General features: G+C 43.8%; 49 protein-coding genes (1 of these 49 running past the window's edge). 24 read left to right on the forward strand and 25 right to left on the reverse strand.

The genetic code is table 11. The annotated features are described in order from the left end of the window. Positions 1-202: 202 nt before the first annotated feature. Together Q4561_RS16780 and folX are read right to left on the reverse strand one after the other, a co-directional pair. Positions 203-1,099 (reverse strand): TIGR01777 family oxidoreductase, encoded by an 897-nt coding sequence (locus Q4561_RS16780; RefSeq protein WP_303462218.1) that lies wholly within the window; start codon positions 1,097-1,099, stop codon positions 203-205. A 68-nt stretch (positions 1,100-1,167) separates the two neighbouring features. Then, positions 1,168-1,536, reverse strand: a complete 369-nt coding sequence (gene folX / locus Q4561_RS16785; RefSeq protein WP_303462220.1) for a dihydroneopterin triphosphate 2'-epimerase — start codon at positions 1,534-1,536, stop codon at positions 1,168-1,170. Between the two features lie 75 nt (positions 1,537-1,611). Between folX and Q4561_RS16790 the strand changes: the two genes are divergently transcribed. Next, positions 1,612-2,655, forward strand: a complete 1,044-nt coding sequence (locus tag Q4561_RS16790; protein WP_303462221.1) for an AI-2E family transporter — start codon at positions 1,612-1,614, stop codon at positions 2,653-2,655. Here Q4561_RS16790 and Q4561_RS16795 read toward each other — a convergent pair. The 3 genes from Q4561_RS16795 to Q4561_RS16805 are packed head-to-tail and all read right to left on the reverse strand — an operon-like array spanning position 2,652 to position 4,954. Beyond that, positions 2,652-3,977, reverse strand: a complete 1,326-nt coding sequence (locus tag Q4561_RS16795; protein ID WP_303462222.1) for an ATP-binding protein — start codon at positions 3,975-3,977, stop codon at positions 2,652-2,654. The two genes, Q4561_RS16790 and Q4561_RS16795, sit on opposite strands and share 4 nt — an antisense overlap. Positions 3,978-4,001: 24 nt before the next feature. Further along, positions 4,002-4,676: a response regulator transcription factor gene (locus Q4561_RS16800; RefSeq protein WP_303462224.1), complete on the reverse strand. Its 675-nt coding sequence runs from the start codon at positions 4,674-4,676 to the stop codon at positions 4,002-4,004. A 2-nt stretch (positions 4,677-4,678) separates the two neighbouring features. Next, entirely contained in the window at positions 4,679-4,954 is a 276-nt protein-coding gene (locus Q4561_RS16805) for a PepSY domain-containing protein (RefSeq protein ID WP_303462225.1), read from the reverse strand. A gap of 602 nt (positions 4,955-5,556) precedes the next feature. Between Q4561_RS16805 and Q4561_RS16810 the strand changes: the two genes are divergently transcribed. Next, a complete protein-coding gene (locus Q4561_RS16810) occupies positions 5,557-6,021 on the forward strand; it encodes a pyridoxamine 5'-phosphate oxidase family protein (RefSeq protein ID WP_303462226.1) in 465 nt (154 codons plus the stop codon). A 466-nt stretch (positions 6,022-6,487) separates the two neighbouring features. Here the strand turns inward: Q4561_RS16810 and Q4561_RS16815 are convergent, their stop codons facing one another. Genes Q4561_RS16815 through Q4561_RS16845 form a run of 7 tightly spaced genes read right to left on the reverse strand, consistent with a single transcriptional unit; the run spans position 6,488 to position 13,464 of the window. Then, a complete protein-coding gene (locus Q4561_RS16815) occupies positions 6,488-6,787 on the reverse strand; it encodes a YciI family protein (protein WP_013784787.1) in 300 nt (99 codons plus the stop codon). Positions 6,788-6,798: 11 nt separating this feature from the next. Further along, entirely contained in the window at positions 6,799-7,608 is an 810-nt protein-coding gene (gene trpA, locus Q4561_RS16820; protein WP_303462227.1) for a tryptophan synthase subunit alpha, read from the reverse strand. Next, positions 7,608-8,789, reverse strand: a complete 1,182-nt coding sequence (gene trpB / locus Q4561_RS16825; RefSeq protein WP_303462229.1) for a tryptophan synthase subunit beta — start codon at positions 8,787-8,789, stop codon at positions 7,608-7,610. The genes trpA and trpB overlap by 1 nt, the downstream gene beginning before the upstream one ends. 15 nt (positions 8,790-8,804) lie before the next feature. After that, positions 8,805-10,202: a bifunctional indole-3-glycerol-phosphate synthase TrpC/phosphoribosylanthranilate isomerase TrpF gene (gene trpCF / locus Q4561_RS16830; protein WP_303462231.1), complete on the reverse strand. Its 1,398-nt coding sequence runs from the start codon at positions 10,200-10,202 to the stop codon at positions 8,805-8,807. Further along, complete coding sequence (gene trpD / locus Q4561_RS16835) at positions 10,195-11,226, reverse strand: anthranilate phosphoribosyltransferase (RefSeq protein WP_303462233.1); 1,032 nt, start codon at positions 11,224-11,226, stop codon at positions 10,195-10,197. The genes trpCF and trpD overlap by 8 nt, the downstream gene beginning before the upstream one ends. Positions 11,227-11,230: 4 nt before the next feature. Next, the gene (locus tag Q4561_RS16840; protein ID WP_303462235.1) at positions 11,231-11,860 is read right to left on the reverse strand and encodes an aminodeoxychorismate/anthranilate synthase component II; all 630 of its coding nucleotides are present in this window, start codon (positions 11,858-11,860) and stop codon (positions 11,231-11,233) included. Further along, complete coding sequence (locus tag Q4561_RS16845) at positions 11,857-13,464, reverse strand: anthranilate synthase component 1 (RefSeq protein WP_303462236.1); 1,608 nt, start codon at positions 13,462-13,464, stop codon at positions 11,857-11,859. The genes Q4561_RS16840 and Q4561_RS16845 overlap by 4 nt, the downstream gene beginning before the upstream one ends. A 284-nt stretch (positions 13,465-13,748) precedes the next feature. Here Q4561_RS16845 and Q4561_RS16850 point away from each other — a divergent pair, with 284 nt between their 5' ends. The 5 genes from Q4561_RS16850 to rluB all read left to right on the forward strand — a co-directional run bounded on the left by Q4561_RS16850 (position 13,749) and on the right by rluB (position 17,750). Next, positions 13,749-14,633: a PHP domain-containing protein gene (locus Q4561_RS16850; RefSeq protein WP_303462237.1), complete on the forward strand. Its 885-nt coding sequence runs from the start codon at positions 13,749-13,751 to the stop codon at positions 14,631-14,633. A gap of 138 nt (positions 14,634-14,771) precedes the next feature. Further along, complete coding sequence (locus Q4561_RS16855) at positions 14,772-15,392, forward strand: L-threonylcarbamoyladenylate synthase (protein WP_062086778.1); 621 nt, start codon at positions 14,772-14,774, stop codon at positions 15,390-15,392. 9 nt (positions 15,393-15,401) lie between these two features. Then, on the forward strand, positions 15,402-16,214 hold the full coding sequence (locus Q4561_RS16860; RefSeq protein WP_303462240.1) for a ScpA family protein: 813 nt from the start codon (positions 15,402-15,404) through the stop codon (positions 16,212-16,214). A gap of 2 nt (positions 16,215-16,216) precedes the next feature. Beyond that, the gene (scpB, locus tag Q4561_RS16865) at positions 16,217-16,861 is read left to right on the forward strand and encodes an SMC-Scp complex subunit ScpB (RefSeq protein ID WP_303462242.1); all 645 of its coding nucleotides are present in this window, start codon (positions 16,217-16,219) and stop codon (positions 16,859-16,861) included. After that, complete coding sequence (gene rluB, locus Q4561_RS16870; RefSeq protein WP_057792782.1) at positions 16,854-17,750, forward strand: 23S rRNA pseudouridine(2605) synthase RluB; 897 nt, start codon at positions 16,854-16,856, stop codon at positions 17,748-17,750. The genes scpB and rluB overlap by 8 nt, the downstream gene beginning before the upstream one ends. Before the next feature lie 103 nt (positions 17,751-17,853). Here rluB and Q4561_RS16875 read toward each other — a convergent pair whose 3' ends face one another. Then, positions 17,854-18,612 (reverse strand): hypothetical protein, encoded by a 759-nt coding sequence (locus Q4561_RS16875; RefSeq protein WP_303462244.1) that lies wholly within the window; start codon positions 18,610-18,612, stop codon positions 17,854-17,856. A gap of 229 nt (positions 18,613-18,841) precedes the next feature. Between Q4561_RS16875 and dkgB the strand changes: the two genes are divergently transcribed. Further along, complete coding sequence (gene dkgB / locus Q4561_RS16880) at positions 18,842-19,645, forward strand: 2,5-didehydrogluconate reductase DkgB (protein ID WP_303462246.1); 804 nt, start codon at positions 18,842-18,844, stop codon at positions 19,643-19,645. Positions 19,646-19,951: 306 nt separating this feature from the next. Then, the gene (locus tag Q4561_RS16885) at positions 19,952-20,656 is read left to right on the forward strand and encodes a hypothetical protein (protein ID WP_303462247.1); all 705 of its coding nucleotides are present in this window, start codon (positions 19,952-19,954) and stop codon (positions 20,654-20,656) included. 62 nt (positions 20,657-20,718) lie between these two features. Here Q4561_RS16885 and Q4561_RS16890 read toward each other — a convergent pair whose 3' ends face one another. After that, the gene (locus Q4561_RS16890; RefSeq protein ID WP_303462248.1) at positions 20,719-21,297 is read right to left on the reverse strand and encodes a sugar O-acetyltransferase; all 579 of its coding nucleotides are present in this window, start codon (positions 21,295-21,297) and stop codon (positions 20,719-20,721) included. Between the two features lie 31 nt (positions 21,298-21,328). Further along, positions 21,329-22,000: a hypothetical protein gene (locus Q4561_RS16895; RefSeq protein ID WP_303462251.1), complete on the reverse strand. Its 672-nt coding sequence runs from the start codon at positions 21,998-22,000 to the stop codon at positions 21,329-21,331. 530 nt (positions 22,001-22,530) lie between these two features. On the opposite strand from Q4561_RS16895, the gene arsC reads away from it, so the two are divergent. Together arsC and Q4561_RS16905 are read left to right on the forward strand one after the other, a co-directional pair. Then, entirely contained in the window at positions 22,531-22,947 is a 417-nt protein-coding gene (gene arsC / locus Q4561_RS16900; RefSeq protein ID WP_303462252.1) for an arsenate reductase (glutaredoxin), read from the forward strand. A 3-nt stretch (positions 22,948-22,950) separates the two neighbouring features. After that, on the forward strand, positions 22,951-24,246 hold the full coding sequence (locus tag Q4561_RS16905; RefSeq protein ID WP_303462254.1) for a DUF445 domain-containing protein: 1,296 nt from the start codon (positions 22,951-22,953) through the stop codon (positions 24,244-24,246). A gap of 190 nt (positions 24,247-24,436) precedes the next feature. Here the strand turns inward: Q4561_RS16905 and tmpT are convergent, their stop codons facing one another. The 8 genes from tmpT to Q4561_RS16945 form a co-directional block, all read right to left on the reverse strand. After that, positions 24,437-25,072 carry a thiopurine S-methyltransferase gene (gene tmpT / locus Q4561_RS16910; protein ID WP_303462256.1) on the reverse strand — a complete coding sequence of 212 codons (636 nt, stop codon included), beginning with the start codon at positions 25,070-25,072 and terminating at the stop codon, positions 24,437-24,439. Positions 25,073-25,192: 120 nt separating this feature from the next. Beyond that, positions 25,193-25,549 carry an outer membrane protein assembly factor BamE gene (locus Q4561_RS16915; RefSeq protein WP_303462258.1) on the reverse strand — a complete coding sequence of 119 codons (357 nt, stop codon included), beginning with the start codon at positions 25,547-25,549 and terminating at the stop codon, positions 25,193-25,195. 119 nt (positions 25,550-25,668) lie between these two features. After that, positions 25,669-27,354, reverse strand: coding sequence for a DNA repair protein RecN (gene recN, locus Q4561_RS16920; RefSeq protein ID WP_303462260.1), 1,686 nt, complete (start codon positions 27,352-27,354; stop codon positions 25,669-25,671). 116 nt (positions 27,355-27,470) lie between these two features. After that, complete coding sequence (gene nadK / locus Q4561_RS16925; RefSeq protein WP_303462262.1) at positions 27,471-28,346, reverse strand: NAD(+) kinase; 876 nt, start codon at positions 28,344-28,346, stop codon at positions 27,471-27,473. A 79-nt stretch (positions 28,347-28,425) separates the two neighbouring features. After that, entirely contained in the window at positions 28,426-29,193 is a 768-nt protein-coding gene (locus Q4561_RS16930) for a 3-hydroxybutyrate dehydrogenase (RefSeq protein ID WP_303462264.1), read from the reverse strand. Continuing rightward, a complete protein-coding gene (locus Q4561_RS16935; protein ID WP_303462266.1) occupies positions 29,186-30,244 on the reverse strand; it encodes a PHB depolymerase family esterase in 1,059 nt (352 codons plus the stop codon). Before Q4561_RS16935 ends, Q4561_RS16930 begins: the two co-directional genes overlap by 8 nt. Before the next feature lie 74 nt (positions 30,245-30,318). Beyond that, positions 30,319-31,674, reverse strand: a complete 1,356-nt coding sequence (locus Q4561_RS16940) for a homoserine O-acetyltransferase (protein WP_303462268.1) — start codon at positions 31,672-31,674, stop codon at positions 30,319-30,321. A gap of 12 nt (positions 31,675-31,686) precedes the next feature. Then, positions 31,687-32,982 (reverse strand): GntP family permease, encoded by a 1,296-nt coding sequence (locus Q4561_RS16945; protein WP_303462327.1) that lies wholly within the window; start codon positions 32,980-32,982, stop codon positions 31,687-31,689. 274 nt (positions 32,983-33,256) lie between these two features. On the opposite strand from Q4561_RS16945, the gene Q4561_RS16950 reads away from it, so the two are divergent. Then, positions 33,257-35,551 (forward strand): TonB-dependent receptor, encoded by a 2,295-nt coding sequence (locus Q4561_RS16950; RefSeq protein ID WP_303462270.1) that lies wholly within the window; start codon positions 33,257-33,259, stop codon positions 35,549-35,551. 311 nt (positions 35,552-35,862) lie between these two features. Beyond that, complete coding sequence (locus Q4561_RS16955) at positions 35,863-36,501, forward strand: response regulator transcription factor (protein WP_303462272.1); 639 nt, start codon at positions 35,863-35,865, stop codon at positions 36,499-36,501. A 191-nt stretch (positions 36,502-36,692) separates the two neighbouring features. Here the strand turns inward: Q4561_RS16955 and Q4561_RS16960 are convergent, their stop codons facing one another. Further along, positions 36,693-40,277: a PAS-domain containing protein gene (locus Q4561_RS16960; protein WP_303462273.1), complete on the reverse strand. Its 3,585-nt coding sequence runs from the start codon at positions 40,275-40,277 to the stop codon at positions 36,693-36,695. A 239-nt stretch (positions 40,278-40,516) separates the two neighbouring features. Here Q4561_RS16960 and grpE point away from each other — a divergent pair, with 239 nt between their 5' ends. From grpE to Q4561_RS16990, 6 genes are all read left to right on the forward strand, one after another. After that, positions 40,517-41,137, forward strand: coding sequence for a nucleotide exchange factor GrpE (gene grpE / locus Q4561_RS16965; protein WP_061997514.1), 621 nt, complete (start codon positions 40,517-40,519; stop codon positions 41,135-41,137). 117 nt (positions 41,138-41,254) lie between these two features. Next, the gene (gene dnaK / locus Q4561_RS16970; RefSeq protein ID WP_303462276.1) at positions 41,255-43,189 is read left to right on the forward strand and encodes a molecular chaperone DnaK; all 1,935 of its coding nucleotides are present in this window, start codon (positions 41,255-41,257) and stop codon (positions 43,187-43,189) included. Between the two features lie 179 nt (positions 43,190-43,368). Beyond that, positions 43,369-44,505 carry a molecular chaperone DnaJ gene (gene dnaJ, locus Q4561_RS16975; RefSeq protein ID WP_303462278.1) on the forward strand — a complete coding sequence of 379 codons (1,137 nt, stop codon included), beginning with the start codon at positions 43,369-43,371 and terminating at the stop codon, positions 44,503-44,505. Between the two features lie 155 nt (positions 44,506-44,660). Continuing rightward, positions 44,661-45,161: a cytochrome c gene (locus tag Q4561_RS16980; protein WP_303462279.1), complete on the forward strand. Its 501-nt coding sequence runs from the start codon at positions 44,661-44,663 to the stop codon at positions 45,159-45,161. A gap of 285 nt (positions 45,162-45,446) precedes the next feature. Continuing rightward, positions 45,447-48,002: a bifunctional diguanylate cyclase/phosphodiesterase gene (locus Q4561_RS16985; RefSeq protein ID WP_303462281.1), complete on the forward strand. Its 2,556-nt coding sequence runs from the start codon at positions 45,447-45,449 to the stop codon at positions 48,000-48,002. A gap of 197 nt (positions 48,003-48,199) precedes the next feature. After that, positions 48,200-50,092: a propionyl-CoA synthetase gene (locus Q4561_RS16990; protein ID WP_303462283.1), complete on the forward strand. Its 1,893-nt coding sequence runs from the start codon at positions 48,200-48,202 to the stop codon at positions 50,090-50,092. Positions 50,093-50,131: 39 nt separating this feature from the next. On the opposite strand, the gene Q4561_RS16995 is transcribed toward Q4561_RS16990, so the two are convergent. Next, a complete protein-coding gene (locus tag Q4561_RS16995) occupies positions 50,132-50,812 on the reverse strand; it encodes a cytochrome b/b6 domain-containing protein (protein ID WP_303462285.1) in 681 nt (226 codons plus the stop codon). Between the two features lie 243 nt (positions 50,813-51,055). On the opposite strand from Q4561_RS16995, the gene dapB reads away from it, so the two are divergent. The 5 genes from dapB to Q4561_RS17020 all read left to right on the forward strand — a co-directional run. Beyond that, positions 51,056-51,853 (forward strand): 4-hydroxy-tetrahydrodipicolinate reductase, encoded by a 798-nt coding sequence (dapB, locus tag Q4561_RS17000; RefSeq protein ID WP_303462287.1) that lies wholly within the window; start codon positions 51,056-51,058, stop codon positions 51,851-51,853. Between the two features lie 345 nt (positions 51,854-52,198). Continuing rightward, positions 52,199-53,329 carry a glutamine-hydrolyzing carbamoyl-phosphate synthase small subunit gene (gene carA, locus Q4561_RS17005; protein ID WP_303462289.1) on the forward strand — a complete coding sequence of 377 codons (1,131 nt, stop codon included), beginning with the start codon at positions 52,199-52,201 and terminating at the stop codon, positions 53,327-53,329. A 13-nt stretch (positions 53,330-53,342) separates the two neighbouring features. Beyond that, on the forward strand, positions 53,343-56,558 hold the full coding sequence (carB, locus tag Q4561_RS17010; RefSeq protein ID WP_303462291.1) for a carbamoyl-phosphate synthase large subunit: 3,216 nt from the start codon (positions 53,343-53,345) through the stop codon (positions 56,556-56,558). A 126-nt stretch (positions 56,559-56,684) separates the two neighbouring features. Continuing rightward, positions 56,685-57,161: a transcription elongation factor GreA gene (gene greA / locus Q4561_RS17015; RefSeq protein ID WP_211069449.1), complete on the forward strand. Its 477-nt coding sequence runs from the start codon at positions 56,685-56,687 to the stop codon at positions 57,159-57,161. Between the two features lie 415 nt (positions 57,162-57,576). Continuing rightward, positions 57,577-57,671 carry the 5' end (the start) of a hypothetical protein gene (locus Q4561_RS17020; RefSeq protein WP_303462295.1) on the forward strand. The gene runs 1,771 nt beyond the window's last position, so 95 of the gene's 1,866 nt are visible here — the first part of the coding sequence; the start codon lies at positions 57,577-57,579; the stop codon falls past the right edge of the window.

Raw genomic sequence — 57,671 nt, forward strand, 5'->3', positions numbered from 1 at the left:
TGGACAGTCACTTAAGTTGTGTATTTCTAATGGCTAAAAATTTTTAAGCCAATCCATTAAAATGTTGGACACACACTTGAATTCAAGTGTGTGTCCAATCCTGATTTAATCCACATTGGGTAAATTCAAGTTCACTATGAGTGTCTGTCCTAGCTGTTCGTTATTAGCTCGAGTGTGTGTCCAACCGAATTTTCATTGAGCGTTAGTGCTTATAAATTGCATCCAATGCCCCTTGCAAAGTGGGGTAAGTAAACGTGAAACCTGACGTAATGAGTTTTTCAGGTAGTACCTTTTGCCCTTTAAGTATCATGTCTGATGATTCACCCATAGCAATTTTTAGTACAAATCCTGGTACGGTAAACAAGCAAGGTCTTGAAAGGGTTGTGGCTAATGTATTCGAAAACACTTCATTAGTTGCAGGCGAAGGTGCAGTTAAATTGTAGGGGCCATGACAACTGTTATTCTCAAGTAGGTAGGCAATGGCTGATATCATGTCGTCAATGTGGATCCAAGATAGATACTGGTCGCCAGTACCAATTTTACCGCCCAAACCTAGTTTGAATGGCATTGCCATTTTGTCTAGCGCACCGCCGTTACTTGCCAACACAACACCTGTTCTTAAAGTGCATACGCGGACGTCATTGTGAGTGATTGAAGTTGCAATAGCTTCCCATTTGGCACAAAGGTTGTGGGTGAACTCTTCGTGAGGAGGTGTTTGCTCGGTAACATCAATACTACCTTTATTGCCATAAAAGCCGATGGCCGAGCCAGATAGAAATACAGGTGGAGGAGCACCTGCGCTATTTATTTTAGCAACAAGCTTTGAGGTAATTCCCCAGCGACTATCACAAATTCTCTGCTTTTGAGTGTCTGTCCAACGTTTGTCGGCGATGGGCTCACCAGCCAAATTAATAATTGCATCAAAAATTCCAATATCATTAATTTCACTAACGTCAGAAATAAAAGCTACACCTTCATCGAACTGCTGTCTGGCTTTATCAGGGGACCTAGTGATGACAGTGAATTGATGCTCTTTTTCGTATTTCTCGATAAACGCGCTACCGACTAGGCCTGTGCCGCCCGACATTAGAATTTTCATACAAACTGCCTATAAGAGTGTTAACAAAAATTGTTTATAAAGTACTTATAAAAGGTACTGAACAACACTTAACCCGTTTTATTACAAGAAAGCGTTAGCGATACCGAGTCTGAAAAGCGCAGTGCATGGGGTTTATCAACTTCGACTTCGGCATAACGAACTGATGAATGTTCAGCTGCTAAACTCAATACGTCGGCGGTGAGCTTTTCGAGCAAAGAAAAGCGGTTGTCTTCCACTAATTTAATAATGGCTTTGGTAATTACCTTATAGTTTAGTGCGTCTTCCATGTTGTCACTGTCTGTCGCTCTCTGTGCATCGTAGTCAATCTTCACGTTGACGATAACGTCTTGTTTATTGATGATTTCATCATCGTTAATACCAATATAGGTTCTCAATCTCAGATTTTTAATTTTAATTGTGGCTAAGTTGAAGGTCATTGTATTCTCGTGTTTGTAGTTATGTATAAGTCACTGTAAAGTGTTTGTGTTTTTTATTAGGAATAAAGCACAAAAATGTCCATGGAATTGCGCTCACCCATAGCGAAAGCACTTATACTTTTCGCTTGCTTAGTTATTGTTTTAGCGGGGATAAAGTCCGCCAGTACAATAATGGTACCTTTTTTCTTATCAGTATTTATTGCTATAGCATGTAGCCCAATTATTCACTGGACAAGCCGTTATGGTGTACCTAAGTGGCTTTCTATCGCTTTTGTAATAGTACTAATACTAGTTTTTGGTTTTCTTCTAGCTGGCCTTGTAGGACAGTCTATGACGGAATTTAGAGAAAATCTTCCACAATATAGGGCGCAGCTCGATACGGAGTTCTCTTGGATTATCGAAAAGCTTGCTCAATACAACATTCATGTTAACCAAGAATTGATCGCAACACACTTAGACCCAGCTACAGCTATGTCAGTGGCAACTAACTTTATAAGCGGTATGGGGGGGGTGTTGTCGAACTTATTCCTTATTTTGCTTACCGTTATTTTCATGTTGTTTGAAGCTGATAGCATCCCAAAACGTTTGCATATTGCGTTCTCAGATCCTGACATGAAACTACAACATATTGATCGTTTCATCCGTTCTGTAAACAGCTATTTAGCGATAAAGACTGTGGTTAGCTTAGGTACGGGATTAATCATTGGTACATGGCTGTATGTTATGGGTGTTGATCATTTCTTGCTTTGGGCAGTATTGGCATTCATGCTGAATTTCATTCCCAATATTGGTTCTATCATCGCAGCGCTTCCAGCGGTGCTTATTGCCTTTGTGCAATATGGCTTAGCCTCAGCAGGCATGGCGGCATTAGGTTTTGTTCTGGTGAATACGATTATGGGTAACATGGTAGAGCCAAGGCTAATGGGTAAGGGGATGGGGTTGTCTACTTTGGTGGTGTTCCTTTCTTTGATTTTCTGGGGCTGGCTATTGGGTACCGTGGGTATGTTGCTGTCTGTACCGCTTACCATGGTAGTAAAAATTGCATTAGAGTCTAGAGAAGAAAGCCAGTGGTTGGCTGTACTGCTCTCAAGTGCGGGCGAGAAAAAGGCAAAGGCTTAAATAGGAAATTTAACGATAAATCGAGCGCCACCGATAGGGGCGCGCTCGATGAGTAATTTACCTTGATATATTGCAATTAGATCGCTTACCAAGGCCATGCCAATGCCTTGGCCATCAGCGTAAGTGTCTAAGCGGGTGCCTCGTTCTAATAGTGCCTGCTTCTTATCTGTAGGCACGCCAGGGCCGTCATCATCTACACACACGACAGCCCAATTGCCTTCGCTTGTGAGCAAAACTGATACTTTAGTTTCAGCTGCCTTACAAGCGTTATCTAAAAGGTTGCCCATCATCTCCATAATATCAGTTTCATCGGCTTTTATTGCGATGTCTTCATTACCCTCTATCGTTATGGATAATTGCTTATGTTGATAAACTTTATCCATGGCATTAGCCACTTTTTGTGTAATGGGTAAAAGTGTAATAGCCGCTTGCCAACCTACTTTTCCTGCGCTAGCACGCTTTAATTGACGTTGAATTATCTGATCAATTTGATTGAGAGACTCAACGGCTTGTGAGGGGAGTTTATCCACTCCCATAGTTACTGCCAACGGGGTTTTCAAACTATGCGCTAAGTCGCCAAGACTATTTTTATAACGGGCGCGCTGTTGGGATTCAGACTGAATAAGCTCATTAATTGACTGCTTTAGCGGATTAAATTCAACGGGATAATGTGAATCAAGTTGTTGTTTTTTACCCGTAGATGTTAGCGATATTTCGCTTATCAGCTTTCGCACTGGCATTAGTACAAGACTGATCCCCACAATAATTAATACGAGCAAACCACCAGACAAAATAAGCAGCCATCGCCACACCACCGTCATAAACGTTTTCCGTTCCTCATTAAACTGATGTTTGTTATTGAAGATGTAGAAGCGAACCGGCTCGAAGTTATTCTCCGAGGCAAATTCAGCCGTAAATGCATAAGCAAAATAATCGGTGTTGCTGTCGAAGTTTGCGGTGTAAGACTCTACAAAAAGCTCATTGCCCACATTCACATTTAAGTTGGGAGCGGGTAATGTGTAATCCAGTGCAGAAGCCGATTGCCATATTACGTGCCCCCGAAAAACAATCACGCCCAAGTAACCAGAACCGGGTAAGTTAAGTTGTTCTTCATATAAAATTTCAGGCATGAAGGGAATATCGCCGTCTAGCTCAAACGCCGAGAGTAATCCAAGGTTCATCAGGCGAAGTTCGCTCATCTTGGCTTGGGTTAAGCTTGTGGTATAGGCGTTATCTAAAATAATCACGGTGAGGGGGGCAAATAGAGCAAGCACGCCCATCGCTAACAGAATGCTCCGTATTCTCAGCGACAGTTGCTTCATAGGATATACTTCATAGATTATGCTTCATAAATTACGGTTTATCCGATACCCACGACCACGAAGCGTTTCGATGGGTTTGAAGTTATTGTCTGGATCTAGCTTTTTACGCAATCGGCCTACAAAAACTTCAATTACGTTACTATCAAGGTCAAAGTCTTGGTCATAAATATGCTCGGTCAGTTCGGTTTTAGAGACCACTTTTTGCGGGTTCAGCATCAAGTATTCCATTACCTTGTATTCATACGCAGTTAGTTCAAGCGGAGCATCATTGACTGTAATTTCTTCAGCGACGGTATCGAGTGATATCGGACCAAACTGAATAACAGGGTTTGCTTGACCTGATGCACGGCGAATCAAGGCTTTCACCCTTGCCAATAACTCTTCATTGTGGAATGGTTTGGTCAAATAATCATCTGCACCTGCATCTAACCCTTCAACCTTCTCTTGCCAACGGTCCCGAGCCGTTAAGATAAGCACTGGGCAGCGAATATCTTCTTGCCTTGCTTTTCGTATAACTTCAAAGCCATCCATTTTAGGTAAGCCAATATCGATAATGGCTAAATCGTAAGTGAATTCATTAAGTTGATATAACGCTTGCTCACCATTGTCGGCTAAATCAACACTGTAACCGTGTTGCTGTAATAAGCTATCGAGTTGAGTAAGTAGACGGCTATCATCTTCAGCAATGAGTATTCGCATTATTAATCCTTTGAGCGATTCTTAGATGACTTCACATTTCCAGAACGCTTATCGACGTCAACAGACACGACACGGCCGGATTCCTTCAGTACCTTAACGCGGTATTTCTGATTGGTTTGGCTTACACGAAGTACACGTCCAGACTCGGCTTGACGAGCTCGTTCGACGGCTTGGCTTTTGCTTAGCTCCCCACTTTTTTCTTGTTGTGCATAGGCATTACTGCCGCCGCATATAAGCAGCGTCAATATTAAAACCACAGCGTGAAGCGTTTTGATCATATTTCCTCACCAAAAAAGCAGGCAAAGCCCAACAGGAATCTAGTATATAGATTTAAGCTGAACCATTGCTGAATGTCTGCGGTAAGTCTACCTCGTGAAATAGAGTGTGTACATAAAGTGATAGTAAGAATGGTGTAAGGATAAATGTAGGACAGACACTTAAGTTTCGTTTAGTAAGAGAAGATAATTTATTGGACACACACCCAAGTTCTATATATTTAACACTATACGAATTAACAGTTTCGAGTGACTGTCCAAAATTTATTCTGACGGACTTATTCGAGGAGAAGATAGTAAGGAAATAGCGAATTGAAGTGTGTGTCCAACTCAGTAGCCCCACAGTTTTGGTCCGACTTTATTTGTCCAAACGTTATAGTAATTAGTACGTTCAGCATGTAATGAGAAGCTGTATAGGTGTGAAAAACTTACTGAAGTGGGTGAATAGCTTATAGGTGTAAGGTGAGAGGAATGATTTATTTCAAACAATGGTAAACCCGCATAGCGCTTTTACGTCGGTGGCTGTAGCGATTTGAATACCTTCTGGCACGTAGTATGAATTGTAATAAGTTAAGTTTATTTAAATAGTATGCAACGGAGGGAATATGTCGCACGATATCAAAACGACAATGTGGGAAGCTATGTCTAGTAGCCCTAATGTAATGGTTAGCCTTACTGGTAAAAATGAGCATTCAGAACCAATGCGTGCCCAGCTAGATAAACATGCCAACAGTGAATTCTGGTTTTACACCACTAAGGACAACAGGGTTGCCGAAGGTGGCGAGGCTATGGTGCAGTTTTCTTCTAAAGGCCATGATGTGTTCGCATGCATTCGAGGTACGTTAGTCCCAGAAACTCGCCAAGAAATTATCGATAAGTATTGGTCGAACGGTGTGGAAGCTTGGTATGAAAAAGGTAAAGAAGATCCTAATCTGCTTATGCTACGGTTTAGTTTGGCTGAAGCTGAAATCTGGGAAGCTGACCCGTCATTAAAAGGAATGTTTAAATTAATGACTGGAAAAACAATTTCGCCTGACGAAATGGGCGAACACGACAAAGTTATTTTGTAACTTGTTCGTGCGGAACGAGTGTGTGTCCAACGTTTACGTTCCGGCCGAGGTTAAACATTTACTAATGTTTAGCCAGCCGGAAACGTAATTAGAGTGACTGTCCAAAATTGGTGATTAAAGTGACTGTCCTGAGTTGATACAAGTTAATAAATGTTCATATTCGAGTGTGTGTCCGATTTAGGAAGGTGGTTTGGAAATACATTTAAGTGTGTGTCCAATTTAGGGAAGTTTTGATGGTAAGGAAGCTTTAATACTATATATAGTACCGCACACAAAAAAGCCTGTAAGGGATGCGTTAGCATTTCTTTCAGGCTTTTTTATTGAGGCGATATCAGAGAGTTCGGTGTCTGATTATCGCTTTCTATCTTTTAGAGCAACAATAAGCTTGTTAAAGCACCAACAATTGGACAAGTCACAAGATAGCTAAGGCACGTTACAAAAAAGCTAAGGCGCGTTACAAAAAGTGTTACGGCAGTACTTTCTTGTAAGGCTTAACAATTACGCTTTCGTACACACCGGCTTCAATATACGGGTCGGCATCGGCCCACGCTTGCGCCGCTTCTAGCGATTCAAACTCTGCAACCACCAACGAACCAGTAAACCCAGCAGGGCCAGGATCTGGACTGTCGATAGCAGGGAAGGGGCCAGCTATTACCAATCTACCTTCATCCTTTAACGCATTTAAACGCGCTAGATGCGCAGGACGTGCCGCTAAACGATTTTCTAAGCTGTTTGCTACATCGGTAGCACAAATCATATAAAGCATTTTTAAAACCCTTAGCCTTTGGCAGTAGCCGCTTTCATAGACTGAACAAACTCACCCAATGCACTTAGCATAGCGTCGTTGTTATCTAAGTTCGCTGCTATCAAGTTCACTGTAGCCGAGCCCGAAATAGCACCTGCAGCACCAGCATCAATAGCCGACTTTACTTGTGCTGGCGTAGAAATACCAAACCCAAGTAATGGTGGAGCACATTTGTGCGCCGTTAGTCGCGCAATCAACTCAGCAGCAGGAATTTCAACCGCAGTTTCAGCGCCAGTTACCCCAGCTCTACCTAACAAGTAGGTGTAGCCTTTCGAGTACTCACCAATTTTTTCCATGGTTTCATCGGTCGCATTCGGTGGAGCAATCAAAATTTGTGAAATGCCATTGGCATCTGCCGCTTTTTGAAATGGTGCGGCTTCACGAATTGGTACATCAGCAATTAAGATAGAATCGACACCTGCATCACTGGCCTTTTTATAAAAACCATCAATAGACTGTGCCATTACTAGATTGCTGTATAACAACAACCCAATAGGTACTTGTGGGTATTTACTACGTACGCGAGTAAGTAACTCAAAGCAGTTAGCAACTGAAACCTGGCTCTTATGCGCACGAATGCTAGCAGCTTGAATAGTAGGGCCATCGGCAATGGGGTCTGAATAAGGAATGCCCAATTCCAAAGCATCGGCACCACTTTCAACTAATTGGCAAATAACCGCTTCAGATTGTGCTAAATCAGGGTCGCCTATCATTACGAAGGGAACAAAAGCGCCTTCATTTTTTGCGTCTAGGCGCGCAAACATTTCTGCATATCTTTCCATTACAGTTTGTCCCCTAAAATTTTGGTTACGTGAGCCAAGTCTTTATCACCTCGGCCAGATAAGTTCACCACAATAATGGTTTCTTCTTCTGCTTCGTCGGCCATGTTCAATGCGTGCGCTAGGGCGTGTGAAGACTCAAGCGCAGGAATAATGCCTTCTTTGCGTGCAAGTAATTGAAACGCGTTAAGGGCTTCTTCATCGGTCGCAGCAACGTACTCAGCACGTCCAGTTTCCGCTAAATAAGCATGTTGAGGGCCAACTGCAGGGTAATCTAATCCGGCAGAAACTGAATAGCTCTCTTCAATTTGACCTTCATGGTCTTGCATAATGAAGGTGTAAGCGCCGTGCAATATACCTTTGGTCCCGGTCACAATAGTTGCGCCGTGCTCTTTGGTGTGCACCCCTTTACCTGCAGGTTCAACACCCACAAGTCTTACAGAAGGTTCGTCGATGAAATCAGCAAACATGCCAATGGCATTTGAACCACCACCTACACAAGCCACAACCGCATCTGGCAAACGGCCTTCTTTTTCTAAAATTTGTGCACGGGTCTCTTCGCCAATCATGCGGTGGTATTCACGTACGATTGTTGGGAATGGGTGAGGGCCCGCAGCCGTACCTAACAGGTAATGTGCTGTATCGTAATTAGCAGACCAATCACGCATGGCTTCGTTTACCGCATCTTTAAGTGTGCCAGAGCCAGCATTTACTGGAATAACCTCTGCACCCATTAGCTTCATACGAAAAACGTTAGGCGCTTGACGCTCAACATCTTTTGCACCCATATAAATACGGGCTTTTAGGCCTAATAGTGCGCATGCTAACGCCGTAGCAACGCCGTGCTGGCCAGCGCCGGTTTCGGCAATCACTTCGGTTTTACCCATACGCTTTGTTAATAGCGCCTGACCCAATACTTGGTTGGTTTTGTGGGCACCACCGTGAAGTAGGTCTTCACGTTTAAGGTATAATTTTACCTTAGGGTTGCTCACCAAGTTGCGGGTTAGCGTCATCGCTGTTGGGCGACCTGCGTAATCTTTTAACAACCCCAAAAACTCTTCATTGAAGCTAGGATCATCTTTCGCATCTAGAAACGCTTTTTCTAGTTGGTCCAGTGCAGGAATAAGTAGTTCTGGCACGTACATGCCGCCGAACTCTCCAAATTTTGTCTCTAATTGATTCATGCGTTGTCCTAAGTGTTAATAGCGGCGACAAATTGAAAATAGCTCGGCTAACTTTTCAGCCGACTTTTCGCCTGGGGCACTTTCTACCCCTGAATTTACGTCGATGGTTGCGCAGCCTACGTTAATGCCTTGGGCAATGTTAGTTGCGTTAATTCCACCGGCTAGAATGATTTTTTGCTTGTTGGCTATATTGTCTAACAATCGCCAATCGAAGCTTTCTCCTGTACCGCCTTTAGCATTGCCTACCTGGCAATCAAGCAGTACATAATCGATATTCTCGTCTTCTAATAATTGAGGTAGTTGCTCAGGCAATGCACCTTTCACGCCTTCGGCTTGCCATATTTCACAACTTGCTGGCAGCGCGTTTTTCAGTGTTGCTCGATATGTTGCATCTTCGCTACCGTGTAATTGAACGGCGGCTAGCGAGAGCGATGTAGCTAACTTGGCAACATAATCGATGTCGTGATTTACAAACACGCCTACGTAATCGCCTTCAACGGTTTCTACGATATCTTTTGCAGTAGATTCGGTCACGCAGCGAGGTGATTTTTCAGCGAAAATCAGCCCGCCCATACTGGCGCCACTTTCAAAAGCAAGTTGTGCTTGTGCAACACTGGTTAATCCGCACACTTTTACCGAACCGTAAATCACGCTGCGAACGGCGCGATTTAAGTTGGCTTGCGACATAAGTGCACTGCCTACCAAGAAGCCTTGGCAAAGCGGGCTTAAGCGTAATACGTCTTCATGGGTATAAATGCCAGATTCTGAAATTACCACAAAGTTGTGCGTAGCCTTTTCCAGCATGGGCACCAAGTGTTCTGTGGTCGCTAAATCGGTGGATAGGTCGCGCAGATTACGGTTGTTAATGCCAATGATGTTTGCTTCAAGGGCAATGGCGCGATGCATTTCTTCTTCGTTACTCACTTCAGTAAGAATATCTAATGACAAGCTATTGGCCACGGTGGCGAGTTCACGATACTGCGCATCGTCTAGCACGCTTAACATTAGCAACACGGCATCGGCGTTGTAATGACGAGCCAAATAAACCTGATAAGTATCAATAAAGAAATCTTTGTTTAATACAGGCTGTGCTACACGTTCTGTAACGTAGGCCAAATATTCAAATTTACCTTGAAAATACTTCTCGTCGGTAAGCACTGAAATGCCCGCAGCATAGGGTGTGTATGCGGTTAAAATTTCGTCTAGGTCGAAATGTTCGCGAATAAGCCCTTTTGAGGGCGAGGCTTTTTTACATTCAAAAATAAAGCCCGCATTCGGTTCGTTCAGTGCATCAAACAAGCTTTTGTTTGAAGGCACTAAATCTGCTTTAAAGCTTTCAAGGGGCAAAGCCGTTTTTCTGGCATCAACTTCAATGCGTTTATCGGCAACAATTTTTTCTAGCACATTAGGCATCAGTGCTGACCTCCTGACTGATTTTGGCAACGTGGTTTAATACCGCCAAAGGTTTTGCGTCTTTCATAGCCTGCATGGCCATCTCGGTGCCGTCTTTAAATGAATCGGCGGTACCGGTAACTTTAAGTAGTGCACCGCAGTTCATGGCAATGGCAGCACGATGGGCTTCTTGGCCTTCACCGGCTAACGCAGCTTCAATGTATTTCTTGTTCTCTTCTGGCTCGCCGCCCTCAATGGCCGATAATGGGTATGAGGAAAGACCGAAGTCTTCAGCGGTCACGGTTAACTTACGAATATCACCGTGCTCAAGATCGTAAATGATAGATTCCCCATGCAAAGCAAGTTCATCTAAGCCGTCACCGTGAACAATCATGGCGCGATGTTGGCCAAGAAGCATAAGGGTTTTTGCGTAAGGTTCAAGCAGTTCGGGAGAGTAAACGCCGAACACACCATGCGTTGGGCCCGCTGGGTTGGCTAGTGGCCCTAGTATGTTAAACAAGGTTCTGGTCTTCAGAGCAGCACGGACGGGGGCCGCGAAACGCATGCCCGCGTGATAAACCGGTGCAAAAAGAAATGTGAAATTTGCTTCATCTAAGCATTTTCTCGACAATTCTGGCGAAATTTCCAAATTCAACCCGAACTGTTTGAACAAATCGGCGGAGCCAGATTTACTCGATACACTTCTGTTGCCATGTTTGGCCACCTTCACACCACACGCGGCTGCAACAACACCCGCTGCGCTAGAAATATTGATAGTGTTGTGTCCATCACCACCTGTGCCTACGATGTCGGCAAACGGGTAGGTGGGGGCAGGAAAAGGCTTGGCGTTCGCGACCATGGCACTGGCTGCACCGGCAATTTCACCGGGTGATTCATGCTTAATTTTTAGTGCTGTGAGGACGGCTGCAATAACGGCTTCGCTTTGTTCACCGTGCATAATACTGTTGAACAAGGTGTAAGCTTCGGTTTGAGACAGCGCCGTTTGTTTGAGAAGTTTTTCAAGTAATGGAGTAGCGTCAAACATGGCTTTATCCTTGTTGCGTTAAATAGTCGATGCTTTGCTTCAGCAGCACACTACCTTGGGCCGTTAAAATCGACTCAGGGTGGAATTGAAAGCCCAGCATTTTATCAGTTTTGTTAAACACGGCCATTACAGTTTCAGTGCCATCATCATTCACACAAGATGCACAAGGCTCAAGAGCATCAGGTAGCGTTTGTGCGGCTAATGAGTGATAACGGGCCACGTGCAATGGTTGTGGTAAGTCTGTGAACATATCTTTTTCTGAGTGGGCGATAGCAGAGCTTTTGCCGTGCATCACTTGCGTGGCGCGGCCCACAATGCCGCCATAGTATTCAACAATGGCTTGATGTCCTAAGCAAATGCCTAGCACGGGAAAGGTGCCTGCAACTTTTTTAAGTAAGGCTGGCATACAGCCTGCCTCGCTTGGGGCACCTGGACCTGGCGAAAGCATTAACAATACTGGGCTCTTAGTAGCTTGTTCTTGCATTTTTTCGAATAACATATCGGCGCACACGGTGTTGCGGTATACGTTTATTTCCAAATCGAGCGCGCGTAATTCATCTACTAAGTTATAGGTAAAAGAGTCGACGTTATCGAGCAAGAATAAGGTGGTTTTGTTGATCTTAGGCATACTCATGCTTGTGTCTCCGTTTCCGCTTTGAGTGCTGCGGTAACCGCGCTAATAACAGCTTGCGCTTTTGCACGGGTTTCATCGGCTTCAGCTTGTGGAACAGAATCATAAACTACACCGGCACCGGCTTGTATGAATGCGCGGCCGTTTTTCACAAATGCCGAGCGAATAACAATACAGGTATCCATATCACCTTGACCATTTATATAACCTACTGCACCACCATAACTGCCACGACGTTTTTGCTCTATTTCACGAATCAATGTAGCGGCACTCACTTTTGGCGCACCCACTAATGTGCCCATGTTCATACATGCTTGATAAGCGTGCAGCGCATCTAAATCATCACGAAGTTGACCGACAACACGAGAAACAAGGTGCATAACATGCGAATAGCGATCTACTTTCAATAAGTCTTTTACGAAGCGGCTTCCAGGGCGGCTTACTTTCGCCACATCATTTCGAGCTAAGTCGACCAGCATGATGTGTTCAGACTTCTCTTTGTTGTCTTCACGCAAGTTAAGTTCAATACGACTGTCTAAGTCGTGATTGATACTGCCATCTGGGCGTTTACCGCGAGGGCGAGTACCGGCAATGGGGTAAATTTCAACTTGGTTGCTTTCACTTTCGTATTTAAGTGCTGATTCCGGTGAAGCACCAAAAATAGTAAAGGCTTCATCTTGCATATAGAACATATAAGGGCTGGGGTTTTGTTCTTTTAAATGCGCATAAGCTAGAAGCGGTGATGGGCAAGGCAGCGAGAACGTTCGCGATGGCACCACTTGGAAAATATCCCCTGCAAGAATGTGCTGTTTTAGCTCAAGCACATTGTTGCAGAATTCTTCATCGCTTTTATCTACGCTCACTGCCGTCTCACCATCGATAGCAGCGCCAGAGGTTAAGGTGGGTGTCTCGGGTATAGACTGCAATTGCTGGTGCAGTGATTCTAGTCGCTGGGAAATTCCAAAATATTGCTGAGCCACGTCTTCGCCACTAAACACGCTGCCAATTAAATGGGTTTCACGAGTTTGGTGATCTACCGTAATAAGCGTCTCAGCCAAGTAAAAAACAAAATCAGGGCAGTCATTATCGCCATCTTCTACATGAGGCAATGACTCAAACCCTGCTAACATATCATAGGCAAATACACCGCCTAAAAACAGCGCGTGAGGGTGTTGACGAATAGGCGTGATTTTTTTCACGATAATACGCAAGGTATCCATCACGCTGGCAGACTTCAAGCGACTGTCTTCGTCTAGTTGCGCATCCGCGGATTCACATATTAAGGTCACTGAAGTGTCGGTACTGTTTTCGCACTTTACCCCTACTGGGCACTGCGTTTTAAAAATAGGCAGTACGGAAGCACCGTTTGCCGTCAGGGCCTTAACCTCAACACGGTTGCCATTGCACTCTAAACGCAAAGCGGCTTGAACCATCAATAAACTTTGTAAATCGTCTTTAGACTCAATTTCTGCCGACTCTAACAACAAGGCATTAGGACGTTTGGCACAAATATGTGCGAAGGCTGCAAGAGGATCGTCGATGTAATGCCCAACTTGCTCAATTGTTTCCACTTTGCCTGGGGTTGTGCCCAGTTCCGCTAAACTCATTTTTGCCACTCTCCGACTGCAAAAAGATAAAAAAAAGGCCCGTAAATACGGGCCTTTTGTGTTTTATTCACGCACAAATGCGCACACTACCCGTTAATCGAGGGAGTGCCACCACCAAGAAGCAATAGTTGTTGCTGTTGTGATTGTCATTAATTGCATGAATAAACTCGTGTTTGGTTCAATCTTGTACGAACATCGATAGTTATCGAAGGCGTAAATCTGTATACTTGTACGTATAGAAGAAAACAAATTCACCTTTGTGTCAACCAATTATTGAAAAGCCTTTGAAAATAGATCTCCACAGCCATACCAAATTCTCCGATGGGCACCTCACTGCAGAGGAGCTTATATTGCGCGCGCACACCATGCAGGTTGATGTGCTAGCCATTACTGACCACGACACAGTGGCAGGGTTAGAAACGGCGCATAACACGCAAGCGAAACAAAAACGCCCGTTAAAAATTATCGATGGTGTTGAAATTTCCACCAATTGGCACGGTTTCGATATTCATGTTGTGGGGTTAAATGTTGATAGAACCAACTCAACCTTTCTAGCGCAACTAGAAGGCCAAGCACAAACCCGCCAAGCGCGAGCAGAAAAAATAGCTGAAAAGTTAGGTAAGTGCGGTTTTGAAGGTGTACTTCCACGTGCCATGGCGTTAGCTGGCGAAGGTCAGGTCACTCGCGCGCATTTTGCTCGCGTGCTAGTGAATAACTATGGTGTTGGTACCATGAATGCGGCCTTTAAAAAGTATTTAGGCAAAGGCAAGCGTGCAGCAGTAAAAGCGGATTGGCCTAGTGTGGAAACTGCCATTGAGTGGATCCAAGGAGCGGGTGGACAAGCTGTGTTAGCACACCCAGTTCATTACGATATGACCGCAAAATGGTTACGCAGATTAGTTGATGTATTTGCCCAAGCGGGTGGCGATGCAATTGAAACCGCGTTTCCAGGTATTAGCAAAGACAAGCAAGCGCTAGTGAATGAACTCGCTGCCAGCCATAATTTATTGGCCTCGGCAGGCTCTGATTTTCACTTTCCATCACGATGGACAGAGCTAGGTAAGAATTTGGGCATTAGCAGTAACTTAACGCCTATTTGGCACGATTGGCCTGTGGTTGAGGGGTTTACAGACGTGGTGAACCAATCTGCACCTAGTGTTAGTAACTAGTAATAACTAGCAAAGTGTCAGCAACTAGTTGTTAGCAGTGTTGTATTAGCTACTTTTCATTAGCCGCTTTCTATTAATAGCGTTCCATTTGCTAAATAGAAAAAGAGGCCAAGCAATAGGCATGAACAGGACATTATCATGAGTCAGTTTTTCTATATTCATCCTGAAAACCCACAGCAACGTTTGTTGAACCAAGCTTGTGAGCTTATACGCGAAGGGGCGGTAGTGGTTTATCCTACCGATTCTGGCTACGCCATTGGTTGTCAGATGGAAGACAAAAAAGCCTTAGAGCAACTATGCCGTATTCGAGAGATTGGCAAAGATCACAACTTCACGCTCATGTGCCGAGATATGTCTGAATTATCTATTTACGCCAAAGTAGACAATACGGCATTTAGACAAATTAAAAATAACACGCCAGGGTCATACACGTTTGTACTAAAAGCCACCCGTGAAGTGCCTAAGCGTTTGCAAAACCCCAAGCGTAAGACCATTGGTATTCGTGTGCCTGATAACGCTATTGCGTTAGCGCTGCTTGAAACCCTTGGCGAGCCGCTGATGTCTACCTCGCTTATTTTGCCAGGTAATACCATGGCAGAATCAGATCCTGACGTTATTCGCGATAATTTAGAAAAGCAGGTGGGGGTTATTATTCACGGCGGCTATTTGGGCGAGCAGCCTACTACCGTTATTGATTTATCTGAAGATACTCCTGTCATCATGCGCCGCGGCACGGGCGATCCTGCCCCATTTGAATAGTGAATACAGATGAGCAGTGAGCAATCGCCTATTCAGCAGCCGCTTCCGCTCGCATTTATTCACGGCGAGGCGTTAATAGAAAAGCCTGAAGACTTATTTATTCCGCCTGATGCACTAGAAGTTATTTTAGAAACGTTTGAAGGGCCGCTCGACCTTCTGCTGTACCTTATTCGAAAGCAAAAATTCGATATTATTACCTTGCCGGTGGCGACAATCACTAAGCAATACATGGAATATGTCGATGCCATGATGTCGTTAAAACTAGAGTTGGCGGCAGAGTACCTATTAATGGCCGCAATTTTAGCCGAGATAAAATCTCGGTTGTTGTTACCTAAACGTAGTAGCGATAGCGACGAAGAAGAAGATCCTCGCGCTGAACTTATTAGGCGGCTAAAAGAATACGAACTGGTTAAACAAGCCGCTGAAGACTTGGATATTCAACCTCGTTTAGAACGAGACATTTTTGATACCCAAGTATTGGTAGCTGACAGTGTTTCTCCTGTGCGAATTGAGCCAGAGGTAAGCCTAGCGGAAATTGTCCTCGCGTTTAGTGGAGCAATGAAACGGGCAGCGGCATTTGAACACCATACCATTGCCCGTGAAGCCTTAAGTACCCGTGAACGCATGTCGTTAATTCTTAGTTTGATAAACGCCAATGAATTTACGCCACTTGAGGGATTATTCACGGTGGAAGAAGGTCGCGCTGGTGTGGTGGTGTGCTTCCTAGCCATTTTAGAATTGGTAAAAGAACAACTGATTTTTTGTATTCAGGCAGGTCCTTACGCCCGAATTCATGTAAAATTAGGCAGCAGTGTTGAGTAATAATGAAAAAAATAAAAACAGCTCAATTAAAACAACTGGTTGAAGCCGCCATCTTCGTTGCCGATGCTCCGGTGTCTATTCAGCAATTAAGAGATACGGTGCTAAGTGACTTCACGGTTGCAGAAAGAACCTTAAAAACAGTTATTAATGAGCTAACCTTAGATTATCAACCTAGGGGTATACAATTAGTTAAAGTAGCCAGTGGCTACCGATTTCAATCTGTGGATGCGTTAAGTCCATGGTTGAGCAAGCTATGGCAGGAAACTGCCCCAAAGTATTCCCGCGCTATGCTGGAAACTTTGGCACTTATTGCCTATCGTCAACCTATTACTCGTGGAGAAATTGAGCAAGTAAGAGGCGTAGCGGTAAGCAGTAGTATAATGAAGACACTCACAGAACGAGAATGGGTAAAAGTAGTGGGGCATAAAGAAGTGCCAGGCAGGCCAGCGTTATATGCTACCACCAACACTTTTTTAGATTATTTTTCGCTTTCATCATTGTCGGAGCTTCCAAATTCCGATGCCTTCGATGAAATGGCAAAAAGTATTGAGTCCACCTCGTCGCTTAAGGTGTTAAATGAGGCACCGTCTGAGGTAACAGACCGTGCGACCGAAAACAAGCAAATAAAGAGTGATACAAATGACTGAAAAGTTGCAAAAAGTACTAGCTAATCAAGGGCTAGGCTCGCGACGAGAAATGGAACGTTGGATTGAACAAGGCCGCGTTTCGGTGAATGGTACATTGGCAACATTGGGCGACCGTGTTGACGAAAGTGGTCAGATTCGTGTTGATGGGCACTTGTTGTCTCGTCAAACTGAACAGCCTGTATGCCGCGTTCTAATGTATAACAAGCCTGAAGGCGAGTTATGCAGCCGCCACGACCCTGAAGGGCGTGACACGGTGTTTGACCGTTTGCCTGCTATTCGTATGGGTCGCTGGATTGCGGTAGGGCGTTTAGATATGAACACAAGCGGCCTATTGTTGTTTACCAACGATGGTGAGCTTGCAAACCGTTTGATGCACCCTAAGTGTGAAGTAGAGCGCGAATACGCTGTACGTGTATTTGGTGACGTAACGCATCAAACGTTAAATACCTTGAAAAAGGGCGTTCAACTTGAAGACGGTGAAGCTAAGTTTTTAAGTATCTCGGGTAAAGTTGCCCCTCCAGGCTCTGAAGAAGAAAGCATGAACCGTTGGTTCAACGTTACGCTTAAAGAAGGGCGTAACCGAGAAGTACGACGCTTGTGGGAATCTCAAGGTGTGCAGGTAAGCCGATTAATCCGTGTTAAATACGGTCCCATGGACTTACAAAAGCGTTTGCCACAGGGGGCTTGGGTAGAGCTGGGTTTAGAAGATGTAAACTCACTACGTGACATTGTGCAATTACCTGAAGAAACGCAAACCATGGTGGATGTACGCCAAGGCAAACTAGATCATGCACGTTTAAGCCGTATGCGTCGCTCTGTGAAAAAACACAAGGTACGTAAAGAAAATGGCGGCGTTAAAAAGCGGGTAGCGAGAACGCCTAAGCGTTAAGTAATTCAAATGAATTGATTAGAAAAACGGGCATTGCCCGTTTTTTTTGGCAGCATTATTTAGGTTTAGCAAAGAAAGCCTAGAAGCGGAATACTTAATATAACTAATCGCAGCTGGCCCCAGCAGCAATACCATATTCTTGAGCTTTAGCGTTTATTGAATCACGGTTCAGGCTAACATACGCATTAAGTTTGCTTAGCACGTCATGCTGTAGCCGAGTTGAAATACGATACTGCACCCCATCTGCTGGTACATTTTTCGCTACCGTCACTAATTTTTCAGATAAGCCTAAAGATCTCAGTTCATTTTTAACTGTCGCAATGTTTAAATCTATGGCATCAACTAATCCATTCACCAGCATACGGGTGAGGATGCGCACAGAACGCTCATTTGCAATAGTTAACGTGCCGTTAGAACGCTTTTCTTGCCATTTTTCAGCAGGAGTAAAGCCGTTCAATAAACCGAGTCGAGTAACTTCATCCATTGGAATGTCACTGTTTGTGGTAAGCACAACAGAAGTGTCACATACAGTTATTAACGGTTCACCATAAACAAGGCCCGCAGTACCGCTTTGCGTCCATCTAGGATTGTCAGGCATGCGAAAATCAATAGCGTTGTCTTCAAACCAATGATTAAAACGTTGCAAGGGAAGGGGAATGAATTCAAACGAGATATTATGGCTATTGCCAAACTCCGTCATCATATCACTCAATAAACCGCGATGTTGCGCGGTGGTAAAGTCCATTACAGGGTAGTAGTTCATATTTTCAACGCCCACTCTCAGGTGTTGAATTTCAGATGAATGAGATAAGTTACTGGCGAGAATAAATAAAATTCCCAGTAGAAAAAAACGATTAAACATTGGTACTTCAAAACATGTTTTTAGTGGCGCGCAGGATACTTTTTCGTAAATTCATTTACTAGTACTTTTTGTGTTTTTCGATGCAGTTAGGCGAAATTAGATATTAATTTATGCTTATATTTAACTTGGCTTATCATTTTTTGAATGAATTCGATCTCTCAGTTAATTGAGTGCGTAGGAACAACACATCAATGATTTTTTATAAATGTGCACCAAGAAGGAGACTGATATGAAAGAGATGCCTCAGTTAGGAATGGGAACATTCCGTTTAAAAGATGATGCAGCACTGAATGCAGTAACCGATGCGTTAGCGGTTGGTTTCAGGCATGTAGATACCGCACAAATTTATCAGAATGAAGAATTCGTTGGCGATGCGATCAAAACCAGCGGGATTGATCGTTCCGATTTGTTCATTACCACCAAGGTATGGTATGAGTCGCTGAGCGAAGATAAATTCATTCCTAGTATCCACGAAAGCCTATCGAAGCTTAAAGTAGAGCACGTTGATTTATTACTTATTCATTGGCCTTACCCAGGTGATGATATTTCCCTTGAAGATTACCTACCGCGCTTAAAGCAGGCTAAAGAGCTTGGTTTAACCCGACATATTGGGGTTTCGAACTTCACAATTGATCAGATAAAGCGAGCTGAGGAAATACTCGGTAAAGGCGAGATATATACTAACCAGATAGAGTTGCATCCGTTCATGCAGAACCGCCAAGTCGTAAAAGCATGTGAAGAGCGCGGTATTGGCATAACCGCTTATATGCCTTTCGCAGTCGGTGATGTGATGAAAGATGACACGTTGAATGCTATTGCTGATGCGCATAACACTAGCCCTGCTCAAGTGGTTTTATCTTGGTTAGATAAGAAGGGCATTAATACTATTCCTTCTTCGACTAACAAAAAGCACCTTGAAGAAAACTTCTCTTATACCGATATTTCACTAAGCGATGATGAGCTATATCGAATAGATGAATTGGATAATGGTGTTCGAATAGTCGATCCAGACTTCGCACCTAAGTGGGATTAACCACTAAGGTGAATTAAGTGACAGTTAAATACTAAGAGCAATTAAAAAGCGCGATAAAACGACTTCTCTCGACGTAAAAGGTAGGGGGAAGTCGTTGTTTTTAGCTTTTTTATAGGCGTTGGCGTTAAAAAGCGCAAAGAGCCGACAACCTTAAGTGGCTATTTTCTTCAGATAGTAAAATGAAAATTTAATAAGACTCACTATCAATAGTTTGATACCTTTGCTTGTAATAAAGCACGAGGGAACACGATGACTTTATCTAGATTATCAGGGATGACACTTCTACTACTCGTAAGCCATTTTGTATTGGCTCAAGAAACCTATTTCAAACATCAATCCTCAGCAAATAAATCGCAAACGCCTTCAATTGCTTCTTCTACTCACGCAGCCACCGACTCATTTGTCGGTTGTATTGATTACAAAATAACTTATAGCGGCGTGAATTTACTTGATGAAGATGCTCAGAGCAAAGTTGCATTTTTGATAAAAAACAACACCGAAAATTTTGGTGTTAAAAAGACCTACTGCTTCAATGAGTTCGGGGATAAGTTGGAGGTCAATTACAATGCAAACGTCGCTGATAAAACGTGGTACTTCGCTGACACCAATGAGGAATATACCTTATTTAAAAGCGGCATCATGAAATTTGGCGTAAATGATGTCGCAGAACCTGAGGAGTTCGAAGGTCTAGCAATTGAAAAGCTTGAAGTTTTAGGGCTACAAAAAGAAATATTAGGTTATCAAACTAATCAGGTGTTGCTGGTAAGAGAATCAGGAATAAAAACTGAATTTTGGGTTAGTAATAAGCTACCCCGCCATCCACTATCTTACAAAAACAATAAGTTTGGCTATGCCAACAAAATCTATGAGGTATTAAAGGGAGTTCATCTTTATCAACGCAAAGTGATAGGCGATTTATTCGTAGTAGAAGAAGAGGCTACCGCTATCCACGTTGGTTCGCCGGATAGAGAGCGATTTATATTACCTAATGTAGACCTGTATCATTGGTAGGGTAATAAATGCCTGGTATCAGGGGCGGCTATTATGTTTACTAAGTACAATAATGAAGGGCGTCAGCTGAGCCCGTCATTACTTGTAACCTCAACGTGTTTAATTATTTTGGCCGGATTACCGCCAATAACAACGTTGTCGCCGAAACTCTTTGTAACTACAGCTCCTGAAGCCACTACCACATTATCGCCTAAGGTAACGCCTGGATTAATCACTGCCATACCACCAATCCAACAGTTATGACCAATAGTGATAGGCTTAGCGAATTCAATGCCGGTTTGCCTTGATGCTGGGTCGATAGGGTGTGTTGCGGTATAAAGGCCTACTTGCGGCGCAATCATACAGTTGTCGCCAATAGTTACCTTAGCCGCATCTAGTATTACGCAATTAAAATTAGCGTAGAAGTTTTCACCCACATGGATGTTCTCGCCATAATCACACTTAAAAGATGACTCTATATATAAGCGCTTGCCTGTAGTGCCGAAAAGCGCCTTTAATTGACGGGTACGGGCTTTGTGCTCTGTTTGACAGGTAGCATTAAGCTCATCCAATTTGACCCTGCAGGCCTTGCGCAACCCGGTTAGCTCTCGATCGCTAGGGTAGTAAAGTTCACCGGATAACATTTTCTGTTTTTCGTTCATGCCAATCTACATCTGAAATAATGCTCAGACCTTACTTGCTAGATGAATACCTGACAATCACTTTTTCTTGTAAAGCGGGGTTAGTTATATCTAAAGTAACCGGACGTTCAAGGATGATGTTGCCGCCGAGAGTAACGTTAGCCTCAATGGTAAGCGTAGGCATAGTGCTGTTTCGCTCCTTACTGTCTTCGTCACGCATCTTATAAACTATGTCACCTTCAACCATAGTTTGGCCTTTAAGCGTAATATCGCCATTCAGGCTTCCAATATCGCTTTCGATTACACTGTCGATGATATCAATATCACCATTAACGGTTTCTACGCTGCCCTGAATGGTGCTTTGCTGTTTTAGGTTTACATCGCCGTTAACGGTTTCAATACTGTTGGCTACATGCAGATGTGAACCAGCATCAAGGTCGCCATTGACGATGTTGATTTCATCAACGCTTACGTGAGAACCCATCTTTAAACCACCATTTACAATACTAATGTCTTCGGCCTGCGCATGGTCTTCAAGCAATACATTTCCATTAACTGATGAAAGGTTGCCTACTGAACGATGTGCTGCTACATCCACACTACCAAACACGCTACTAATATCTTCACCTTCTTGAGCGCTTGCGTGGCCAACGTGAATTACGCAGCCTGAAAGCAATGTTGTTGCTGCAAAAAATAGAGTGCTGGCAATAAGTTTTTTTTTCATCATTAAGCCTTTTTAGTGTTGTTTTATGTTATGAATTTTCGATTAATAAGTATTTATTCACACATAGCGATTACACATCGCGTGCCACATATTAATAAACTTAATTATCAATGTCTTATGATTGAAGTGGACGGTGGTAAAAAAACATTGTGAACAAGTACACCAGATAATGGCGAAATGCACCAAATGTTAGGCCTTAACTAAGATTCTCGTGAAGTGGCGCTGTGCCAGTAAGTTATTGATATAAAGTTAAACTAACAAATTGGACACACACTCAAATGAAGTTCAAAGAAATGAATATACAATCACTTAAACGGGTTTAGGACAGTCACTTAAAAAGAGTTTTCGCAATTCACAAAAGCTGCACAAAAACTGGACACCCACTTAAGTAGCGGTCAACTCAAGAACTGAATTCAGCTAAAAAAACAAATTGGACACACACATAAACATAATAAATATGAAATATCATATGTGTTATGTTGTGCGTACTTAAATTATTCGTTATTACTAACGAAAGAAGGATTTATTTCATGATTGTTATTCACCATAACCCTGCTTGCGGCACATCACGCAATGTATTAAAAATTATTGAAGACGCTGGGTATTCACCGATTGTTGTGGATTATTTGAGTGAAGGGTGGACTCGCTCTCAGCTATTAGCTTTATTTGCAGCAGCAAATTTAACACCAAGACAAGCTCTCCGAACGACTAAATCACCTGCCGTTGAATTAGGGCTGCTGGATGAGTCTGTATCAGACGATACGTTATTAGATGCGATGTTAACGCATCCCGTTTTGGTAAATAGGCCTATAGTTTGCACAGAAAAAGGTGTGGCGCTATGTCGACCTAGCGAAAAAGTACTCGACTTACTGCCCTCATGGCCTAAAGGCCCTTATTTCAAAGAAGATGGTGAGCAAATTTTAGATGACTTGGGTAAAAGGATGTAATTTATGCACGACAAGTATTTGCAGTTAAAGCGAGCAAAACAAAATGCATTGATTTGTTTGCTGATAGCCGCGGGTGTTTTTGTTGCAGCTATTGTCACCCAAGTATACGCACCCGGTTTATCAAATGCTAAGTGGCTTGGGCTTATTAAGATGGCCAGCGAGGCTGCGTTAGTTGGCGGACTCGCGGATTGGTTTGCGGTAACGGCGTTATTTAAGCCTATACCCGCACGATATCCCATTCCGCACACCAATATTGTAGCCAGCAATAAAAAAGTAATAGCGCAAAATCTGTCGTTATTTGTAAAAGATAAGTTCTTTCACGCGAGTGCCATTGAAAACCTAATTGCATCTAGTCAGCCTGCCAAAGGGGCAGGGCGATGGTTGGAAGACCCTCAGCATGCAAAAAAATTAAGCCGTTTTTTATGTGATGCGCTTGCTGGCATTCTTCGTCTAGTGGACGACAAACCGGTGAAGGCATTTATTGGTAAGACTGCAGAAAAGGGAATTAATCAGCTCGATTTACAGCAACTAATAGCCACGGTATTGACCAGTATTACCCGAGAAGGTCACCATCAGCTGGTTCTTGATAAGCTGTTAGGCAACCTAGCTAATTTGATCGGTGAACCAGAAACTCAGGAATATATAGCAGCAACATTGGTTGACTGGCTCAAAACCGAACATAACCGCTTAGAAAAATTACTCCCTTCAACTTGGCTAAGTGAACGGGGTGCGCTTATTGCCGTTAAAGCGGTTGCTCGTGTACTAGATGATGTGTATGCCGATGATAATCATCCGTTAAGACACGCATTTGATGAGCAGGTTAATGACTTCTTACACGAACTGCAAACTAGTGAATCAATGGCGCAGCGTATTAACAATTATAAAGCGCAACTGGTCCATGATCCTGCCCTCAAAGCGTTTTTAAATAAGAGTTGGGTTTTATTACATGGGCGCATGCTTGAATCTTTAACGGCGGAAGATGGTAAGGCACAAGTTAAAATCACACACTGGTTGCATGAACTTGGTCATTCTTTAAATACAGATGACCGCTTATCGAATGCATTTGACCGTCATATCGGCGAGGCTGGAAAGTATATGGCGCCGGAGTTAGCCAATTTCCTAACCAAACATATTGAAGATACTATCAATAGCTGGGATGAAAGAGAGATGGCTGAGCAGATTGAGTTGAATATTGGTCGCGACCTTCAAAAGGTAAGAATTAATGGCACCTTAGTCGGGGGGCTAATTGGGGCGTTACTATTTGGTTTGGAGCAGCTTATCTCCATCACTTCACGTTAGTTATTGCCCGTTAAGCTTTAGCCAAGATTATAGTCACTTATAACGGTAAACCTTATACTGAGAGATTATTTCTTGTGCTAAAGGCCTAGTTTTTATGCTAATGAATTAACCCTAGCTCCAATTATTGCGCTAAAGGCTTACACCTTTCGTTGAGGGCTTAATTCCTACGCTAATGATTTATTCTCTACACCTACGGCTTTAAATTAAATACTAGCGAGTCGGCTGCAACTTTGCCCTTTAGGCCGCCTTTAAGGGGCTCACTTTCAAGCAAGGAAATAGTGTAAGTAGCGCTATAAAGGCGACTTACTTCTTTCTCACCAACACAAAATGGAGGGCCAGGAATAACGGTTTGATCGTAGTCGAAGCTTATCAAAAGTATTGGCGCGGATTGAGTTATATCAGCGATATGAACTGCATACTTTTCTCGCAGATCGCTTGGTAATGCTACCAGAGCCGCTCTGTCATAAATACCGGTTACGTTACCCAGTGTTTCGTCGGTTAGCTCAAAAATATCACCGACAAAAACACTTAGTGGGCCATTTTTAAAAAGCTTAAGGTTACCTACGGTCGTAACCTCTGGCTCAATATTCAATTCGCTAAACAATTGAGTAATAGCAATTTCACTTAACTCGGCGCCAACGACATCGCACCCATTTGATAGTAACCAGTGGATATCTTTGGTTTTGCCGCACAAAGGAACAAATATTCGTGGATTAGATGATGAGAGCAGAGTATCTGCGTGCTTAACTAAAAGTGCATTACCCTCAGGTTCGTGGAAACCAATTTCGTTTTTATTCCACTTACTGTGCCAAAAATCATGTTCCATAAATATATTCCTATCGCGAAAAGGAAGGGAAGAAGATAAGTAGAGGAGATATTCTTAGCTGTAACAAGCAAGGAACCTGAAATTATAAAGACAGGCACCTACGCTTGTTATAAAGAGATATTAACTATCTAGTGGAGTATTAAAATCTTCAGATAGTTCAAAATCGCCTTCAACGGAAGCAACCTTGTCTCCATCAAAAGTAATGATCATTTGCTTTTGAAAATCTTCGCCACGTTTTCTCATGCCACGCTTCATATCGTATACATAGTACCAAGTGTCGTCATCAAAAGAGTCTTGTACCACTGGGTTACCAAGTACATAAATAACTTGTTCTTTAGTCATGCCGATGCGTAGTTTAGAAACGTCTCGCTGATCGAGAAAGTTACCTTGAGGCACATCAATACGATAAATCCAGTTAGAACAGGCGCTTGATGTAAGGGTTAAACCTAAAATTATTAATAAATGTTGCAACTTCATGCGTAAATCAGTCCAGTATTGCTTTTTCTTCGTTACCCAACAGCATAAGGGCAGGTGGGGTGCGTTAATGTAAGCACGAAGGCATGCTACATCGACAAGTATGACCAATCAACTGCATTTTAGTTCGATTGTGCGCTTTTCAATAACTCTTTTGCGTTAGCAAGGGCCGACTTGGTTACTTTGTCACCAGCTAACAAGCGCGCTAACTCATCTACTCTATCTTGTTTTGTTAACGCTAACATTTGTGTTTCTGTACTTTCGCCATCAGTAAGTTTGGTAACAAAAAGCTGGTTATGCGCTTGAGCAGCTACTTGAGGTAAATGGGTAACACACATGACTTGAACCTGTTTACCTAAACGGCGAAGTAGCCCTCCTACAATTGACGCGGTAGGTCCACTGATCCCAGTATCCACTTCATCAAAAATCATGGTAGGTGTAGCATGATTATCACTGGCAATAACTTGAATGGCTAAGCCTATTCTAGAAAGTTCACCACCAGATACCACTTTATCTAGTCTGTCTGCTGCTTGGCCTGGGTTCGTTGATACTTTAATTTCTACCGTATCTTGGCCCAAGGCAGAGGGCTTTTTAAACTCATCGTAGTTTACCTCAATGGCAACTTTTGCATGAGGCATGTTCATCTGATGAATTTGTGTCTCAATTTCACTTGCTAAATAATTGGCCGCTTTTAATCTGCATTCAGATAACACTTTCGTTTCGCTAAGGTATTGTGCTTTAAGTTCATCTACTTCATCTTCTAACGTGGTTAACAAAGACTCTTGATCGCCCAACGAAGCAAACTCACTAGCCAGGGTTTGGTGATGCGCAAATAATTCTTCTGGCATAACGCTGTGCTTACGGGCTAACTCCATTGCTTTTGCATAGCGCGCTTCTACTTGTTGTAAACGAAGAGGGTCTATCTCTAAATCGTCGCAATAATGGCGCAATTCCCCGGCAGCTTCTTCAACTTGAATGGCTGCCTCATTTAACAAAACTAGAATAGGGCTCAAGCTGGCATCATGGGATTCAAGCTCACCCAAACGGTCTATACTATTTTGAAGTATAGACAGTGCGTTGCCTTCATCACTTTCATACAAATGGTAAAAGCTAGTTTGTGCTTGTTCTAATAGGCTTTGGCCATTACTTAGGCGCTTATGTTCAGTTTCAAGTTCTGAAAACTCACCGTCTTCTAAGGCGAATTCGTCTAGCTCTCTAACCTGATAAGTAAGCAACTGTAATCTGTCTTCACGTTGCTGCGCTTGCGCTTGCAGTTCGCTCAACATTTTTTGCTTTTCACGCCATAAGGCGTAGTGCTGCTTTACATTTGAGAGGCTGTCTTTGTGGTTACCTACAGTATCAACAAGCTGACGTTGATAATCTTCTTTTAAAAGCTGAAGGTGCGTATTCTGGCCATGTATCGCAAGCAGGTGCTGACCTAAGCCCTTTAATTGTTGTAGTGAAGCGGGAATACCATTAATAAAAGCTTTTGAGCGGCCTTCTTTTGAAATGACTCTGCGAATGAAACAGCTGTTTTCATCCTCGTCTGAGGTAAGTTCGTGTTCATCGAGATAGCGCTTTGCATTAGCATTGGTTGCCAATGCAAAATGAGCAATGATTTCAGCTTTAGACGCAGTGCTTCGTACGGCGTTGGCATCAGCCCGCTCGCCTAGGCATAAGCTTAAAGCATCAATGGCAATAGATTTACCGGCACCGGTTTCCCCAGTGATGGCAGTGAGCCCCTTTTCAAGATTAACTGAAAGTTGCTTAACCACTGCAAAGTTACTAATAGAAAGATGCGCTAACATAACTATACTCGATGTTTATACAGTGCGTGTAAATATATACAGTATTTTACGCATGTAAAGAGGTTGGCTAAAATTAATTCACTATATGCAGCGCTTAGCACCTCTTTGCATTACATCTAATAAAGCTTACTACCCCAGCCTAATTTTTTACGTAACACGTTAAAGTAGCTGTAACCCTTTGGATGCACTAAATAAAGTTTATCTTCACTTTTATTAATGCGTATTTCATCGCCTGGAAGTACGGGGAGAACAATGTGACTGTCGCAGCTGATTTGCAATGAGTCGCTGTTAACCTTTGATACCTTCATCGACACTTGGCTGTCGGCATCGACTACAATTGGCCTGCTGCTTAATGTGTGTGGAAACATAGGCACTAAGGTTAATGCATCGAGCTTTGGCATGATAATAGGCCCGCCAGCGGATAGTGAATAAGCAGTAGAGCCGGTAGGGGTAGCTACAATTAGCCCGTCTGAGCGTTGGCTGAATACAAATTGCTCATCAATGTAAATTTCAAATTCCATCATGTGTGCAACTTTACCGTGGTGAAGTACCACTTCGTTTACTGCGGAACTGCTACTTTTTAGCTTTTCGTGGCGATACACGCCTACGTCTAACAAAAAGCGTTTTTCCACCACGCATTCACCTTCAAAAATAAGGTCGAGTTGCTGAACAATGTCATCTGGGTGAATATCGGTTAAAAAGCCTAAATTGCCTCTATTTACCCCCACTACATGAATATCAAAGCGGGCTAGCACCCTTGCTGCACCTAGCATACTGCCGTCACCGCCTACCACGACGGCAAGGTCGGCTTCTTTACCAATGGTAACTAAGTTACAAGCTCGGTGATTATCGCTTTCTAATTCTTTTGAAATGCTTTCTTCAACCAATAAGTCACAGCCTTTTGCAGTGAGGTATTGGGCCAAAAGATTTAAGCTGTCGTGGGTAGCAGCGTGTTGAGGTTTGCCAATTAAAGCAACGGTTTGATAGGACATGTAGTGCTAATGTGTTTTCCTTACTGATGTCAGGACATTAGCACAGTTATTTTATGAATGGAAAGCCTTAGCGTAAGGTTTATCGTGCCGTCCAGCCCCCATCAAGCACCATAGTTTGGCCGGTAATATTACGTGCACTATCCGACATTAAAAATGCTGCTGTACCAGACAATTCCTCTACGCTAATGAATTGTTTCTTAGGCATGGGCTCTAGCATTATTTTGTTTATTACTTCTTCTTCTGTGAGGTTGTTCTCTCTAGCTTGTGAGGCAATTTGTTTTTCAACTAACGGCGTTTTTACATAGGCTGGGCAAAGGGTATTGATAGTGACATCACAGTCGCCGGTTTCAAGGGCGATAGTTTTTGCAAACCCCAGTAGGCCATGTTTTGCTGCAACGTAAGCCGATTTATAAGGGGAGGCCACTAGGGAGTGAATTGAACCAATGTTGATAATTCGGCCAAAGTTTTGCTCTCGCATGCCAGGTAAAAAAGCTTGGGTTAAAAGCGCGGGGCCAACTAGCATTATATTAATTAATTGCTGCCACTTCTCGGGCGGAAAATCTTCAATGCGTGATACGTGTTGAATGCCCGCGTTATTAATCAATACATCTACTTTTTGCCCCTCGAGCAAGTCGGGTAAAGCCGCCACTTGCTGAACATTGCATACATCAACCTGAATAGCACTTGCACTACCACCTTCTTTTAGAATATCGCTCGCAGCGCGCTGTGCAGCTTGTTCGTTAATATCGGCAATAATCACATGATGCCCTGCTTTCGACATTGCTTGTGCTATACCAAAGCCAATACCGCTAGCACCACCAGTTATAAATACGGTTCGCTTAGTCATTATTTACAGTTCCTGTATTCATCGTTGTTTTATTGGTAGCGCCTGTATTTATGCCTTTAATCATATTGGTAACAGCAGAAATCTGCGCGCCTTTTCGATTTGCATAGTCATCTGAAGAGTATCCCCACCAATCCCAGCAACCTTGGGGGTTTAAAGGCATAAACAACGACTTTTTAGTTTGCGGGTATAGCACAACGATATTGTTATCATCGGCCCATTTATTGATACCAGTTTCTGTTATATAGCTATCGCCTACGGCTTCGGCATATTGATTACATCCATGAAAGCTTATATGTAAGCTGCAGGATTCACCTTCTGCACAGTTTTCGGGTACAAAAACAAACCCTTTTTCTGCCAAGGTTTCGCCATTGCTGCCTGAAAGCTTATGCTGAGAAATAGTGTAAACCTTGCCTGAAACGGTGTCGTCGGGTGCCGTTAAGTTGGGTAACAGGTGATTTAACATATTGCCCGCTGCATCGTAATTACAATTACCAATAAAAGGGCTTTCTGAAACGCTGCAATTACTGCCTTCCTTCAAAGTAGGGAAGTGGTGTGCTGCGCTTTGGTCGTTCACGTACACAATATTTTGAGTGTCTGTCCAATTTTGGTATTGGCGGTACAGTAAATCGCTGGCTTGTGCCGTTACACGTACGTCGTTAGTGCCGTGAAATAACCATACTTTGGCATCTTTAAGGCCTGTTAAAGGCGCAATGCTGCCTTCGGTCGCATAGTCTACAGCTACGCTTGAAAGAGCATCTAGATTTATTGGCGTATCTACCTTATTTACGCATTGGTTCAATGCCGTAGTAATATCATTTTGCGCACAATAATAGGGCCCTGCAGCAATAATGCCTGCGCCTTTTACCCAATCACTGTGTGCTATATGAAATTGCGTGGCCATGTATCCGCCAGAGGAAAGGCCAGATACGGTAACTCGCTCTACATCAAGGTTCAGCGGTGGTAGGCCATTGGCTGCATTAGCTGAGTTAGATAACGCAACGCTACTGTATAAAGCACAAACACTGGCCAGTATTTTATAAGTTGTTTTCATAACAGGTTCCTACAGTTAAATGCTTACTTTGCCGCTAAGCATTGCACTTATTTAAACGGTTCATTTCTTAGTATTTATAAAGCGCTTGAAAGAAAAGCGGCAATACGCTCCCCTTCGGCTTGCACGTTTACTACCCCTTCAAGGTGTCCGAAGGGGCCATTCAGTGTTTCCAGTTCGCTGTTTTTCCCTAAGCCCTTGAGTTGATTGTGAGCCGACTCGGCTAAATAAGGCATAAGTAACAAATCGGTGGATGCCGGCAAGAACAAGGTTTCAGCTTGAATATTTTCAAGCCCTGCTTTCAAGCTATTACCATGACCTGCTACAAACAATTGGCAGGCGCGTACCAAATAAAGAAGGTGGTTTGCATCCATTTTTTTAGCGCGCTGACGAGCACGGCTTTCTAACCATTTCACAATAGAGTGCTGAGCGTTAATGTTCTCTAGCGGCGCTTGCTCCACGGCTTGATAACCTAGTTTATTACCTTGTTGGTTAAAATACGTAGGGTACAAGGCATGTTGGGTGATCATCATTAAAGACGCCACTAGCCCTTCAGCGGGTTCGTTATGTCGAGAGTAGCTGCCTTTATTCCAATTAGCATCTAGCCGAATAGGCATCGCCCAGTGTGAGAGTGCGGCGGTTGTCCACGCATCGCTTTCACCCGAGCCAATAACCGATATCATTCTTGGCACCCAGTCGGGGTAAGCACTGGCCCAATCGATAGCCTGCATCGACCCCATAGAAGGGCCAATCACAGCATGAAGTTTCTGAACGCCCAAGCTTTCCAGTAGCGCCTTTTGTACATTAACGAAGTCGCGGATTGTCACCACGGGGAATTCTAGCCCCCACGGCTTACCGGTTTCTGAGTTGATAGTCGCTGGGCCGGTAGTAATAACGTGGTCATCATAAGCGTTTAAATTCACTAAACTGTCTACACTGACAACGTAATAGATATCGGTATCAATGGCTTTGCCAGAGCCAATTAACGCGTCCCAGTATCCTATGTTAGGGTTTGTATCTTCCATAGAGCTTTCATATACACCTGCCGCATGGGATGTGCCCGAAAAATGGTGAGTAATAAGAATAACGTTGCTCTTGTCTGCATTTAATTGGCCATAGGCTTCCCAACCCACTTTCACGTTGTTAATGGTTTTGCCACCAAATGTGGTGAAGCTTTCTATTGAGAACGTTTCTTTCTTCGTAACCAGTGTTGGTTGATGTGTTTCTATGTCAGTTGCATCAAAATTATTTTTATCTACTGCGCTTGTATCAGCAGTACTTGCCCCATTAGTTGTGGCGATAAACTCCGCTGATTCAGTTGATGCTGAATTAGCTAAATTAGCTAAATTTGCTGAATTGGCACTGCACGCGGTTGTAGTAATCAACGGCAATGCCAGCAAAGTACAATATAAAAAAGCTATTTTTAGTCTCATGGAAATCCTTGTCTAAAACACGCTGAATAAGCCAATTGCAAGGGCTAGCCCTATAACCGGTACGACTACGGTTAATGCTGCGACTGCACCGTAGGCAGCCTTATGAGTTTCATGGCATATGGCGCGAATTGTGGTGACAACATACCCGTTATGAGGCAGTGAATCTAGCGCACCTGAAGAGATTGAAACAATACGGTGTAATTGTTCTGGTTGCACACCTTGGTCGAGATAATGCGGTGCAAGTAATGGCAGCGCAATGGCTTGCCCGCCAGATGCCGAACCGGTTAAGCCTGCTATTACACTAATCGCAATAGCAGCGCCAATTAACTCGTTGCCAGGAATTTGCGTCATTAACGTTACCGTTTGCTGAAATGCCTCTGTGTTTTTGGCGATTGAACCAAACCCTACCACGGCCGCAGTATTGCCAATGGCTACCAGCGCGCCGGTTGTGCCGGTGTTAATCGCCGCTTGTAAATTGTGAAAGTGGGCATGGTTTATTATTAGCAAGGTAAGCACACCTCCCCCTAAGGCTACAATAAGCGCAAGTTGTGCTAGTGCTTCGTGTAAAAAGAAGGAAATACATAGCACCACAAGCAATGGAATAATGCCGGTAAGTGGGTGAGGGTAGTCACGTTCGCGTATTTCAGGGTCGGTAATTCGCGCTTCAAATTCTTCGCCATTGGCTATCGCTTTGCGGATCATTTTTGCCAACCACCAGTAGCCAAGCACTGCCATGAAAATAGCAACCACTAAGCTAACTTCCCATGCAGCAAAGGGCGAGGTGCCTAAATACTTAATGGGGATCCAATTTTGGATTTCTGGCGAGCCGGCAGAGGTCATGGTAAAGGTGACCGAGCCGAATGCCATGGCGGCGGGTATGAAACGGCGCGGCAAGTTCGCATCTTTAAATAAGCTTACTGCCATAGGATAAACCGAGAAGGCGACAACAAAAACGCTTACGCCCCCGTAAGTTAAAATAGCGCAAGCAAGCACCACTGCTAACACAGCTTGTTTGTAACCAATACGTTGTATTATCCAACGAGAGACGGAATCGGCTGCGCCACTGTCTTCCATGAATTTGCCAAATAAAGCACCAAGCAAAAACATAAAAAACCATGCGGCGATAAAGCCTGAAAACCCACTCATGTAGGTTTCCACAAAATTTATATCACCAATAAAAACAGACATGCCGTTGGTTAACGCCACAACCAGTGCACATAAGGGGGCTGCAATGAAAAGGTTCATTCCCCGAATGGTTAACACTATTAATAATACGAGTCCGCCTACCAGACCAATCATACTTAACATCATTATTTTTCCTTAGAAATCTGTGACCGCAGATTCTCCAGAACAGTTAAGTTTATGTTTATCTTGCGTTTATGTAGCTGTAAGTCATGGCTTTTTTATATCAGTTAATGATTGGTGAAGTCATGTCCTAGGGCTAAAGTGTGGCGGTAGTGGCGCAAAATTCCCATAGTACGATGGTACTACATACGGCAAGGGTAAAATTACCTAGAGTAAAGTTCGACCGCAGGCATTACATCCGACAGTAACGATAATTTAGAACTAAAAAGGACACATTATGTCACTCACTACACACATGCAGCGTTACCCTCGCTCTATCTGTGCAGCTGCTGTTGCGAGCGCACTGTTAATTTCACCCACTACTTTCGCTCAAGACGCTGATGCAGACGATAAAGGCAAGCTAGAACGTATTGAAGTTACCGCACGAAAAACCGTTGAATCGCTACAGGAAACCCCTGTGGCTATCACCTCAATTGGGGCGGTTGAATTAGCTGAAAAGGGCATTAGCGTACTCACTGAAGTTCAGCAGTTTTCACCTAACACTACATTGCAAACCAGCCGTGGCACGAACTCTACGTTAACGGCGTTTATTCGTGGTTTAGGTCAGCAAGATCCGCTTTGGGGATACGAGCCTGGTGTAGGGATTTACGTTGACGATGTTTACATAGCTCGCCCACAAGGTGCGGTACTCGATTTATTAGATGTACAGCGCATAGAGGTATTACGAGGGCCGCAGGGCACGCTTTATGGCAAAAATACGATTGGTGGGGCGGTTAAATATGTCACCAAAGAGATGTCAGGGGAAACCCAGTTAAATGTACAAGCTACGCTTGGTAGTTATAGCCAGCGTGATCTAAAAGTTACCGGGCAAATTCCATTAGTAGAAGATACTGTGTATTTGGGCGTAGGCTACGCCAACTTAAATCGCGATGGTTTTGGTGAATATTTAGTTAGCGCATTAGACGGCCAAGATAAAGAAAACTACAACAAAGATTTATGGGCAGCGCGCCTAACGCTAGAAGTACACGCTAGTGATGATTTATTTTTCCGTTTCGGCTGGGATAAAACCGAAGATACCTCGAATGCAAAAGGGGGTTATCGCCTTATCCCCAGTATTTTAACCGACGCGCCAGTGCCTGATTCAAAGTTCGATTCGTACACCAGTTTACCTACCTGGAATAAAGTAGAACTTGAAGGATATAACTGGTTAGCTCGATATAACGTAAGTGATAATTTAGAACTTAAATACATAGGTTCGCACCGCGAGAGTTACTCGCCTACAAATATCGATTTTGATAATACGGCATTGCCAATTTTTGATGTACCTGCCGAGTATGACGATAGCAACGACACCCATGAATTACAGCTCAATTACACAGGGAATAGCTACTCGCTAGTATCTGGCTTATATCTTTATGATGGTGAGTCATGCGGAAACTTTGACGCTGTGTTAGGTGTATTGGGTGTGGCGCTAGGCGCGTCTGGCTTAACCCGCGAAGTAAGCGGCTGTAACAACTCAGAAAGTTGGGCAGCTTATGCACAGTTTAATTACGATATTAACGATAAGCTTTCTCTATCACTTGGTGCCCGCTACACAGACGAAGAAAAATCGGCAACAGTAAATAACGGCTTAATCTTCGCGAATGTTTACCCTTATACCGATTGGTTCGATGGCTATGTTCGCCCTGATGGTGACTTAGTTCCGCAGGTGCTGGGCACTGACAGCGACGGGGACGGTGTATTTGAAGGGGCGGCGGTGGAAAGCTGGTCGCGCTTTACGCCGCGAGTTGGTGTGGAATACCAAATGAGTCGCGATACTATGTTTTTTGCGAGTTATTCGCAGGGCTTTAAATCGGGCACCTTCAATCCACGCGCTACGGTAAATGAGCCTGGCGTAGAACCCGAAATCGTTGATAGCTACGAAGTGGGCATGAAAAGCGATTTGAATGATGCATTGCGATTGAATGTGACATTATTCTCGTACGACCATTCAGACCGACAATATATTGGTATTGAAGGTGACTTAAGCGACCCAACTGCACTTGATCAAAGACTACGTAACGCTGCTGAAACGGCTGCCAAAGGTGCTGAAGTAGAAATGACGTGGGTTGCTTCTGATAACTTGCAATTTGATGTGGCTTACGGGTATATCGATTTTGAAATTAAGAAAAACAACGCAATACCACCCCTAATTGGTTTAGCTAGCACGCCCGAAAATACGTTGAACGTAGGCGCAAATTATCTGCTAGAAACCGGCTTTGGTGATATCTCATTTAACGCTAATTATTACTATCGTGGTGATTATTTATTGTTTGAAACCAGCGACCTTATTGAGCAAGACGCTTATGGTATGGTGAACTTAAGTGCGCGTTGGGAGAGTGTAGAAGGCGACTGGTATGCTGGCCTTCATGTCAAAAATCTTACCGACGAAGAGTACTTGGTGGGTGGGTATGATTTTGTTACCCGAGACGAAGACGGCAACTTTGGGCCAGGTTTAGGCGGGGATACTACGTTAATTGGCTATTATGGCGACCCACGTACGGTTCACGTTACGCTAGGTTATCGTTTTTAGACGCGTTAGGTCGTGAGAACTTGCGATAACTCGCACACTTGGCTAGAGAAATAGTAAGTGTAAATGCTAGCGCAATCGCTAGATAGACGAAAAATATAAATTAGCGCTACTAAATGGCGATACCAAATAGCGATACCAAATAGCTCTACAAAAAAAGCCGGAATGAGAGTTCCGGCTTTCTTATTTGTGTCTATTTTTATCAAGATAGTGTGTTTCCTCGCTTTATAGGCCCCTTTTAATATTAGGCATTTGTAACTATCGTGTTATTATGTATTTAACATTATTGTTACAATTGTGCGGCAGATAACAAAATGAAAATACGTGTACTTATTGCAGATGATCACCCCTTATTTCGTGCGGCAATGTGCCAAGCCCTTGGCGACATTGTAGGGCCCAATATACTGCAAGCATCTACGCTGAATGAAACCCTCAGTCAGCTTGACGCTAACCCAGATATTGATTTGGTATTTTTGGATGTAAAGATGCCGGGTAATGATGGCTTGATAGGGTTGTCTGAGGTACGAGCGCGTTACCCTGATGTTTTAGTTGTCATGGTGACAGCCTTTGAAGAGGCGAACCTAATTCGTAAGGCGCTCTCTTTAGGTGCATGCGGTTTTATTCCTAAATCGGCATCTATAGAATGCATAGCCGAGGCGGTTGAGCGTGTACTAGACGGCGAACAATGGCTTCCTGAATCGGCAGCGAACCTCACCAATGTTGACATTGAGACTGACGATTTTAGCGTTAAACTCGCGATGCTCACACCTCACCAATTGAAAGTGCTTCGGATGGTAGCGGATGGATTGCTTAATAAGCAAATTGCCTACGAACTGGACATTTCCGAGTCTACCGTGAAACAGCACGTTTCAGCAGTATTAAGAAAGTTGAATGTTATTAATCGTACGAAAGCGGGTATTGCTTTCAAACATGCCATGGCTGTGCACGAATAGGTTCAAGCTACTGATTAAAAAATCCTATTAATTAAACCAGTCCATAAATAAAATCATTTATTGATATGCCAATCCTTTCAATGAAATTTGACCACTGATTTTTCTAGTTCGGCATTAACCTAAACACTAAGCTAATCACTAAAGTAATCACTAAAGTAATCACTAAAGTAATCACTAAAGTAATCACTAACCTAATCACAAAGCTTCAATTCGTTTTTAAGTAAGCGCTTAAGGGCTAATGGTTTAACAGGCTTAGGCAAATAATAAAGCCCCAAATCACTGGCTGCCTCTCTAATACCTTCGCTTCGATTCGCCGTAATTAAAACCCCTGATACTTTGCGTCCCCACTTACCTTGAAGCTGAGTAACAGCTTGCGTACCGGTTTCACCAGCATCTAAATGATAGTCGACAAGCAGTAAATCTGGTGGGGTAGGGCACGCTTGTATTGATTCAGTGATATTCGTGGCAACGAGTACTAGTGCGCCCCAATCTGAAAGCAATGCCTCCATGGCTTGGGCTATTTGTGCATCATTTTCTATAAGTAGTATTCGCCTGCCAGATAAGAACGGCTTACTTGCTATTGTTTTTTTGTTTATCTTTGTCTGTGTCTCTGCTCTTGCCTGAGTTGAGGTGGGGTTTGTAGCACTGGTTGGTGATAATGCTCTACTGCTAGTCAACGGTTGGTTGCTAGGATCCACTTCAATGTCGTTTTTGCTAATGTTGCCGCTTCCAGTTATTTCATGCTTTGTTGTGCCAGCATTTGAAATCTCTAAGGTCTCTACATTTTTGCTATCAGACGAAAATCCAACACAGGGCACTGACACACAAAATTTACTGCCTTTGTTAACTGTGGATACCAGCGAAATAGGGTGGTGTAGTAACCTGCCAATACGTTCTACAATGGTTAATCCTAACCCCAAACCTTGGGCGTTTTGTTGCTCATCTAATTGATGGAATTCATTAAAAATTTCACTTTGCTGGTGGCTCGGAATACCAGCCCCTGTGTCGTACACACAAATATCAATTAGCGGCGACGCTGACTCTAAGTGCTGCTTAGGGCCTGATTGTGAGTACTTGCGTCTTACACCAACTAGCACCTTGCCAGTCGTGGTGTAGCGGATTGCATTCGATAATAAGTTTTGCACGATACGTCGTAACAAGTTTTTATCGGAATGGATAACAAGTTGGGTGGGTACATAACGCAAGGTTAAACCTTTAGATGCGGCTATGACGCTAAACTCTTGCACCAGGGGCACTAGCATGTCATCCAGTGCAAAGTTGCTTGTTTGCGCAGTAAGCTTACCCGACGCTAATTTGGTCATATCGAGTAACATGGTTAGCAGGCTTTCTGCGCTATTTAGCGAGCTTACTACCCCTTCTGAAAGCGTTGCCAATTCGCCACCTTTGGTTTTTTGCGCCAGCATGGCGGCAAATAAGGTGGCAGCATTAAAGGGCTGCATAAGATCGTGCCCCGCTGCGGCTAAAAACTTCGTTTTGCTTTCGTTTGCCCTGTCGGCTTCTAGTTTGGCGTGTTGTAACTCTTCAGTGCGAGCAGCTACGCGATGTTCCAAGTCTGATTTAGCGCGCTCAAGGGCTTCTTGAATGGCAATGTATTCTGTTATGTCACTGTAGGTTGTTACATATCCGCCGCCAGGCAAGGGCGAGCCATTTAGCTCAATCACTTTTCCGTCGGGTTGCTTACGCACATACTTGTACCGGCTGCCTTCTTTCATATAAACAATACGTTTATTGATTTCGTCGTTACTGATTACAGCGTTACCGAATAATCCTCGCTTAGCGTTGTAAGCAAGAATACTTTCAATCGACATACCGGTTTTAAGGAAAGCCCGTGGGTAATTGAACATTTCAATATATCGCTCATTCCACGCTAGTAATTGCAGCTTTTCATCTAATACGCTAATGCCTTGTTCAATATTTTGTACCGACGATTGCAGTACTTCATGATTAAACTGAAAAGATTGTGAGGCTTCTTCCACCCAATCTACCAGTTCAGGCAAGGTCTCGTTTTTAGTTTCAGTAATAGCCCCTAGCAATATGCGCGCACTTGGGGTGCCTACTTGAGCGCTGAGTAGTTTTTCTGTGCGTTGCAGTAGCGTATGGTTTGCGTAACCAGAATTGGCATTAGCATCGGAGATACTCACAGACAATTGATTCACTAACGCTTGGTGAACACTGGGTTCAAGTACACGCTGGGTTAACGCCGTTAAATCTTTAATACGAATGGCAAAAGCAGGTGATGTAGGCGTTTCCTGTTCAATGCCATGAAGCGGGCGCTTAAAAGTAATATAAGAAACCACAATGAAGGTAATGCAGTTCGCTAACAATGAATATGCGAACCCCATTCCTAGCTCGGCATCAGAAGGTGGACTATTAAAATAATAGCTCGACATTATGCTGGGGTATAACAAGTACACTACCCAAAAACTAAAGCCGGCTAGCAGCGCACATACGGCGGCAGATTTCGTGCTTCGTTGCCAATATATACCAAACATAAGCACAGGTAAGCACTGGCCTAATAACGCAATGGCAATAATACCGCTTTTTACTAATGGCGCCGATTGGCTAACATTTAAGTGATACCAAAGAGCCACCGACAACACCACCAATACGGTAAGGCGGCGAATAGTTAAAATTTTACTGGGCTGCATGGTGTGATTGGGTTCGGCGCGCAAACGCAGCTTTAACCATAACGGAGTCACTAGGTTGTTGGCTATCATGATGCCAAGGGCAAGCGTTGCCACAATAACCATGCTGGTGGTTGCCGATAGGCCCCCAATAAAAGCGATGATCGAAACAGACATATTTTCTGCGTACAAAGGAAGAGCCAATACATATGCATCGGAATTGACACTTTGTGGCAGTAACACTTTACCCGCCAATGCTAGGGGAATAAGAAAAACCGTCATACCCAATAAATACAAGGGAAATAGCCAACGAGCAGTGCGAAGCTCTCCTTCGCCGTTTAATTCAACGAAGTTCATGTGAAATTGGCGCGGTAATACAAACATAGAGCACACACCTAAAAGCACGTGGGATAAATATACCCATGGTGCCCTGTCGGCATAAATAACACTGCGCGCAGCGTCGTTGCTGGCTGCTTGCGTGACTAAATCAAGCACGCCATCAAACAAGTAAAAACAAACAAATATACCGACTACCCATAAAGCGACAAGCTTCACCACCGATTCGAACGCAATACTAAGCAGTAAACCCGGATGTTTGTCGGTAAGATTAAGAGTGCGAGTGCCAAATACAATGGCAAAAATAGCCATTAGCCCGGCCACATATAAACTCACGTTTTGCGTTGAATGCTGAGTATCTGGCGTAATGAGATTAATGCTTTTTGTGATGGCGTCTAACTGCAGGGCAATATAAGGAATAACACCGATAAAGCATAGCAAGGTGATTAACGCGGCAATAAGATGTGAATGCTGATATTTAAGGCCAATTAAGTCGGCCAATGAGCTGATGTTATGTTGCTGGCATAACCGGCTTATGTGCAATATCACAGGAAAGGCGAATGCCATGGTAAGAATAATACCCATATAGGTAGGTATAAAAGCCCAGCCATATTCAGCGGCTTGCGATGTCGTGCCAAAGAACGCCCAAGATGTACAGTGAACCCCCAATCCCAAGCTATACAAAATGGGGTGTTGTTGATTATCACGTAGCCGTTTATCGCCCCAGAAGGCAATAGCAAATAATGCGAGCAAATAAAGGGCAACTACCGTTCCTACGGTCCAAATACTGAGCATCAAGATTCTCTAATACAATACCTGTCAAAGTTAACATGTTTTTTACAATGAGTGGGTGTGCAGCTCGTATTTATTGATCTATTTTAAAAAACTTAAAAACAAACCATAAAAATAGTGTGGTTACCCTTGAAGGCGGTTAAAGCAGCCCCATAATTAATCCCAACGCAGACATTGCCCATGATTGAGTACGAGTCTTTCATGGTTTTATGCAGTATAGACATTAACGTTTGGAGGAAAGCATGAGCGATAACCGCGACGTGCAGGCAGAGCAAGAAGTTTCTGGCGTAGACGAAACCGTACAAGATGCTGAAGTTATTCAGGAAGAGCAATCTTCACCAGAAGCTGAATCAGATGCGACACAGCGCATCTATGAGCTAGAAACCGCACTTTCAGAAGCACAGGCAACCATTAAAGAACAGCAAGATAGCGTATTACGTGCCCGTGCTGATGTGGAAAACGCCCGTCGCCGAGCTGAAATGGAAGTAGAAAAAGCACGTAAATTCGCATTAGAGCGTTTTGCGGGCGAGCTTCTTCCTGTTGTTGATAACCTTGAGCGCGCTATCGAATTAACCGATGGCGAAAATGAAGCGGTTAAGCCGTTGCTTGAAGGTGTGGAAATGACACACAAAAGTTTCTTAAGCACTATTGAGAAATTTGGATTGAGCCTTATTGATCCGCAGGGTGAAACCTTTAACCCTGACTTGCACCAAGCTATGTCTATGCAAGAAAGTGCAGACCACGCACCAAATACGGTGATGGCGGTTATGCAAAAAGGGTATCAAATTAATGGCCGTTTGTTGCGCCCAGCCATGGTTATGGTTTCGAGAGCGCCTAGCGGTGGTGTAGATACGCAAGCGTAAATACGCATTGCGGCTTAAATTACACAAAAATGTCAGTTTTTTTACTGACAACTATTGAAAATAGTGCGGAATAACCCCACTAAAATTGTAGATTAAATAAATTTTTGGAGACACGTAATGGGCAGAATCATTGGTATCGATTTAGGTACAACGAATTCATGTGTCGCAGTGCTAGACGGCGACAAACCTCGCGTACTTGAAAACGCGGAAGGCGATCGTACAACGCCATCAATCATTGCTTACACAAACGACGGCGAAACTTTAGTAGGTCAATCTGCTAAGCGCCAAGCGGTAACAAATCCTGAAAACACGCTTTTCGCGATTAAACGCTTAATTGGTCGTCGTTTTCAAGATAAAGAAGTACAACGCGACATCGACATCATGCCTTACAAAATTGTAGGTGCAGACAACGGTGATGCATGGGTAGAAGCGAAAGGCGAGAAAATGGCGCCTCCTCAAGTTTCTGCTGAAGTACTTAAGAAAATGAAGAAAACCGCTGAAGATTATCTTGGCGAAGAAGTGACTGGCGCAGTAATTACTGTTCCTGCTTACTTTAACGATTCACAGCGTCAAGCAACGAAAGATGCGGGTCGTATTGCTGGTCTAGAAGTTAAACGTATTATTAACGAGCCAACTGCGGCTGCGTTAGCTTACGGTATGGACAAAAAGCAAGGCGACAACGTTGTTGCGGTATACGACCTTGGTGGTGGTACGTTCGATATCTCTATCATCGAAATTGATGAAGTTGACGGCGAGCACACGTTTGAAGTACTAGCAACTAATGGTGATACTCACCTTGGTGGTGAAGATTTCGATAACCGTGTAATTAACTACCTTGTTGACGAATTCAAGAAAGATCAAGGCATCGACTTACGTAAAGATCCGCTTGCTATGCAGCGTCTTAAAGAAGCTGGTGAGAAAGCTAAAATTGAGCTTTCTTCTTCACAGCAAACTGAAGTTAACTTGCCGTACATCACAGCAGACGGTTCAGGTCCTAAGCACTTAGCGATTAAACTAACGCGTGCAAAACTTGAGTCTTTGGTTGAAGAGCTTGTTAAAAACACGCTTAACCCGCTTAAGCAAGCATTGGCAGACTCTGACCTATCAGTAGGTGATATCCAAGATATCATCTTGGTAGGTGGTCAAACACGTATGCCATTGGTACAGAAGCTAGTTACTGAATTCTTCGGTAAAGAGCCACGTAAAGACGTTAACCCTGATGAAGCCGTAGCAGTAGGTGCAGCAATTCAAGGTGGTGTACTTTCTGGTGACGTTAAAGACGTACTACTTCTTGACGTAACGCCACTGTCTCTTGGTATCGAAACCATGGGCGGCGTGATGACAGCACTTATCGAGAAGAACACGACTATTCCAACGAAGAAGTCGCAAACGTTCTCTACTGCTGAAGATAACCAGTCTGCGGTAACAGTGCACGTACTACAAGGTGAGCGTAAGCAATCTAGCGGTAACAAATCACTAGGTCAGTTCAACCTTGAAGGTATTCGCCCTGCTTCTCGTGGTACCCCTCAAATCGAAGTAACCTTCGACCTAGATGCGGATGGTATCCTACATGTGTCTGCGAAAGATAAAGACACAGGTAAAGAGCAGAAGATCACAATTAAAGCGTCTTCAGGCTTGAGTGATGAAGAAGTTGAAAAAATGGTTGCTGATGCAGAAGCCAACAAAGAATCTGATGCTAAGTTTGAAGAGCTAATTCAAGCGCGTAACCAAGCTGACGGCATGATTCACGCTACTCGCAAGCAGCTTGAAGAAGTTGGCGATGCACTAAGTGCAGAAGATAAAGCGCCAATTGAAGAAGCACTTAGCGCGCTAGAAACAGCGGTTAAGGGCGAAGATAAAGCGGAAATCGAAGCGAAAACGCAAGAACTAATTCAAGCGTCTAGCAAGCTGATGGAAGCGGCTCAAGCACAGCAAGCAGGCGCAGCCGGTGAAGCTGGCGCTGAAGGCGCAGAGCAACAAGCATCTGGCCAAGCCGATGAAGACGTTGTTGACGCTGAGTTTGAAGAAGTCAAAGACGAAGATAAAAAGTAAGCAAGCTGTTGCGATAAGCTCAACGTAAGTTGAGCTGACTTTAGCAGTTAAGGCGCACCAGGTTCACTTGTTGCGCCTTTGTCGTGTAATAAAACACGATAACAAATGTAGTTTCACAAGGGCGGCAACGTGCTCAAATAACGTTCTTGTGATAATAATAGGTAGGATAAGTAAACACTATGTCGAAACGTGACTACTACGAAGTGCTTGGGGTAGATAAAAGCGCTGGCGAACGTGAAATTAAAAAAGCGTATAAAAAGCTAGCGATGAAATATCACCCAGACCGCACGCAGGGCGATAAAGCCCTTGAAGTTAAATTCAAGGAAATCCAGGAAGCCTATGAAGTATTAAACGATGCGCAAAAGCGTGCCGCTTACGATCAGTATGGCCACGCTGGTGTAGATCCTAATCGCGGTGGCGCTGGCTTTGGTGGTGGTGGCGACTTCGGTGATATCTTCGGCGATGTATTTGGTGATATTTTCGGTGGTGGTGGTGCACGTGGGGGTCGTCAACCACGTGCTCGTCAAGGCTCAGATCTTCGCTACAACCTAGAGTTATCGCTTGAAGAAGCGGTACGTGGCAAAAGCGTAGATATTCGTGTGCCTACGTTGGTTGAATGTGATGTGTGTGACGGTTCAGGTGCTAAGAATGGCTCTACGCCTAAAACGTGCCCAACCTGTCATGGAAACGGCCAGGTACAAATGCGCCAAGGCTTCTTTGCGGTTCAACAAACTTGCCCAACCTGTTCAGGTAAAGGCAAGATTATTGAAGATCCATGTAACAGCTGTCATGGCCATGGTCGCAAAGAAAAAACCAAAACCCTTAACGTTAAGATTCCGTCAGGTGTCGACACCGGCGATCGTATTCGTTTATCTGGCGAAGGCGAAGCGGGAGAGAATGGTGCACCGGCAGGCGACTTGTATGTTCAAGTACATGTTCGTGATCATAAAATCTTCCAGCGTGACGGCAACAACTTGTACTGTGAAGTACCATTAAGTTTCACCACAGCAGCCCTAGGTGGCGAGCTAGAAGTGCCTACACTTGATGGCAAAGTGAAACTTAAAATTAGCGCAGAAACCCAAACAGGACGCATGTTCCGTTTACGTGGTAAAGGCGTTAAATCGGTTCGAAGTGGCGCAGTTGGCGATTTGATGTGTAAAGTTGTGGTGGAAACACCGGTTAGCTTGTCATCACGTCAAAAAGAATTGTTGCAAGAGCTAGAAGAATCGATGGGTAAAGCATCAAGTAAACACAGTCCAAAAGCACAAGGCTTCTTTGACGGTGTGAAAAAGTTTTTCGATGATTTAACTAACTAAATCGTATCAAGTTCATAAAGCCCTCTTCTGAGGGCTTTTTTTTGCCTAAAACAAAGAAAAAATACAAAATTTACAGGTTAAAACCTTGCGCAAAAGGTGGGTATTCGTCAGGATAGAAAACAGACCAACACAATCGAACAGGCATGGCGATAACTATGAAAAATATTCTAGGAAAGACAATCAAGACCACATTAGCTACCGCAGCTTTAGCAACGTGTTTAGCTGGTGGAGCAATTGCGGCTACGGAAACATCAGAAGCCTCGTCAGAAAAGCATGCAAAAGCGGCGACCCAATACCGTCAAGCGATATTCCAATTAGTACGCAGCAACATGGGGCCTTTGGGTGGCATGGCAAAAGGAGCGCTACCTTTTGATGAGTCGGTAATGATGAGCAGTGGGGTACGATTAGAGCAACTTGCAGATATGATGAGTGACTACTTATCTGTTGATACCCGTAAGTTTGATGTAGACACAGGCGCAAAAGACGCAGTGTGGGAAAACTTCTCCGATGTAGAATCTAAAATTGCCGCGTTAAAAGAAGCGTCAATGGGTTTACAAGCTGCAGTGAAAGCAGGCGATGAAAGTGCTTATCGCGGCGCGATTGGCAAAGTGGGAGCAAGCTGTAAGTCTTGTCATGACGACTATAAAAAAGACTAACCGTTTTAGTTATTCACAGCGCATGTAGTTCGTGCGCTGTTGTTTCCTTTCCTGCCAGCTTTTAGCTGCATATATATATCATTCATGTTAACTCATGAATCCTCTTTATATACTAAATAATTGCTTACTTCTTAGTGCAAATGTGCTGGAAAAAACAGTAAAAATTCTTTATTGTTGACTAAATAATGATCATGTCGTTCCTTGAGCAGTGAAGTTGATAAGCAAATAATTAACGGCAAATGATCTCACTTTATTCATCTTAAGATGGATTGGAGTTCACCTAAAATGCAGCTTCACGACGGATTGTTGGGCTCTTTACAAGATAGTAGTTTGCCAGAGGTTACCTCGCGGTTGAGTGAAGCCAGGGTTAATGCAGAAGCTACCGCTGTCTTGCTTGTTTCGTCATCTCCTACTGCCACTTGCGCGGATATACTGTGCTGCGATGACAATCATGCCGATTCTGAGAAACAATCACTGGTCATGCCTAAGCATGCTCAGCTTCTGTTATCGATGACAGAAATGAGTGCCACATTACCAGGCAGCGATTTTGAATGGCCGGAGGCGCTAACCATTTGTAGCAGCCAAAATGTGATTGTAGGTGGAATAAAAGATTTTCAAGGCAATATTATTGGAGCCGTTCTGATTGTGCTGCGTTGTCATCAATTAACGAGCCAACAAAAAGACTACGCCAGTATAGCCCGCCAGCAAATAGAACTCAGTCTTCAATATAAACTTATTCAACATCCATTTACCGACAAGCTCGCTGAAAAAATTCAGTTGCTTAATGAAATTGGACGCATCTCTCATGTTGGTGGGTGGGAATTAGATTTACATGCAGACCTTGTCTCGTGGACACGAGAAACCTACTTATTATTTGGCGTTACCCCGGGAAGAGATATTACAGTAGAGCGAGCGTTAGCCAACTTCCCCCAAGGGAGCCGAGAAAAAATTGCCAAAGCAATGAAAGCAGCAATAAAGTCATTGTCCACTTTTGCGTTAGAAGTAGAGTACATCAATGCTGAAGGTTATCGGCGCTGGCTGAAAATGACGGGCACACCTCAGTCAGAGGTAACCAGCTCGCATCAAGATAAGGTGTATAGGATTTATGGTTCTGTGCAGGATATAACGGAACATAAACGATTATCCGATACACAACACAACTACACGGAATACCTTTCTACAATTTTAGATAGTATCTCTGATGCGCTTGTGACTATTGATGAAGATGGCACTGTGATCACAGCCAACAATACGGTTGAGCACGTGTTAGGTTACAATGCTGATGAACTCATAGGGCAAGATATCTTTATTTTAGTGCCCAAAGTTGAATCACAACATACCAGAGAATTTCTGAAAACGTTTATGAAGGGGGGCAGGAATACCGCCAAAGCCTCTTTAGAAAGTCATTTTGTTAGCCATAAAAATGGTGGCTTGATACCCGTTGATATTTCATTATCTTCTTTTCATTTTGATATGCAAAAGCGGATAGTGGTGGTAGTTCGAAATATGAGTGTTCGAAAACAATTAGCAGACCAAGTTTATCAAGACGCTTACTATGACAACATCACTCAATTGCCAAACGCTAAATTGTTCGAAAAAGGCTTGAAGTGTGCTATTCGAAAAGCGGGGGTAACCTACGCAGATATTTATTGCGCTCAAATAGCTATAGACAATATAAGTCAGTATAAGCAGGCGTTTGGCCAGCCTACCGCCGACTATGTAATGCGTATTCTTGCCTCTAGGCTCACTCGCACATTTTCTAAACCTTTCGCTATTTTCAGAGGCGCCGAAAACAATTTCTATTTGTTATACGAAGGTATCATCACCGAAGAAGACATGAACGCACGAAACGCTATAGATGCAGTTCGCCAGCAATTTGCCGATGAAGTGTGTAGCGATATTACCTTGCACAACAGCCTTCATAAAATATATGCAGTGGTAACCATTTGTCAGCTCAAAGGTATGGAGGCAAGCGTGACGAAAGTCAGGCATATGCTTAGGGAAGGGTATAACCAACTCAGCGCAAACCAAGTGAATACGCCAGTGGTTTTTCATAGTGCTTCTAGTGTGGGTTATGACAGGTACAATTTCATACGCCAGTCTCTTGGTACTGCTGTTAGTAATCATGAGCTCTTTATAGAGTTGCAACCCCAATATGAAAGTGATGGCAGTATGGTGTGTGCTGAAGCATTGGTTCGTTGGCAGCACCCCCAATTAGGCTTAATTACCCCGGCTGAGTTTATTCCTATTGCCGAAGAGAGTGATGCGATAGTTGAAATTGGCCAATGGGTGATGAATGAATGTGGAAAGCTATTATGCGAGTGTAATGAAAGCGGTTTGAGAACACGGCTTTCAATTAATATAAGTGCCAAACATATGGCTAGAGCCGACTTTAGCGAAAAAATGCTAGCCGTGATCGCCCATTGGAATATTCCTAAAGGGAGCCTTACCATTGAACTTAGAGAAGCCGCACTTATAGGAAGTTTTGCTTTGGTGCGTAGTTCAATGAAAGAGCTAGCCGATAAAGGGGTATCATTCTCCATAGATCATTTTGGTAGTGGGAATTTAAATTTGAGTTACCTTAGTGACCTTTGTATAAAAGAAGTGAAACTTGATAGGCACTTTATCGATGAAGAAGACGAGAAAGGGGCGCAAAGCCCGCTGCTAAACAGTATTTTCGATATTGCAAAAATCTTCGAATTAAGAACAGTGGCAGAAGGAATAGAAAATACCACGCAATTTAACGACGCAATAAAGCGTGGTTGCCATGTTTTTCAAGGGTACTTTTTAGACAAGCCCCTTAATGTCAGAGATTGGCGAGCAAAATTACCAGTAAAATAGTGTGCACCTGATTAAAGCAAACCAGATTAGGCCCAGCTATTTAGTCACAAGCACCAAATTCTTGACGCGGCTAATGCTAATATACAAGAAATAACTTCAATTTTTACAGTGGGTTAATTAACGTAAGCCTGAAGTCTTATACGAAAAATTCATGTTTATGCAGTAGGGTAAAGTAATACTCTATTGCGGAAACGGTCATGAATTATCATCAAGAATATCAGGCGTCAATTGATAACCCAGAAGCATTTTGGCAAGACAAAGCACTGTATCTCGACTGGTTTACTCCCCCTAAAGCAGCCCTAAGCGAAAACACAAACGGCTACCCTCAGTGGTTCAAAGGGGGGAAGCTTAATACCAGTTATTTGGCGTTAGACCACCATGTAAAAGCAGGGCGCGGCGAAAACGCGGCGCTAATTTACGATTCCCCTGTGACGAACACGCAAGAAACCTGGACCTACAATACACTACTTAATGAAGTGGCCACGTTAGCGGGCGCGCTCACCAGTCTTGGTGTGACTAAAGGCGATACGGTTATTGTCTACATGCCGATGATCCCGCAGGCGGCGGTGGCAATGTTAGCGGTAGCAAGAATAGGGGCAATTCACTCGGTAGTATTCGGCGGCTTCGCCGCCAGTGAATTGGCCGTCAGAATTGATGATGCGGAACCTGCATTAATCATTACAGCGTCGTGCGGCATTGAAGGTAAAAAACTACTACCGTACAAGCCAATGGTTGATGATGCTATTGCCCTTGCTCACCATAAACCCGTAGGCTGCGTTGTTTATCAACGCAAGCAGCTTAACGCGACGCTTGTAGATGATTTTGACCACGATTGGCAAGCATTATGTAGTGCCAGTGAGCCAGTAGAGTGCACTCACGTTGATGCTACCGACCCCCTTTATATTTTGTATACCTCAGGCACAACGGGCAAACCTAAAGGGGTTGTGCGTGACAATGGGGGTCATGCAGTAGCACTTAATTATTCTATGCAGGCAATCTACAATATATCGCAAGATGATGTTTTCTGGGCAGCATCAGATGTAGGTTGGGTAGTAGGGCACTCGTATATTGTCTATGGGCCGCTAATTAAGGGCGCGACTACCGTCATGTTTGAAGGTAAGCCAGTAGGGACACCAGATGCTGGTGCGTTTTGGCGCATGGTAGAGCAGCATAAAGTGAATGTACTGTTTGCAGCCCCAACCGCGTTTAGGGCGATTAGAAAAGAAGACCCTGAAGCTGATTGCATCGCCCGTTATGATTTAAGTAGCTTGCGTACTATTTTTATGGCGGGCGAGCGACTAGACCCGCCCACGTATCATTGGACCGTAGAAAAAACCGGTAAACCCGTGGTTGATCATTGGTGGCAAACAGAAACCGGATGGCCCATTTGTTCAAACCCTATTGGCATTGAATCGCTTAGCACTAAACCGGGTTCATCTAGCGTGCCCACACCGGGATTTAATGTGAAAGTGCTTGCTGCTAACGGTCAACAAGTCGCCACTAACGCAAAAGGTGCTATCGCGATTTCGTTACCATTACCTCCAGGGTGTTTAAGTACTATTTGGCGAGATCATAAGCGTTTCACCCAAGGATATTTACAAGAGTTTAAAGGTTATTACAGTACAGGTGACAATGGTTATATAGATGACGAAGGCTTTGTTTTTATTATGGGCAGAACCGATGATGTCATTAATGTAGCAGGGCATCGGTTGTCGACAGGGGAAATGGAAGAGGTATTAGCCTCACACGATGCCGTTGCCGAATGCAGTGTCATTGGCGTTGCAGATGCGCTAAAAGGACAGGTGCCTGTAGGGTTAGTGCTACTTAAAGATGGTATACAGATAGATGAAAGTGCACTTGAAAAAGAGCTTATTGCTAAAGTACGAAATACCATAGGGCCAGTGGCGAGCTTTAAGCGTGCGGTTATTGTAAACCGCTTGCCTAAAACACGGTCAGGAAAAATATTGCGTAAGCTACTTAGGCAAATTGCAGCGGATGAGCCTATTAATATACCGTCTACCATCGACGATCCGGCCAGTGTGACAGAGATTGCTGATTTAATGAAACACAAAGGCTTAGTTGAACGCTAAGCCTTACTTACCCAGGTGCGTAGTCAGCCACATGGGCAGTTAAAAGTACTCTTCCACTTCAGGTGTGGGGGGCGCAATCTCTATCGCGTAATAAAGCGCAGCCGCTGTTACTAGGGCAATAGCCAGCGCAAGCCAAAGACGAGACGAAGGAATGGGCTTGTCGTTGGTGTCTTTTTTGCCATGAAACATAGGGGGCACAAGTTTCTGCTTTTTATACACGGCATAAAACCCAATAGCGGCAACATGTAAGCCTATTACCCACAGTAAAATTTCAAAAGCAAGATGGTGCAAGGTATTCATTAGTTCTAATGTGCTACCGCTGACAAGATGGCGGTAGGGGCCATCTAGAAAAATATCGTCGGTCATGAATAGACCACTTACCGCTTGCACCAATAAGAGTAAAAGCATTACCACCACAAACCAGCCTCCAAGAGGGTTGTGGCCTGCCACGGCGGCACTGTTTTTATCAAACAGCGTACGCAGATAACCTATTACCGCACTTGGCCCTTTCACAAATTGACTAAAGCGGGCATAAGTTGGACCTATCATTCCCCAGATGAATCGAAATACTAAAAGCCCCAAGGTAAAGTAGCCAATATAGAAATGCCATTGGGTCGCATCGTCCATCCACTCAGCGGTAACATATTGTGCTGCAATACTGGCAACCAGTAACCAGTGGAAAAGCCGGGTGGGGAGATCCCATATAAGCTGTTGACGCATATTATTCTGCCTATGTGTTTTGAAATAATTCAATAAACCTTAATTTAAACGATATTCAGGTCTTGGTGTAAACCCGCTTACTTTCATGCTAGCTATTTTCACGGCTAAAAACGATAGGTTGCCCGCCTTTTTTGTATTAATGCCATAATTTTTCAATTATCGGCAATAATTAAGCTTATCTCGTTGCAATAGTAACTGCATTTGGCAAAATGCCGTTACTGTTAAAGGAAAAGAATAACGTAAATGAAAGTAGGTTTATTTGGCGCTAATGGGCGCATGGGGCGAGTGCTTATCGAAGCACTAGATCAAAACGAGAATGCAGAATTGAGTGTTGCTACGGTGCGCGATGATTCTCCTTGGGTTGGTATGAATGTGGGCGAGCTGGCTGGTATTGGTAAAAAGCCAATTGACTGCTTAGGCATGTCTGCTTTAACCCAACAACACGCTGATGTAATGATTGATTTTACCTTACCTGTGGTATTTGAAAATAACATCGAATGGTGTGTGGCTAATAATATGCCGGTGGTCATTGGTACTACTGGGCTAAGTGAAAGTCAGTTGGCTACGCTAGATGAAGCGGCTAAAAACATTCCTATCGTATTTGCAGCTAATTACAGCGTGGGCGTTAACCTCATGTTGTCTTTGGTTCGGCAGGCCGCGAAGGCCTTGGGGAATACAGCTGATATAGAAATTACTGAAGCCCATCACAGATTCAAACAAGATGCGCCTTCGGGCACCGCCATGGCCATTGGTGAAGCCATTGCCGATGAGCTAGGTCGCGACCTTAAAACCTGTGCTGTTTACGGCCGTGAAGGCAAAGAGCCTGAGCGAGACCAAGGCACTATCGGTTTTGCTACCGTTCGCGCAGGCGATATTGTAGGTGAGCACACCGCATTGTTTGCCGATATTGGTGAGCGTTTAGAAATAACGCACAAAGCATCAAGTCGTTTAACGTTTGCAAAAGGCGCGGTCCATGCAGCTCAGTGGCTTCACGGTAAGCCGGCAGGGTTATATTCAATGGTTGATGTTTTAGATTTATAATACCGAATAAACGCTGCAAAGGTGCTTTCAACTTTAACAGCGGCTTAAGTACTATTAATGCGTGCTAATAAGTGGTGGTTTTGGCGGTTATACAGGGTAAATGAGTTTAAGTGGTTATTTTAATGATTTTTAATATTTAAATTAGACATTTTTAGTCAGTCATGTATACTCGCCGGAATTTGCCCGAATTTCGTATTCTAAAGCTATAAAACTGGCTGTAGAACACGGTTTTATTAGCTGCAAAGATCGTAAAATGAGCGCTGTTAAATCAGTACTCTCATTTTTTGTGGGGTTTGGACAGAAATTCTGTTCAAACACATAGTTATCCTTAATCTGGAGGTTGACTTGGCTAATTCTGCCCTTTTGGTGTTAGAGGATGGTTCTGTCTTTAAAGGAACGGCGATAGGTGCGCAAGGCACTGCCGTTGGTGAAGTTGTTTTTAATACTTCAATGACAGGCTATCAAGAAATCATCACTGACCCATCCTACGCTGAACAAATCATTACCCTTACTTATCCACATATTGGCAATACCGGTATTAACGAAGAAGACGTTGAAGCAGATAAAATCTGGTCTAAAGGTCTTATTATTCGTGACTTACCCCTCGTTGCTAGTAATTTCCGTCAACAACAAACGTTATCTGAATACCTCAAAGCCAAAGGCGTTGTAGGTATAGCCGATATCGACACCCGTCGTTTAACACGTATTTTACGTGATAAAGGCGCGCAAAACGGCTGCATCGTTTGTACTGATGAGTTAGATGAAGCGAGCGCGTTAGCACAAGCAAAAGATTATCCTGGCTTGAAAGGCATGGATTTGGCAAAAGTAGTAAGTATTACTGAGCCAAAAACATGGACTGAAGGCAGTTGGAAATTAGGCGAAGGGTATATCACTCCAGCCGATAGCAAATATCATGTAGTGGCATACGATTACGGCGTTAAGAGCAACATTCTACGCTTGCTTGCAGACCGTGGTTGTCGCATTACCTTGGTACCAGCGCAAACGTCTGCTGAAGAAGTGTTAGCTATGCAGCCTGATGGTGTGTTCTTATCTAACGGCCCTGGTGATCCTGAGCCATGTGATTATGCCATATCAGCGATTAAAACTATCGTTGAGACAGGGTTGCCAGTGTTTGGTATCTGTTTAGGACATCAACTACTTGCCCTAGCCAGTGGTGCTACTACGGTGAAAATGAAGTTTGGTCACCATGGTGCTAACCACCCAGTGAAAGACTTAAAACGCAATGTGGTTATGATCACCAGTCAAAACCATGGCTTCGCTGTAGATGAATCAAGCCTTCCTTCTAATTTAGAAGTAACGCATGTTTCGTTGTTCGATAAGTCGTTACAAGGTATTCATCGTACCGATAAGCCAGCGTTTAGTTTCCAAGGGCACCCAGAAGCAAGCCCAGGACCGCACGAAGCTGCGCCGCTATTCGACCACTTCATTGAATTAATCGAACAACACAAGCAGTAGGAACGAGCCCGCTATGCCAAAACGTACCGACATAAAAAGTATTCTCATCATAGGTGCTGGCCCTATTGTCATTGGCCAGGCCTGCGAGTTTGACTATTCAGGCGCTCAAGCATGTAAAGCGCTACGCGAAGAAGGTTATCGCGTAATTCTGGTTAACTCGAATCCCGCCACTATCATGACCGATCCTGAAATGGCCGATGCAACATACATCGAGCCCATTCATTGGGAAGTGGTACGCAAAATTATCGAAAAAGAGCGTCCGGACGCTATTCTGCCAACCATGGGCGGACAAACCGCGCTTAACTGCGCGCTCGATTTGGATCATCACGGTGTATTGAAAGAGTTCAGTGTTGAACTTATCGGTGCAACGGCTGATGCTATCGATAAAGCGGAAAACCGTGAGCGCTTCGACAAGGCAATGAAAAACATTGGTCTTGAATGCCCACGTGCTGAAATTGCACAAAGCATGGATCAAGCCCACGATGTATTAACGCGCATTGGCTTTCCTTGTATCATTCGTCCATCATTCACCATGGGTGGAAGCGGCGGCGGTATTGCATACAATATTGACGAATTTAACGAAATTTGTGGCCGTGGTCTCGACCTTTCACCTACCAAAGAACTCCTTATTGATGAGTCGTTAATTGGTTGGAAAGAATACGAGATGGAAGTAGTTCGCGACCGTGCAGATAACTGCATTATCGTGTGTACTATTGAAAACTTCGACGCCATGGGTGTACATACTGGTGATTCAATCACAGTAGCGCCAGCGCAAACCCTTACTGACAAAGAATTCCAGCTAATGCGTAATGCTGCTATGGCAGTATTGCGTGAAATCGGTGTTGAAACCGGTGGCTCGAACGTTCAGTTCGGTGTTGATCCAAACACAGGCCGAATGGTGATCATCGAGATGAACCCGCGTGTATCGCGTTCATCTGCATTAGCATCAAAAGCCACAGGTTTCCCAATTGCCAAAGTGGCTGCCAAGTTAGCCATTGGTTACACCCTTGATGAGCTTGCTAACGATATTACTGGTGGTTTAACACCAGCATCGTTTGAGCCTTCAATCGATTATGTAGTCACAAAAATTCCTCGCTTTAACTTTGAAAAATTTGCTGGCGCGAACGATCGCTTAACCACGCAAATGAAATCAGTGGGCGAAGTAATGGCGATTGGTCGTAACCAACAAGAGTCATTACAAAAAGCACTTCGTGGCCTTGAAGTTGGCGCGAATGGCTTGAACTCAATGGTCGATTTAGAAGACCCTGAAGCACGCAATAAAGTTATTTACGAACTACGTGAACCTGGTGCTGAGCGTATTTGGTATATTGGCGATGCGTTCCGCATGGGCATGACCGTTGATGAAGTATTTACCCTCACCAACGTAGACCGTTGGTACTTAGTTCAGCTTGAAGAGCTTATTCAACTTGAAGCTCAAGTTGCTGAGTGCGGCTTGCACGGCATTGATGAAGACCTTATGCGCAAACTTAAGCGCAAAGGTTTCTCTGACTCTCGTTTAGCAGAGCTAACGAAAGTGGCGGAAGGTGACATTCGTGAAACCCGTCGCGGCTTTGGTGTAACGCCAGTGTATAAGCGTGTTGATACTTGTGCGGCAGAGTTTTCTACCAGCACAGCTTACATGTATTCAACCTACGATGAAGAGTGTGAAGCTGACCCCACTGACAACGATAAGATTATGGTGTTAGGCGGCGGTCCAAACCGTATCGGCCAAGGGATTGAGTTTGATTACTGTTGTGTTCACGCGGCGCTTTCAATGCGTGAAGACGGTTACGAAACCATTATGGTTAACTGTAATCCTGAAACGGTTTCTACTGACTATGACACATCTGACCGCTTGTACTTCGAACCGGTTACGCTTGAAGACGTGCTTGAGATTGTGGCTAAAGAAAAGCCAAAAGGCGTGATAGTGCAATACGGTGGCCAAACGCCGCTTAAATTGGCACGTGCCCTTGAAGCTGCTGGTGTACCTATTATTGGTACGTCGCCTGAAGCTATCGATAGAGCAGAAGATCGTGAACGTTTCCAGCAAATGGTAAACAAGCTAGGCCTTAAACAGCCTGCGAATGCTACCGTGACCAATATTGAGCAAGCCCTTGCAATGGCTGACGGTATTGGCTTCCCACTTGTAGTACGTCCATCGTACGTACTCGGTGGTCGCGCAATGGAAATTGTTTATGACCTTAAAGACTTAAAACGCTACCTAACGGAAGCGGTTAAGGTTTCTAACGATTCTCCTGTATTGCTAGACCGCTTCTTAGATGACGCGATCGAAGTTGATATCGATGCAATTTGCGACGGTAAAGAAGTGGTGATTGGCGGTATCATGGAACATATTGAGCAAGCCGGTGTTCACTCTGGTGATTCAGCCTGTTCATTACCACCACACTCTTTAAGCAAAGAGATTCAAGACACTATGCGTGAACAAGTGAAAGCCATGGCGCTTGAACTTGGTGTAGTTGGCCTGATGAATACACAATTCGCGGTAAAAGATGGCGAAGTGTACTTAATTGAGGTTAACCCACGTGCAGCACGAACAGTGCCATTTGTGTCGAAAGCCACAGGTGTTCCACTTGCTAAAGTGGCTGCGCGCGCCATGGCGGGTGTTAGCTTGGCAGAGCAGGGTGTTACGACAGAAATTATTCCTCCGTTCTACTCTGTGAAAGAAGTGGTATTGCCGTTTGCTAAATTCCAAGGTGTTGACCCACTATTAGGCCCAGAAATGCGCTCTACTGGCGAAGTGATGGGTGTGGGTGATACCTTCGAAGAAGCGTATGCTAAAGCTAACTTAGGTGCAGGCGCGCCATTACCTAAATCAGGTAAAGCGTTAATCTCTGTACGTAATAACGATAAGAATAAAATTATTGAATTAGCCAAAGCATTGAACGGTGCTGGATTTAGCATTGAAGCGACTCGCGGTACAGCGACAACACTTTATGATGCAGGTATTGCCTGCTCTGTAGTGAATAAGCTGTCTGAAGGTCGTCCTAACATTGTGGACTCTATCAAAAACGGTGAGTACGCCTATATCATCAATACAACGGAAGGTCGCCAAGCGATTACCGACTCGGTTTATATTCGCCGAGAAGCATTGTTGAATAAGGTTACCTACACCACCACAATGAATGCTGCTTTTGCCACTATTCGTGCGAAGTCAGCAGACGATCGTGACAAGGTTGCTTCAGTACAAGAGCTTCACGCAAGACTCTAACACTGATGACATTACATGGGATACGCGGTATCCTGTGTATATGACACTTATGTGAACCAATCAAAAGTGCGCCGGAAGGCGCACTTTTTTCTGTTTAAAATCAACTAGCCAGTCGAGACTGTATTCATGAGTCAGTATCCAATGACCGCGCACGGCGCACAGCTTCTGCGCGACGAACTAAACGAACTTAAAACAAAAACTCGCCCGCGTATTATTCAGTCTATTGCTGAAGCTCGCGAGCACGGCGACTTGAAAGAAAATGCTGAATATCACGCAGCCCGTGAGCAGCAAAGTTTCTGTGAAGGGCGTATTCAAGATATAGAAGGTAAATTGTCGAACGCACAAATTATCGATGTTACTAAAATGGAAAACAAAGGTAAGGTGATATTCGGCACTACCGTTACCATTTTGAATGTTGATACCGACGAAGAAACCACGTATCGCATTGTGGGCGACGATGAAGCGGATATTAAGCAAAACCGTATTTCGGTAAATTCGCCTATCGCTCGCGGCCTTATTGGCAAAGAGCTTGATGATATGGTTACTATTCAAACGCCAGCAGGCAGTGTTGAAGTAGAAATTATCGACGTAAAATATATCTAATACGGTATTTTATATTTGATTAAAAAAGCTGGTTTCGACCAGCTTTTTTGTACCTAAAATTCACTTTTCAAAACTGGACACCCACCTTTTTAAAAGTTGGACACACACTCAAGTTGCTCGTCATTCGACATTACTGAAGTTGGACACACACTCAAGTTAACTATCTTTCGCTATACCTAACCTTAAACTGACAGGCATTTCATACTCAATTATGACGGACTAGTTATGCAGACTAATACCCGTTGCTTGTTTTACGAATTAAGTTAAAGACTGCTGCATAGTGAAGACGCCTAGCATTAGTTTTACTGTATGATTTACCCTCAAGCGTAAAGACTGTGCTGAACCATTCTATTTTGATTGAATAAGCACATAGGAAGGTTTATTCTCCCTAAGCTTTTATTTAACAAGGATTTTTATGGCTTACGATTTTGGTTCACAAACGTTAGGAATTTCAAACCCGTTTAAAAAAGAAGGGATGTTCCGAGCGATAGGAGGTGCACTAGTACTGGC

Origin of the sequence: Alteromonas sp. 1_MG-2023, from assembly GCF_030547075.1 — a bacterium.
GTDB lineage: Bacteria > Pseudomonadota > Gammaproteobacteria > Enterobacterales > Alteromonadaceae > Alteromonas.

What these genes read in the sequence shown, in the direction of transcription:
- Q4561_RS16780 (WP_303462218.1), bottom strand. Translation starts at nt 1,099, where the DNA reads ATGAAAATTCTAATGTCGGGCGGCACAGGCCTAGTCGGTAGCGCGTTT.
- folX (WP_303462220.1), bottom strand. Translation starts at nt 1,536, where the DNA reads ATGACCTTCAACTTAGCCACAATTAAAATTAAAAATCTGAGATTGAGA.
- Q4561_RS16790 (WP_303462221.1), top strand. Translation starts at nt 1,612, where the DNA reads ATGTCCATGGAATTGCGCTCACCCATAGCGAAAGCACTTATACTTTTC.
- Q4561_RS16795 (WP_303462222.1), bottom strand. Translation starts at nt 3,977, where the DNA reads ATGAAGCAACTGTCGCTGAGAATACGGAGCATTCTGTTAGCGATGGGC.
- Q4561_RS16800 (WP_303462224.1), bottom strand. Translation starts at nt 4,676, where the DNA reads ATGCGAATACTCATTGCTGAAGATGATAGCCGTCTACTTACTCAACTC.
- Q4561_RS16805 (WP_303462225.1), bottom strand. Translation starts at nt 4,954, where the DNA reads ATGATCAAAACGCTTCACGCTGTGGTTTTAATATTGACGCTGCTTATA.
- Q4561_RS16810 (WP_303462226.1), top strand. Translation starts at nt 5,557, where the DNA reads ATGTCGCACGATATCAAAACGACAATGTGGGAAGCTATGTCTAGTAGC.
- Q4561_RS16815 (WP_013784787.1), bottom strand. Translation starts at nt 6,787, where the DNA reads ATGCTTTATATGATTTGTGCTACCGATGTAGCAAACAGCTTAGAAAAT.
- trpA (WP_303462227.1), bottom strand. Translation starts at nt 7,608, where the DNA reads ATGGAAAGATATGCAGAAATGTTTGCGCGCCTAGACGCAAAAAATGAA.
- trpB (WP_303462229.1), bottom strand. Translation starts at nt 8,789, where the DNA reads ATGAATCAATTAGAGACAAAATTTGGAGAGTTCGGCGGCATGTACGTG.
- trpCF (WP_303462231.1), bottom strand. Translation starts at nt 10,202, where the DNA reads ATGCCTAATGTGCTAGAAAAAATTGTTGCCGATAAACGCATTGAAGTT.
- trpD (WP_303462233.1), bottom strand. Translation starts at nt 11,226, where the DNA reads ATGTTTGACGCTACTCCATTACTTGAAAAACTTCTCAAACAAACGGCG.
- Q4561_RS16840 (WP_303462235.1), bottom strand. Translation starts at nt 11,860, where the DNA reads ATGAGTATGCCTAAGATCAACAAAACCACCTTATTCTTGCTCGATAAC.
- Q4561_RS16845 (WP_303462236.1), bottom strand. Translation starts at nt 13,464, where the DNA reads ATGAGTTTAGCGGAACTGGGCACAACCCCAGGCAAAGTGGAAACAATT.
- Q4561_RS16855 (WP_062086778.1), top strand. Translation starts at nt 14,772, where the DNA reads ATGAGTCAGTTTTTCTATATTCATCCTGAAAACCCACAGCAACGTTTG.
- Q4561_RS16860 (WP_303462240.1), top strand. Translation starts at nt 15,402, where the DNA reads ATGAGCAGTGAGCAATCGCCTATTCAGCAGCCGCTTCCGCTCGCATTT.
- scpB (WP_303462242.1), top strand. Translation starts at nt 16,217, where the DNA reads ATGAAAAAAATAAAAACAGCTCAATTAAAACAACTGGTTGAAGCCGCC.
- rluB (WP_057792782.1), top strand. Translation starts at nt 16,854, where the DNA reads ATGACTGAAAAGTTGCAAAAAGTACTAGCTAATCAAGGGCTAGGCTCG.
- Q4561_RS16875 (WP_303462244.1), bottom strand. Translation starts at nt 18,612, where the DNA reads ATGTTTAATCGTTTTTTTCTACTGGGAATTTTATTTATTCTCGCCAGT.
- dkgB (WP_303462246.1), top strand. Translation starts at nt 18,842, where the DNA reads ATGAAAGAGATGCCTCAGTTAGGAATGGGAACATTCCGTTTAAAAGAT.
- Q4561_RS16890 (WP_303462248.1), bottom strand. Translation starts at nt 21,297, where the DNA reads ATGAACGAAAAACAGAAAATGTTATCCGGTGAACTTTACTACCCTAGC.
- Q4561_RS16895 (WP_303462251.1), bottom strand. Translation starts at nt 22,000, where the DNA reads ATGAAAAAAAAACTTATTGCCAGCACTCTATTTTTTGCAGCAACAACA.
- arsC (WP_303462252.1), top strand. Translation starts at nt 22,531, where the DNA reads ATGATTGTTATTCACCATAACCCTGCTTGCGGCACATCACGCAATGTA.
- Q4561_RS16905 (WP_303462254.1), top strand. Translation starts at nt 22,951, where the DNA reads ATGCACGACAAGTATTTGCAGTTAAAGCGAGCAAAACAAAATGCATTG.
- tmpT (WP_303462256.1), bottom strand. Translation starts at nt 25,072, where the DNA reads ATGGAACATGATTTTTGGCACAGTAAGTGGAATAAAAACGAAATTGGT.
- Q4561_RS16915 (WP_303462258.1), bottom strand. Translation starts at nt 25,549, where the DNA reads ATGAAGTTGCAACATTTATTAATAATTTTAGGTTTAACCCTTACATCA.
- recN (WP_303462260.1), bottom strand. Translation starts at nt 27,354, where the DNA reads ATGTTAGCGCATCTTTCTATTAGTAACTTTGCAGTGGTTAAGCAACTT.
- nadK (WP_303462262.1), bottom strand. Translation starts at nt 28,346, where the DNA reads ATGTCCTATCAAACCGTTGCTTTAATTGGCAAACCTCAACACGCTGCT.
- Q4561_RS16930 (WP_303462264.1), bottom strand. Translation starts at nt 29,193, where the DNA reads ATGACTAAGCGAACCGTATTTATAACTGGTGGTGCTAGCGGTATTGGC.
- Q4561_RS16935 (WP_303462266.1), bottom strand. Translation starts at nt 30,244, where the DNA reads ATGAAAACAACTTATAAAATACTGGCCAGTGTTTGTGCTTTATACAGT.
- Q4561_RS16940 (WP_303462268.1), bottom strand. Translation starts at nt 31,674, where the DNA reads ATGAGACTAAAAATAGCTTTTTTATATTGTACTTTGCTGGCATTGCCG.
- Q4561_RS16945 (WP_303462327.1), bottom strand. Translation starts at nt 32,982, where the DNA reads ATGTTAAGTATGATTGGTCTGGTAGGCGGACTCGTATTATTAATAGTG.
- Q4561_RS16950 (WP_303462270.1), top strand. Translation starts at nt 33,257, where the DNA reads ATGTCACTCACTACACACATGCAGCGTTACCCTCGCTCTATCTGTGCA.
- Q4561_RS16955 (WP_303462272.1), top strand. Translation starts at nt 35,863, where the DNA reads ATGAAAATACGTGTACTTATTGCAGATGATCACCCCTTATTTCGTGCG.
- Q4561_RS16960 (WP_303462273.1), bottom strand. Translation starts at nt 40,277, where the DNA reads ATGCTCAGTATTTGGACCGTAGGAACGGTAGTTGCCCTTTATTTGCTC.
- grpE (WP_061997514.1), top strand. Translation starts at nt 40,517, where the DNA reads ATGAGCGATAACCGCGACGTGCAGGCAGAGCAAGAAGTTTCTGGCGTA.
- dnaK (WP_303462276.1), top strand. Translation starts at nt 41,255, where the DNA reads ATGGGCAGAATCATTGGTATCGATTTAGGTACAACGAATTCATGTGTC.
- dnaJ (WP_303462278.1), top strand. Translation starts at nt 43,369, where the DNA reads ATGTCGAAACGTGACTACTACGAAGTGCTTGGGGTAGATAAAAGCGCT.
- Q4561_RS16980 (WP_303462279.1), top strand. Translation starts at nt 44,661, where the DNA reads ATGAAAAATATTCTAGGAAAGACAATCAAGACCACATTAGCTACCGCA.
- Q4561_RS16985 (WP_303462281.1), top strand. Translation starts at nt 45,447, where the DNA reads ATGCAGCTTCACGACGGATTGTTGGGCTCTTTACAAGATAGTAGTTTG.
- Q4561_RS16990 (WP_303462283.1), top strand. Translation starts at nt 48,200, where the DNA reads ATGAATTATCATCAAGAATATCAGGCGTCAATTGATAACCCAGAAGCA.
- Q4561_RS16995 (WP_303462285.1), bottom strand. Translation starts at nt 50,812, where the DNA reads ATGCGTCAACAGCTTATATGGGATCTCCCCACCCGGCTTTTCCACTGG.
- dapB (WP_303462287.1), top strand. Translation starts at nt 51,056, where the DNA reads ATGAAAGTAGGTTTATTTGGCGCTAATGGGCGCATGGGGCGAGTGCTT.
- carB (WP_303462291.1), top strand. Translation starts at nt 53,343, where the DNA reads ATGCCAAAACGTACCGACATAAAAAGTATTCTCATCATAGGTGCTGGC.
- greA (WP_211069449.1), top strand. Translation starts at nt 56,685, where the DNA reads ATGAGTCAGTATCCAATGACCGCGCACGGCGCACAGCTTCTGCGCGAC.